Origin of the sequence: Methanobacterium sp., from assembly GCF_016217785.1 — an archaeon.
GTDB lineage: Archaea > Methanobacteriota > Methanobacteria > Methanobacteriales > Methanobacteriaceae > Methanobacterium.
In genome coordinates, this window is record NZ_JACRGA010000023.1 from 1 (window position 1) to 57,671 (window position 57,671).

Sequence of the window (57,671 nt, forward strand, 5' to 3'; positions counted from 1 at the left end):
CGTAGGGTGGTGCTTGGTGGTTGTCGTTCATGTAGCCGTTTACGCGTTGCGCGAAGTCCACGTAGTCTGCTTTACTCATACTACCGGTGTTCAATGATTCTTCACTGAATCCCGGAACTTGATCATTTTGTAATTTTATGGATGTCTTATTATTGTTCTGTATCTGACTGGTAGCCTGTGCAGCCAGATGAAGATACTGTGCAGTGTTAACAGTTTGATTTCCGACTTTTACACTATTCGGCAGATTTTTGTTGGTCTCAATCTGATTCTTAAGGGTAACCGACGCTGCTGATATTTCACTAGGGGTGAAATTCGTCTGTGATGCAGCAGAAGCAGTGTTAACACTTAAAAGAAATACAACTCCTAAAAACAGTAACAAAATACATAAGGATAATTTCTGATTGACTTTAAATGTCATTGCCACCCCTCCCGTAACAAACATAACCCATTTACCAATAGACCATTCAATTAAGAGATAATAAACGATACATATTTATGAATTTATAACAGTCCTAAAAACAACATTAAATATGCCAGTGATGGTAATGTTGTTATGTCTCAAAAATATTAAACACACTTTTGATGGTTTTTTACAAATTTTGACACATATATAATTCAAAAATGCATTATATATATAATTTTTGTTTGAAAATCAAAATAACTTTTTTTTTGAGTCTTATTTCCTTCTAAAATCTCTTTTAAATAGATCAAAACCAATATTCACATATCTCTAATTTACAACGGTATTTTTTTTAAATAAACATCCATAATACCCTTTTTTTATAATAACTGGTTTTTGATGGTATCAAGTAACGAGGTATCACGTAACAACAAAAAAAACCTATATGTTTAATAGGAAGATGTCCCTTATGATATACTTCATTTCACATAATACCTGATCTACATGTCCTGAAGCATCTCCTTAGGTAATAGAATTCAAACATCTTTTAAATAAGAAAATTTATAAGTTTTACAAATAATGATTGACCGTTAAGTATACACAAACTGTTTTAGTATACCTAAATGATTAGTTTGTTATTTGTAATAATTCCAACACAATTCTATTCTATCACACCTCACATTTACAATTCCCATAAATCTACAGAGAAGATAAAATGAACCCCGCTCAAAGATTAGTTAAAAATACCAGTGTACTGATGGTATCACAGATTTTAGGTTACGTTCTGGCATTCTTTTATTCTATTTACTCTGCCAGGTATCTTGGTGTGGAAGGATTCGGTGTCTTATCTGCTGCACTTGCCTTTGCAGGCATATTCTCCATTTTAACAGATCTAGGATTGAGCAATCTCACAGTCAGAGAGGTAGCACGTGACCATAAACTGGCAGGCAAATATCTTAGTAATGCATTCGCCCTTAAGATTTTACTATCCATTGCGACCTTTATCTTAATCGCCGCCATAGGTTATTTAAGTGGATATCCTTCGGAAAAGTCATACGTCCTGTATTTCATTACCCTGTCTCTGATACTGAACTCATTTGGAAATATTTTCAATGCAATATTCCAGGCATATGAGAAGATGGAATACCAGTCCGTGACACAGATTCTAAACAATGTCCTCATGTTCGTGGGCATATTCCTGGCAATTGGATACCAGATGAACATTGTGGCATTCGCTTTTGTATACTTCATGGCCAGCGCTGTTTCCCTCATACTAACCATTATAATCTGTTTATGGAAATTTATCCTGCCTAAAATAGAATTCGACTTTCCTTTCTGGAAAGCCATGCTAAAAGAGGCATTACCCATCGCAGTTTCCGGAATTTTCGCCCTAATAGCATTCAGAGTGGACATGGTTATGCTGGAATTCATTAAGGGAAGTGTGGCTGTGGGATGGTACAGTGCCGCCTACCGCTTAATGGAAGCCCTGTTATTCCTCCCCTCCATGTACACCTTATCGGTATATCCATTATTATCCAAATTCTATGTAGACTCCCATCAATCCCTTAAAGTCTCCTACTACAAATCCTTCAAATACTTAACTATCATTTCACTACCAATAGTGGCAGCCACCACCCTACTGGCTTCAGACATTATTCTACTCATCTACCAAAGCAGTTACTCAGAATCAATAATAGCTCTGCAAATACTGATATGGGCCTTACCTTTCATCTTCCTCAGCTACGTTCTGGGATCTACCATTGTCTCAGTAAACAAACAGGTTGAAGTAGTCAAAATCACCTTCATAACCATGATAATTAACATAGGTCTGAACCTGGTCCTGATCCCATTATGGGGATTTGTAGGAGCCGCATGCGTGACTGTAATTACAGAAATAGCCTTATTCATATCCTACTTCTACATAGTAACCCGTCATGTCTGTTTCATCTCCCCTAAAAAGATTCTAATCAGACCAGCAATCGCCACCCTGGTGATGTGCGTATTCATTGCACTGGTTAAAATCAACCTGTTTTTAGAGATAATACTGGCTACAGTTATTTATTTCGTAGTTTTATTCCTCATTAAAGGATTTTCACAGGATGATATAAACATACTTAAACGGGTAATTGGGAAGGAAATTAAGGAATGAGATGATTAAATGAAAGTATCAGTTCTTATCAACACTTTAAACGAAGAAAAAAATATCCGAAACTGTCTTGAATCAGTTAAATGGGCTGATGAAATAGTGATAGTGGATATGCACAGTGATGATCATACCGTGGAAATAGCCAGGGAATACACCGATAAAATTTTCTTCTTTAAGAGGATGGGGTACGCTGATCCTGCCAGGCAATTTGCATTAGAACAAGCATCCTGCGAATGGGTACTTGTTGTAGATGCTGACGAGATAGTTCCACTAAAATTAAAGAACAAATTACAGGAAGTAATGGAAAAAGACCTGGGAGATGTAGTTAATATCCCCCATAACAACTATTTTGCCGGTAAACAGATACAACACATGGGCTGGGGACCACTCCAGGATTTACACCCACGATTTTTTAAAAAGAAATACTTGTATTTCGGAGACAGAATACATGATTTCATTAATATTAGTGAAGATGCAAGGCATTACAATTTAACAGATCCCCAGGAAGGATTCCTACATTTCAGTTACCTTGATTTTGAACACTACATTGACAAGGCACTCAACCATTACACCACCATAGAAGCTAAAAATATATTCGAAGGTAAAAAACAGGGATATAAATTAGGAAAGAGTGTTCCTGGAATCCTTTTCAGATTATTCCGTGGCTTTTTTGATGTTTACGTACGTGACAAGGGATATAAAGATGGTTTCAGAGGGCTTTCCCTTAGCTTTTTGTCAGTTATCTATAATTTGATTGTTTATTTAAAATTAGGCTTGATGAAAGAGTATAACACCATCAACACACGTGAAAAAATTAGGGGAGAGTACCAGAAAATTACTGATGAAGTTCTTTCAGAATATAATGAGGAATGAATCATCCATCTTTTTAGCACGGTTACAATTTAAAATAAAGAAGGGTTTCAATCGAAATCATACAGTTTCCGAATCATACAGTTTCCAATGGAATTAACTTTTCCAATAGAAAAATAGGAGTTATATTTTCGAACTGATCCATTTTCTCCCAGAATAGGTGATTTAATGAATGTAGGTATTCTCTCATGGATTATAGACAGGCAAAGAACCGGTGTGGATAAATCTCTTTACGGTACACTGGAGGAGATGATTAAAATGGGTAAGTCTGAAAACATTACCCTGATTCACCATAAAAAAAGTGAAGATCCAGTCTACCAGCAATGTAAAGATGTACTAATTCCCCACATCCCCCTAAACCTTACCTGTTACATTGGAATGCCCTACGCAGTAAGAAAGGCAAACGTGGATGTTGTGCACTTCCCCGCCCACTGGCATACCCAGAGTTCTGCTTTTTTCCTGAATAGAAATGTTAAAAAGATATTAACCATCCATGATCTGATACCTCTACTTTATCCCGATAGTTACTCACGTAACCTGGCAAAGCGATGGAACACCTCCTTAAAATTAATAGTTAACCGGGCAGATCATATAATAACCATTTCTCAAAAAACCAGAGAAGATTGCATTAAATATCTGGATATACCCAAACAGGACATCACTGTCACCCCCCTTGGATACAGTAATGTTTACCATCGCATGGAAAACATTGAAGAAGTTAAAAACTATATAAAAACCACTTATAACCTTGAGGGATATATACTGTTTGTGGGGAGAGTTGAAGCAAGAAAAAACCTCATACCGTTAATAAAAGCTTTATTTGAACTGAAAAAATCAGGGTTAAACCATAAATTAGTCATCATCGGTGGAATGGGTTGGCAACATGAAGAAGTACTCCAGGAAATCCAGAGATTAAATCTTCAGGATGAAGTTATTTTCCCAGGATACATCCGGGAGGAAGACCTGGTTAAGTTCTACAATGCCGCAGACCTGTTCGTCTACCCCTCTTTGTATGAAGGTTTTGGTCTACCCCCTCTGGAAGCCATGGCATGTGGAATACCGGTGATCACGTCTAACACGTCTTCTTTGCCGGAGGTGGTGGGTGATGCGGGGATCATGGTTGATCCGTTGGACGTGGATGCACTGGCTGATTCCATGCACCGGGTACTCACTGATGAGGCCCTCCAAAGGAAGTTGAGGGATAAAGGCATTGCCAGATCCAGGGAGTTCAGCTGGGAGAAAACCGCCCGGAAAACCTGGCAGGTCTATGAACAAGTTAATGAAAGTTAAAAGGGATAAAATGAATAATAAATTAACTGTAAATGCCATTTTAGGATTAAATTTAGGTGAAATGTATGGAAAATACAAAGTATACCTGAAAACAGCAGAAAACTTACATGATAAGGCAGTTTTCAATGAAATTCCCTATGAATTACCCCGATTCAATGTTCCTTACTTTGATTTAGTTCATAAGATTTTCATCTACCCTCAAAGGGTTAAAAAACTCCTGATAAAGGATGCCGACCTAACCCATGTGTTTTCACAGGAAGAAACATATCTCCTGAACCGGATTAATTTCAACTCACCTAAGATTGCCACCTGTCTGGATATAATACCTCTGATATACCAGGAAAACACCCAGATGTCCTTAAAATTCTTAAAATATTCCATTGATGGAATGAAAAATGCAGATAAAATAATTACCATCTCCCAACACACCAAAAAAGACCTGGTTGAATATTTAAAAATACCATCTGAACAGATAGAACCAGTCTACTTGGGAGTTGACTCTAATTTTGAAGTCATACCCCATGAGAAGTTGAATAATATCAGGGAGAAATACAATCTACCCGAGAGTTTCATCCTGTACGTTGGTTCAGAACAACCCCGAAAGAACTTCCAATCCGTTATAAAAGCGTTCAATAGCCTGATAAAAACATATAATTTAAAGGGAGTAAAATTGGTGAAGGTGGGAAGACCCCAAATAGGTGAAGCTGATAGGAAAGCCATATTTGATCTTATAGAAGGGCTGGGACTTGCCAAGGATGTGTTCTTCATGGATTATATCCCTGAAGAAGATCTTCCCAGCATATACAATTTAGCAGATCTATTCGTCTACCCCTCTTTGTATGAGGGTTTTGGCCTACCCCCACTGGAGGCCATGGCCTGCGGCACACCAGTAGTCACGTCTAACACGTCATCTTTGCCTGAAGTTGTGGGTGATGCTGGGATCATGGTTGATCCAATGGATGTGGATGCCCTGGCTGATTCCATGCACCAAGTACTCACTGACGAAGCCCTCCAAATGAAGTTGAAGGCTAAAGGTATAAGTCAGGCTAAGGAGTTCAGCTGGGAGAAAACAGCCCAGAAAACCTGGAAAATCTATGAACAAGTCTTAAATGAATATTAATAGTTGATTTTATTTACTTAGAAATACTGATAATATTACTTAGAAAATACCGATAATATTACTTAGAAATATCGATAATAGTTTCATATACCATTATCATTTTGATAACAGATTTTAATACGGAGATTTGAATGTCAGAAAAATTAAAAATTGCAATTTTCCACAACCTCCCATCAGGAGGGGCTAAAAGAGCACTGCACGGTTTTGTAAAATATTTATCAAATTCAGGACATGCAGTTGATTTATATGTCCCGGCCACAGCCAACGAAGAATTCCTCCCCTTAAAGGACCTGGTAAGGGACATGCATGTTTTCCCGGTTAAAAAAAGCTGGTTCAGATCAACTGTATATTCTACTTTCTCCTATGTACCAGCCATATTCAAACCAATATCCATAAAAAACGTGGATCAGACAGAAAAAGCCATTGCCCAAGCCATTAACCAGGGTGACTACGATGTGGTCTTCAGTGAACAGGACCAGTTCGTCATGGCCCCCTACTTCTTAAAGTACATTGAAAAACCAACAGTTTACTACTGCCAGCAACCACCACGCCGGGAAAAAATCCTGGAAAAGATCTCAGAAGACAAGAGAAAAAAAAGACTACTGGAACCATTAATTAAAAGATACATAAACCATGTAATTGGCAAGGAGATGAATCTTGACCTTAAAAACGTCCAGTACGCTAATTACATCCTGGCTAACTCCTATTATTCTCATGAATCCGTTTTAAGATCATACGGACTCAACTCTTACGTATCCTACCTGGGAGTGGACGTTGACATATTCCAGCCACTGGACTTACCTCGGGAAGACTTTGTCCTATCCGTGGGTACATGCATCCCACCCAAGGGTTACGACTTCATAATAAATTCCCTGGGACTGATTGAGGAGGAAATACGCCCAAAACTCATGATAGTCTCCAACATGGGTGATGAACAATGGAAGGATTATCTAAGGGAAATGGCCGCAGGATTGGGAGTGGAACTGGAGATATTAAGGGGTATTGATGATGATAAACTGGTCTCACTTTACAACCAGGCGAAAATGGTACTCTACGCACCATATCTCGAACCCTTCGGATTGGTGCCCCTGGAGGCCATGGCCTGCGGCACACCAGTGGTTGCAGTTAAAGAAGGTGGAGTACGGGAAACCGTGATCCACAATGAAAATGGATTCCTAACCCAGCGGGATGAATCCCTATTTGCAGATGCAGTGGTTAAACTACTGGGTGATGATGAGAAACGATCCAGTTTATCAGAAAATGCACTGGAAGTTGTACGTCGTGAGTGGACACTGGAAAGCGCCGGTGAAAGATTAGTCAATCACCTTAAACATGCAATGAAAAAATAACTCTCATTAAGAAAATAATCTCTCATTAAAACATATTTCTTAATAATCCTTATTAAAACACTTTTATAAACAGATAGATAAATCAAATAATGTTTTAGGGTAATATTAAATCCATTAAAACATTTCTAAATTGATTTAAATTGAAATATTATAGTTAGGTAAAAATAATTTTATAGTCATGGTAATAAATTAAAAGTACATATGGAATTTGAATTGTAATAAAATTAATTTGATTTGTTTATAAACTGATTATGTGGAAGATACTATGAACTGGAACGGAAAAAGTGTCCTGATAACCGGGGCAAACGGATTTGTTGGTTCTTACCTTGCAAAAGAGCTTTTAGATGATGGAGCAGATGTATACGGATTCATAAGGCCGGAAGACATGGCTGCAATGGAGAAAAACCTGATAGATAAAGGTATTAAAGATAAACTGATGATGTTGGAAGGAGATCTGACCAACATAACCTCATTGGCCAATGCCCTTGACGCATCACAGCCAGACTACCTTTTTCACCTGGCAGCCCAGTCCTTTGTGGAACTATCATTCCGCCGCCCACTGGAAACCCAGCACATCAACTGTATAGGAACTGCCAACCTCTTAGAAGCAGTGCGTGTTAAGGATATGGATACCAAGATGATATTTGCCGGTTCCAGTGAAGAATACGGTATGGTCATATCCTCTGAGGAACAGTACCAGCAGGCACTGAAGGATGGCAAAACCATCTTCCCGGAACCTACCTCAATACCTGAATTACCAGTTTCAGAATCCAACCCTTTAAGGCCAATGTCCCCTTATGCGGTGTCCAAGGTTTACGGAGATCTGCTGATGCAGAATTATCACCATTCCTTTGGTATGGACACCGTGGTGTCCCGGGCATTCAACCACGAAGGTGCAGGAAGGGGTATAATGTTCGTAACCTCAGTCATCACCAACCAGATCATGAAACTCAAATATGGTGAAACCGACCGTATCGTTATTGGAAACATCAACGCCTTCCGTGACTGGTCCCATGTAAGTGACGTTATCCAAGGATACCTCCTACTGGCAGCTAATGGTAAAAGTGGTGAAGCATACAACCAGGGATCCATGCGAACCAACTCCGTCCTGAGCTACATACTACTGGGACTGGAAAAGGCAGGCTGGAACATAAACAGCATAGAAACCATCAAAGGTGAAAAAACCATAGAAAACCCGGCCCAGATAAACAACGACCCTGTCTTTGGTGTTAACTTTGATAAAACCAGGGTGGACCAGATCATGTTGGAAGAAGGACTGGAATACACCATCCAGGACAAGGGAATCAACGTGAACACTGATCAGGGTAAACTGGTCATCGAGTTCAACCCCGACCGGTTCAGACCAGCTGAAGTTCCACTGATACTTGCTGATAATCAGAAAATCCAGAAGATCGGTGGAAAGATCCAGTACAGTCTCAGTGATGTTATACAGGACCAGCTGAACTACTTCGAAGTGAAAGAAAATAGGGTATAATGATTTTATGCATCCGGAAGTTGCAATCATCCTGTTAAACTGGAATGGCTGGCAGGACACCATAGAATGCCTGGAATCACTCTATCAAATAGACTATCCATCTTATAACATCATTGTGGTGGATAATGATTCCCAGGATGACTCCCTGAAACAGATAAGGAATTACTGTGAAGGTGAGATAGAGGTGGAATCTAAATACTTCCACTATAATTCCCTAAATAAACCAGTGGAAATATTTGAATTTGAAGAAGGAGAACTGGATTCACCCCATCAGCCGGATTTTTCCATTGAAGAACCTAATTCCATTGGCCGAATAAAGAATACGCCTTCTAATGGCAAACTAATTCTTATTAAGAACCAGGAGAACTATGGTTTTGCCAAGGGAAATAACATTGGTATCAAATTTGCACTGGAACAATTAGGAAGCCCTTACACCCTTCTTCTGAACAATGACACTGTGGTGGATAGGAATTTCCTCCAGGAACTGGTGAAGGTTGCAGAATCTGATGACGAGATAGCCCTGGTGGGTTCTAAAATATATTACTATGACTTTCAGGGGAAAGACGATGAAATATGGTGTGTTGGGGGTAAAATAGACCTTAACCACTATCCTGGACATTACGCTGTACTGGATGACGTGGACATAAGCTCCTATCATGGTGAAACACTGAATGTAGACTGGGTTTCAGGGGCGGCCATGCTTATAAAAGCCGATAAAGTCCCCTATAATTATCTGGATGAAGATTTCTTCTTTGGCTGTGAAGATGCTGATCTGGCATTGAAACTTCATGAACGTGGTTTCAAGGCAATAACTGCCCTTGATTCCATAGTATGGCACAAGATCGGTGCCTCACGGAAGAAGGGTAAGATCATCAACACCACCATATCTGAGATAAAAACCAGCTTAAAATTTATTAAAGCTCATAAGAAAGGATATGAACGTCATTTACATATATATTACTTGCAGATAATCTATTTTTATCTATCTGCATTCTTTCACAGGGTTTTTTAAGTTTTTAACTATATTTTAAAAATATAATATAACATTATTTTAGTTTACGTAATTTCCATTCACTATTTAATTTATCATTAATTTAACCCAATCAGTAAAAAATCATTGATATTACTAAATCTTATAAATAATCTTTAAATTGGCCGTTATGAATGGGACTATTTTATAATGAGTTATTTATTATTCAAAGAATAATCTACGGCTTTTTTGAATCCTTCCACCATGTTTGTGTAACGGAACTGATCATTGATAATCTCACATGATTTTTGACCCATTTTAAGCCTTAAACCATCATCTTCCAGAATTTTATCCATGGCATGGGCCAGTGCAGGACTATCCTTCTCCGGAACTATGAATCCATTTTTACCTGCATCTATCATGTCACTGGCCGCACCAACAGCATCAGTGGCAATAACTGGATTTTTAAAGTACATGGCCTCATTCAATACCAGCACCCATGGGTCGCCAATTCCATGGGTTATAGAAGGCACCATCACCAAATCACTCATAATATAATAGGAAACCAGTTCTTCTTGGGCTATATTCCCGGTGAATATCACCTTATCTGCTAGTCCCAGCTCCTTGACCATACTTTTAAGTTCATCTTCACATTCTCCATCCCCTAAAATCAAAAGCATCACATTTTCAGTTTTGATTTTTTCCAGGGCTTGAAGCAGGTACTGGACTCCCTTCCTTTTAATCAACCGACCTACATACATGACAATTTTCTTATTCTCCAAGCCCATTTTTCTCCTTAAATATGCTGCTTTCTCCGGATCATCTTTCTGACCAGTCTGGTTACTTACATTGGGCATCAAGAAGATTTTCTTAGGGTCTGAGCCTAGTTGGAGGAAATATTCTCTGTGTTTGCTTCCAGGCACAACAATGGAATGGGAAGTTCTTACCATCCATTTTATGAGTGGTTTAATCAGCTTGGATTTTAAAGATGTGTCTTCCCAGGCCCAATCCTCCCTCCAGAGAATGATGGGTTTCCTCCGAAGCCATGCAACAGTTAAATAATAAATACTCTCCACTATTTCGGGGATGCTATCCCAGCTACCACCCACCAGGATATCGTAGTCGCCCCAGGCCTTTTTGATTAATCCCCAGGCAATTCCCAGATGATTACTCATGATCTGGTAGTCAACACCATCCATACCTTCGATTTCTGGGGTGGTTTCCACTCCGTAAAGTGTCTGGGAAATATTTGGGTGGTTGAAGAGGTATTTAACTGAATAAATATCAGCCAGTGCACTGAAAAATGGTATACGGTACCACATGACGGTGTTGTGTATGAAGAGTATCCGGGTCATAGGTAAACCTCTGAATAGTAATTATCGTAGATCCTGCTTTTACCCTGGAAGAGGAAATCGAAGTTAAACCAGTCACTTATAACATCCAGAGTTTCATACACCTTCCCATCATGTGTACCCACATATCCCAGATAAAGGTAATCCGGTATGGTCTTGTTTTTATCGAAGTTAATTCCCCTGGCTCGGTAAATGTCAATATTTCCCAGCATAAGCCTGGAACCACCAATGGAGTCTGCGTATATTTTCAGATCAGCATCACTGTAGTTACCCAGCCATTTAGAGGCAACTACTTCCTGGTCGTAGATGAAGAGTTCACCCCTAATACTACCGGTACTATCGTATTCCGATGAGTATGGTATTCCATAGAAATGATACTGGAGATGGTTTCCAACCACAAATAGGGATATTAAGAGCACTAAAAATATTGCTGGTTTCAGGTGGGGTTTTTTTATTATTTTAGATAATTTCATAACCCCTATGACAAATAGGGGTGCGGTGAATATTAAGAGCTGGAAGAATAGTCGGTCAGCCCCGTAAAAGAATGATACACCAGGCACTATGATGAAGAGGGCCAGGATGGTTATGGATAACAGTATTCCCAGTATGAATTTATCACCCAGGATATCCCTGTATTTTTTGCGCTCCCTGAAAATGGCAAAAAGTCCGATTCCCATCATAAGGAAGACGGCATCGTTTACAATGGCGCTGATGGTGTTAGGCAGTGATTTTAGGCCAATTCCCAGAACACTCAAGACCAGCGCATCTCTACCTCCCCCTATACCAGCACCACCCCCTCCAGCAATTCCTGCAGTGGCTGCCATAACATCCCCAGCAGCGTTGAACTGTACTTTAGCATATATCAGGAACCAAACAGCCAGGAATAGGAGGTAGATGAGTATGAGGTCGAAATTTTTGAAATTAAGTTTCCTGTCTTTAACCAGTCCCTTAAGGAATGGTAACAGTAATATGGGGACTAATAATCCCAGGGCAACGTAGGATGTGGTGTAATGGGACATGATCAGTGATAATATGAAAATGAGAAATAGCAACTTTCTCTGCACTAGTTTTTCCAAGTAGTCATTGAATAAGACCATCACTGCCAGGAAAAAGAAGAGAATGGCTATTTCTTGACGCACAGCACCGGTTAAATTAATGAAGAAAATCTGGAATGTGAATAAAAGACCAGCACAGAAGGCATACTGGATTTTGAAATATTTTTTGGACACCAGATACACCAGTAAGGGGATAACTGATCCAATGAGGGTGTAGTACAGTTTGAAGACATACTCACTACTTATATTACTAATAACCTGGTAGAGGGTTGGTAGTATGGTTATGTCCAGACAGGCATTATATGGATTGTAGTAACTGTTAATATCCCAGTGAAGGTTGGATAGGGTTAACTGGAAACAGTAGTATTCAGCATGCACATCCCGCCCCATAATATGGTTTGAGGTAAGCCCGTGCATCAAGAGAAGCCCCAGTCCAATTAACCATAAGGAAACAGGATAGGTTAAGGGGTTTATCCGGTCTTTAAGGTAGAAGATAACCACCAGATAGGCAGGGATCAGGAATAACATCACCATGAGGATCAGGTTATGCTGATGGTTGTTCATGAGGTAAGTTCCCAGAATAGCCAGGACCGGGAATATAAATGGAAAAATCAGGGGAGCCAGTAATCCACTTTCAGGGTTGAGTTTGATATTAAAAATATCCCCCATACTGAATGATTCTCGACTCCTATGATAATCCAGAAGGGCCAGGATGACCACTTCCAGGTTTAATGCTATTAAAACCGGTTCTAAGGCCAATGGTTTCGGGATCAAGGGGTAGAGGCTGTTAAGGAGGAATCCGGTAAATATGAGTAATGAGATGCTCAGTCCCACACTAAGGACAAATTTTTTCAAGAATTCCATTTTATGAAGTCTTAATATGTTGACAATGAGCATACCGGGGATAATGGTGAAGAAAATAAAGGGGATGGCCTGTTTTAGAAGATCCAGGTTTAGTATTATGATTAGATCGGTTACCAACAGGGCTATTAATATGGATAAAAGCCACCCGTTCCGGTTAAAGTTTCTAATTTTAGTTAAAGTACTCTCAATCATTTATATCCCGTGTTTTATTTTGATGGTTGTTCTTAAGTTGCGTATCTAGTGATCCTGTTTTTATTCTAGTGGTTCTGCTATTATCTCTAGTTTTTCCTGTTTTTATCGAGTTTTTCCTGTTTTTTATCCCTAGTTCCCTGTTTTAGAGTGTATTTTTGTTTAAAGTTTGATATATTTCCTCAAAGGCCTGGAGGTAGTTTTCCATACTGTACTGTGATGCAGATTCAAAGGCACCCTTTTCCAACTGTTTTAGAGATTCAGGATTTTCAATTAACCCTTCCAGTATTTCCTGTAGTTCCTTTTCATCCCCTGGTTTGAAGAGGTAACCGTTATGGTTATCTTCAATTAACTCTGGGATCCCACCAATCCTACTGGCCAGAACTGGGGTGCTGCTGGTTAAACTTTCATATATCATCATGGGCGAATTATCGTAACATATGGATGGAAGTACTGTCAGGTTAGATTCCTGATATGAATCCAGGAGAAGGTCTCGCTCCAAGTAACCATGGAATATTATCCTGGGATCATCTTCAGCCATTTCTTTGAACTCCTCTTCATCAACACCCTTACCATAAATATGTAATCTCACGTTAGTGTTTTCTATTTTCCGGAAGGCCTTTATTAATACCTGAACACCCTTGATCTTGTTGAGACCACCCATGTAGGAGATGTCAATGGTGTCATAGTTTTTGGCAAGTCTTTCCGGGGCCAGTTCAATACCCAGGGGTATTTTTGATGTTTTAGTGTCAAGGAAGAACTGGCAGGACCTTAATTTATCGATTATGAATTGTGATGGTGCTGTTAACCAGTCAACTTTTCCCTTGATTAACCTTCGTTGCAGGTTACTGTACACATTACATATCATCTGGGGATCTTCACATATCTCCCCATTTCCATGGAGTAAATTAGCACGGGGGCATATCAGGGAACAGTCATGAGCGGTGAATACCAGTGGGATTCCACAATCTTTCACAGAGCTAAACACAGACATGGAAAATCCTTTATAGTTGTTAACATGAACCACATCAGGGGTTTCTCTCATCAGGATATCTTTGACCTTCTTGTGGGAGTTAGGATTCCAGATATCCATGGCATGCCATAATGCTTTGTTTACAGCAGGTTTGTCCTGATGGTCGTAGAGTGTGTAAAGGTTCCAGGGGTTGATCCGGTAAACTTTCACCCCATTTAAGACTTCCATTGATTCTTCTTTTTGGGGGCTGGTGGTGATTACCAGCACCTCATGACCCTTCTGGGAGAGTGCCTCGGCTAACTTAGCCACGGTTATCTCTGCCCCACCAATTATGTGGGGGGGATATAAATTGGAAACAATGCAGATTTTCATAATAACTCCTGGTAAATCTCATCAGTCAGCATGGCCACCCTCTTCCAGGTGAACTTATCCTCCACCACAGCCCTTCCTTTTTCTCCCATTTCCTGAAGATTAGGGGAAGATAACAATTTAATAATCCCTTCAGCCAGAGCATCAGCATCTTTTGGGGGTACGATTGCGCCCAAACCCTCTTTTCCTATTTCATCTGAAACACCAACGATTTCAGTGGTGATCACTGGTTTCTCACAGGCCAGTGCTTCCAGCGCTACTATACCAAACCCTTCCTGGGCAGAAGAGATGGATGGAAGGGCAAATATCTGGCAACGGTTATAGTATGCCACGATCTCATCTTCGGGAATGAAACCATGGAACTGGACATTATCCTGTATACCCAATGATTCCGCCATGGATTTATAATGTTCCAGCAGGGTTCCTTTCCCCCCAACTATTAGTTTTATGTCTTCTATTTCTTCTTTAACAATTTTAATTGATTTTAAAAGGTAATCAAGACCTTTATAAAGGTGGTATTCATCGAGTAGGCTGAGGAAGAATATACTGTTCTTTTCTGTTTCCACATTTAGGGGTTTGAATCGATCTACATCTACCCCTACGGGGACTACTCGGACTTTATCAGCATATTTTGATAGATAGGGGGATGTTTTAATGTAATCTTCCTGGATTATTATGATACGGTCAGCCTGTTTAAGCAGGAACTTCAAGAAGGTTTTGTTGTAGAATCTGGCAATGGTACTGGCTGCTCCACTGGCCACAATGTCATTGTAGTAGTTCAGTACCAGTGGTTTGCCCTTCAGTTTGGCATAGAATGCACTCCAATCTGCAGTCCAGGGTGTGGGTAGATGTGTATGTAGAATATCAAAATCTTCCCCCTGGATTTTAAAGGGTAAGGTTGGTGTTAGGTTGGTGTTGGCAATTTTCGCAATGTAGGGAAGCCTTTCCACCTCAATATTGTTAATAACCTCTTCCGTCTGTGAATGAGGTTCATTGGCACAGATTACCTTCACATGGTGTCCCATGTTAACCAGTTCTTCTGATAGATGGTAAACGTAGTTTTCCACACCTCCAATGAATGGATAAAACCTTACTGGTGTCTGCAATATCTTCATATCTTACTCCTCATCCTGTTAAATGTAATTAATTTAGAGCCCTTTCTTTATTGATTCAGCACATTATTTTTTAATTTAGCCCTTTATCTAAATAATCTAGTCCTTTATCGGTGAATACTAAATTTATTTACTCTTCAATAGTTTAATTGTGATTATCTGCCTAATTTCTGCGAATATTTATTATCTTGTGTAATATTTATTCTGCTTTATATGTGAACTTAAATATCAGCACTTTTTTTTTATTGAATTATCTTAAATTATTATATTATATTAAATTTCCAGGCTTTTCTGGTAAAAAATTTCCAGATTACTTACAATCGCATCCCAATCATACTGCTTGGCTGATTTTATACAGTCAGTTCTCATCTTCTGGCTGTGTTTCAGGGCTTTAATTATTTTTCCTGAAAGGTCTTCTGCACTGGCACTGGCTATAAAACCATTCTTACCTGGATCTATCAGATCCACAGCTGCATTCAGTGGATTGTCAATCACCACCACTGGTAATCCGCAGGCATTAGCCTCAACCACTACCATGCCAAAACCTTCTCTCTGGGAAGGTAAGACGAATATATGGGAAGACTTGAATAGGGAAATAAGATCCAAATGGTGGTCTAAAAATTCCCTGAATTCAACAGAGCCCCCCAGATTCAGATCTCTGGTTAATTTTTTCAGCTTACCTTCTTCTGGACCTTCACCCACAATGAGACAGTTAACTTCACCCACTGATTCTTTTACCCGGGCCAATGATTTGATTAACAGATCTACCCTTTTGTCCTTAATCAGCCGCCCTGCATAAATAATATCCCATTTCCCCCCATCTTCCTTTCTTTTACCTGGTTGGACGTCTGTTATTTCCTTAAAGTTTATCCCGGGAGGTATGACTATTGCATCTTCTACTTTCCGAATTTTTTGAAGTTCCCGGTCAGTTTTGGGGGATATGCTGATAAGTCGGTTACTTAATTGTAATGTTAATTTTTCCACTATCTTCCCAAAAAAGCCCATTGCTCCCATGTACTGGTACCAGTAGTCTCCCCATACTTCCAGTAGGGTTATTACCAGTTTTGACTTCCCGCGCATGGCATGCTGTTTGGCAGTAAAGCAGGAGAAGAATGGAAATCCCTGGCAGTCAACTATATCAAATTTTTCCCGATTGAGAACTGGGAATAGTTTCCAGGCAAATAATAGTGCTTCTTTGATTGATCTTTTATCATCCTTATAGAGATCAAGGGGTTTGCCTACACCATGGAGGTGCATACCCTCATATGTTATGTCACGCTCCCCCATATCCTGCCACCACCAGCCCCAGGAGTAACAGTGCACTTCATGTCCCTGCCGGGTCAAACGACTGGCAAGTTCATATACTCTTTTTTCTGCCCCTCCGGTGACCCATGGGTACATAGCATCATAGATAAAAGCGATCTTCATAATTAACCTCAAATGAAAGGATCTATAAAAATAGGTTTATTCTTATTTAAGTTATTTTATTATTAAAAGATTTTGCTAAATATAAACACTTAACGAAGGTTGTATCAGATGGAGTCCCCTGATTATTCTTGCCCTATTGTATATTTTTCTTGAAAAAAATATTTTTTATCTAAATAGTCCATCTCTAATAATTTATCCATCTATTTTTGTAACACATAAAAAAAATTCATCCCATGAAAAAAATGGAAATGATTTATTTTTTTATTTACCATTTTTTTCTTCTTTATTCAGGAGTAATAAGCTTAAGAACATTCCTGAGAATATGGTCTGGATTCCCAGTATGGATAGTATCATGGCCAGAACAGTACTCTGGATCTGATACAGTGGTCCGAATCCTCCAGTACTCCAGTTGTAGAGGACATTCAGTCCAATGATTATTCCAATTGCCAGGAGAACTACTCCTAGAAACAGTTCTTTTTCCAGGGAATGGTAGCTCATTATCTTTTTGATAGTTCCTGAACTTCTTGAAAAACCGTAGGCAGCTCCAAAGGCTCCGAAGTAGATCCAGGAGAGGAGCATCTGGTAACCAATTAACAGCAGTAAACCACCTAACATCAGGGAATGCATACGGGATATTCCCTGTAACATTACAACTGCAGTAAGCAGTATTCCCAGAAGCAGGGCAACAGCACCGGGTATTAGTAGGAAAGGGCCGGGCCTGTACATCATCATAAATCTGAGGTGTCTCCATCCATCAGAAAATGAACTGAGCTTTGACTCACCTTCACGGGGGTAATAGGTAATGGGAACTTCGGCTATTTTCAATTTCTTACGGGAGGCTTCGATAACCATTTCTGATGCAAATTCCATACCTGCAGTCTTAAGATGCATTTTGTTCAGGGCTTCCCTGGTCATGGCTCTCATTCCACAATGGGCATCTGAGATTCCGGTGTGGAAGAGTGCGTTTAAGACCCAGGTGAGGAAAGGGTTGCCTATGTATTTATGGAGGGCTGGCATTGCACCGGGCCTTATATCTCCCTTTAATCTTGAACCCATTATGAACTCGGCGTCACCCTTCAAAATTGGTTGAATGAATTCAGCCATTTCATCAAAGGGGTATGTTCCATCGGCATCTCCCATAACTATTATATCACCCTGGGCTTCTTTAAAACCACGACGATACGCATTACCATAACCTCGTTTGGGTTCTAAAACAACCCTGGCTCCGGCTTCAGAAGCTTCTTTAGATGTATTATCAGTAGATGCGTTGTCAACCACCAGTATTTCTGTTTCAAGTCCAATATCATTTAGTTTGGCGATGGGCACTGTCAGGACAGTTTTGCCTACAATTCCTTCTTCATTCAGAGCGGGGATAACGACAGAAACTTTCATAGAATCACTTTACAATTATTAAAAAGATTATTTAACTTAGTTTTTCATGTTATATAATTTATGCTCTTAAGCTTATGATTTGTCTTATTTTTAATATATATTCTGAGTCATTATCTATTAAGGTCATTAACTTACAGCACAACTCTTTGGTATAAAATATCATTTCTCCTTATAAAACAGGGGTTAATACAATTAATTATAACCCTTAATTGTCGGCTAATCCCATATAAGGTTAATCCCATAAAATATTGGTCAAATAAACTATTGGTTCAATAATCTACTCTGCACACAATAAAATCTTCATTTTCATACACCTTGGTGGCATAATCCGGTTTTATATCATCGAAGTGGGTGGTTATGTTCTGACTGAAATAATATAAAGGGAAGAATTCAGAGTTAACACTGCGAATGTAGATCCATTTATCTTCAGATGGGAATACCAGATTCTTATCATAAACCAGATAACCAATACCCTCTTCTTTTACTTTGGATACCGTCATGTTAGGATAGTTTTTGATGGAGTAAAATTCAAAACCATAATTCATGGGCATTCCTGCTTCAGAGGCCAGGAACATCCCGGTGAACTGGTTGGAGATCACCAGTGAACGGCTCGTGTTCCCGTTTTCCTGGAACCAGTTGGCAAGATCCACTTCAGAATCAGATGGAGGGGCTATCTGCACACTCCCAAACTCATTTTTTGCACTGAAAACTGCAATATCCGGGTCATTAACAGTTAACACGGCACTTAACATTGAAAGGATGAGTATGACCACTAAAAATGTTGTTCGAACATTTTTCGATGAAAAACGCTTGTAATTTTTGAGTTGGTAACAGGCGATGTGTATCCCGTACCCCCCTAATATGGATAAGGGGATTAGAAGGTATATTAACACCCGGTAGGAGATGACATTGACACCAAACCAGTAGGCGTTGCTTAAAAGGATCATGGCAATGATCCAGACCAGGATCACATTATCTTTACGGTGGTGCCTCTTCACTGCGGCTATCGCTCCAATGATTGAAAAAATCAGCACCAGAATTCCCAGATTTCCCAGGTAACTGTAAATTCCCAGGGGACGATTAACTGGTAATGAGGTGCTCATCCCAGTAATGGCTGATATTCCCTGCCCGAGTAGAGTTTGTAAAAGTTGGGGAGCAATGATTTGGAGTGAAACAAGACCAGCGATCCCTACAACTATAAGCACCAGGAAGAATGATATGAAATTCCCCAGGGCTTTGAAGTTCCGGTAAACCACTAGCTCCATGAGGGTTATGCTGGTGATTGCCAGTACCAGGCACAGAGTAGCTGCCTGATGAGTTGCGATCACCAATATTAATAATATTCCACCCAGTAGAGCAATTTTAAGATTCTTATCCTTCAAAGATCGGTAGTAGAGGTAAACTGCCAGGGGGAGGAAGATCAGGGCAAGATTCTCAGGCAGGGCTAAAATCATCCGCCCCACGAGTAAACTGGATAACATTAAAAATCCAGCACCAAGTCCGGCTAAGTTCCCGTAAAATTTGTAGGCCACGTATGAAACAGATAGAACAATCGAAGCTGCCATTACCGGCTGCAGGAACCGTGCTACCTGGAAAAAGTCAACACCCAGGCCAGTGCCAATTCCAGCAATCAGGAAATGGAATAATGGGGGGTATCCTATTTTTTGACCGGTGGGTGCGTTTAAGAGTGGGGTAACCAGTGTGAATCCATTATGGGCGTAAACCTGGGCATACTGCACATGGTATATTATATCCCATCCCAGTGGCCACTGGTATTTGAGAGTGGGAATCAGTGCTATTATAAAGGCAGCGATTGCTGGTAAGAGAATTAAATTTCTTTTATTATAAATTGAAGAGTAATCCATATAGGTTCACCGTAATCGTAAATGTGGAATTTTATTTTTGATATGTATGATATAATCGGATATTCATTCTATAATTGAATATTCACTGGATATTCACCAAATCTATTTATAACAAGTTTGTAATTGTTAATATATTTATTTAAGGTTTTTAAAGACTCCCGCGGTAAAACAGGATGTAAGATATGACCATTATGATAATGGCGCCCAGCACTGCAATTGAAACCATACTCTTGTCATTGCCAAAGATGATGGGTAGGGGTCCTATTAAAACCACTCCACCAGTACTGACCTTGGTATTATCATTGCCTTCAGTTTTTCCAGATGATAGAAAAGCAGTGCCAATGAAGATGAGCAGCATACCCGTGATTACAGCGGCAATACCAATGAAAACGATGGTTTCTCCCCTGATCATGTGCTTTCACTTTTTATAAATTCATATTTTGTGTAAAATATTTGTTCGATGAAATTATAGTTTGAATAAATTTAGTTTGATTAAATCTAGGTAATGATAGTAAATTATATTTATTAAATCCTTACTGTTATTATCCTAATCTATTTGCAAAAACCCGTTCTTAACAAAATCCGATTAAATATTCTAATATTAGGTTTATTTTATTTTAAAATTCTAATAAAGTTTGATTTATTTTAAATATTATTATCTTTTAAAATACGATACTCTGATTTACCCTTAGTTCCACGTTTTTCTATGAGTTCAAGGGAAATCATCAGATCCAGACATTCTTTCAGTTTATCCTGGACATGATCATTATCATCTTCATTTTCATCATCATCGAATTCTGCAAGACCAGTTCCAGTAGTATTATATTCCTCTTCCTCTATTTCTGAAATAATATTCTGATCTACCCAATCATCTGCCTTACACAGGATGTTGTAGATGTCCAGTGAATGTATGAGATTACTTTTTAAGGGTTCTTCGATTTCCACGTCCTCGATTTCTCCCTTTATTTCACTGGCCAATTCCCTGATACTGGATAATTCATTGAAAGGCACCATTAAGATTACCTGAACCTCTTCAGATAAGAAATAGGATCCTTTGCGGATTTGGAGACGATTTTCCTGGAATAACAATCCCCCCACATCCTCCACATGCTCTGCCAGGAGGTCGAACTTGTACACCCCACCACTGAAATGCAATATTTTGTACATAATTCACTGGTTATTAGATCATACTGGGGTTGTACATAAAAATTTCCTTAACTCATGTGGGTTTGTTTTGAATACAATGATACTCCATTAGCAAAAAAACACTCCCAATAAAGGAACAAAACCCGCCAATAGAGGGGCAAAACCCACCAAGAGGTGCAATACCCCACCAAGAGGTCTTGAAAAAATAAATCAACGTATCAAAAAAGAGAACGTGCATAATAAGGTAAATTCCGGTGAATTACTATCTTTATTAAAAAATTACATCTTTATTAATAATATAAAAACTATTTTAGGGGTGCTGCTCAATCTAGTTGAATAAGGCAGGTTCTTCTTCTTTTTGGCGTATCAGAAAACCATTTTGAATTAACTTTGAATATTTATGCTTTGAATATTTATTATAAGACTCGATGTCTGTGAACCTTGAATGAACATTTTTATCTTTATACTGGAATTCCGCTGATACAATACCCAACTTTTTAGATTTAGTTTTTATACCATTTTTTTCAAGGAGTTCTTTTGTTTTGATGACTTCATCAACATTCTGAAAAACACCAAGACATGGAATTTTTTCATAGTCATAAATGAAATTGATAATTGGAATTGTAACCGGGGCAAATTCATGTGTAACCGGGGGCGATACAGGTCCTGTTTTTAAACTGAAGATAACATCTGTTAATATAACATCCATCTTGGACTCATCAACCCCGTATCCTGCAACAACCTTATTGATTATATCTAAATATTTTTTAATTATATTTGACATGTCCATTTCATCCACTTTATACAACCTCCCTAATGAGCCCCCATTAACTATACACTATACATCTTTTTTAACAATTAAAGCTTTGGAATATTTGAATTTTTTTAATTAAAACCTGAATAACACGCTAAAAACTTAAAAAAATGGGGATTCATGAATTTTTTGGAATTCTGGGAATTGCAATATGATGTTGTTTAAACGATTTAAGTTTAGCCAATCTGAACACAGTTTTACTAGATAAATAATGAAGATAGGGAATTTTATAAAAATAAAATATTCCACTATATTTAGAAATAATTATTTATTTCGGGAATGATTTATTCATTTCATTAAAATATCATCCGGCCGACAAACAGCAATACCCGTATCTTCACCTAGTTCTTCCACTTGAATTACCCAGTCAGTGTTTTTATCCCGGTATTCAAGGCCCAGTTCATCACACAATTCACCGGATATGTGATTGATTAATTTATCCGGTGAACTGATACTTTCTATGTTTTTTAACCCATCATCGTTCAATTCGCATCGCACTGTGAACGATTCATCTTTATCTATCTTCAGGGATGCCAGTTTCAGAATAGTTTCAATCACACGCTCCAGGGGCGAGGATACCACGGAATCAAGGGGAACTACTCTTTCAATGGCCACTGTTGGACTTTCACTTAAGTGGTTTATTGCTTTTGCGGGGTTCACATCTAGTTCCACGGTAACAGTATTATAAAACTCAGATTCTGTAATATAAAACCATATATTTATACTGTTAAGTGTGGTTTCTATTTCTTCTATCCCTTTTACTTCTGGTTTTATTCCTTTTATCCCAGATTCTTCAAATTTTCTGTCGTCTTTAAATTTTACCAGTAAAACAAAATCATCTATTTCTTTCTCTAACTGTTTGTTATGTTGCATTTTATTACCCCCTCCCCTTCCTATCGCTCCGTAGGATAAGATATGGGATAAGTATTAATAATAGTATGAAGTTAATAAGTTTATGGGTTCAGCTATTACTAAGGATCACTCCGGAACATTGAACATTGATTTTGTGATCTCCATGTTCCTCCTCTTGGTGATTATGGCCAGTGTTCTCAGCATCGCTGAGGGGCGTTTAGATACAGTACAAAAAGCTGATGAGGCAGCACAAGCACGTTCAATCTCTGAAACAGTTGCTTCAACCATTGAAGAAGTATATTCTGGTGGGGAAGGCCATGAAATAAAAATCCAAATGCCACCGGATATAAAAGGGTCTTATTATCAGGTTAAAGTTAATCAATCAGGTGTACTGGTACAGGTGGGAGGTTGGAGTGGTTATTCTTATTCTTTTTCGAAAAAGATATCTGATTATGGTATGAATCAGGCTGAAGTAACTATGCAACCGAAAAAAAATTACACCATCCGAAATGTGAAAGAGGGCAAAAGTAATACAGTGATAATATCATGAAATTTTAGTTTTTATTAATGATGATCTTAAGAAAATGAGAGACCGGTAAAATGGATAATAAAGGTCAGCTTCCCATTGAATTTTTATTGGTGGTGGGTTTGAGTGTGATGGTTCTGATTCCATTGATTAATGGTTTAAGTGATGAGAGTGAACTCAACCAGGCCATGAGCGCTGCCCGGACCGGGGCATTGCAGGGAGCAATATCTGATGGTCTGGCCATATATCCCCAGGAAACCTTCAGAGATTATACCTCAGAACACCAGCGGTTACTTCATCCTTCTGGAGTGAAAATTGTTGAAATAAACTATTTAAATCAGGGGTTTCATCAGGGTTATCAGAAGACCAAGATTCAGCTTAAAATCCATGCATCAGCCCCATCCGTCACTGATAAAACTGACAGAAACTGTTTGGGTGATCGGATTAATTTCAATGCCCGCAAAAAAATCACGGAATCATTTAAAACCGAGAATCTCACCAATGCCCTGTACAATCCTGCCTTTTCTGGTAAATATGTATTCACCACAGCTGATGTGACCTGGGAATGAATTTCCCTATTTCCTTAAACGAGGTGATCCTAACAAGGCGATCTAATTTTGGCTGATCTCAAATCAATGTACTTTCGCTGTTTTACTTCGAAAACTGCTTTAATAAATTAAAAAAAACAAAATTTAAAAACATTTGACTAACAATATAATAATTAGTTAATAAGGGGGATCATATGGCTGCTGAAATAAATACGATTCTAACGATTGTTCACATATTTGGGTTTATTTTGGCAATTGCATTGATTTCATGTTTCTATAGGTCCTATAAGATTATGCGGTTATCAAATTATTCAAATTGGAATGATTAAAGATAATCAGTTTAAAAAATATTTAATGGGGGAAATAAATGGCCAAGACAAAGAAAGAAGAGCTGGATGACATGCTCACAACCCTTATGCAGGTAGGGCAGATAAAGGCATGTGGAATAGTTTCCAAAGAAGGACTTTTGATTAACTCCAGAACACCTCCTGATGTTGATGCCCGTATTTTCTCAGCATTATGTTCCACTATAATGGGGGCAGCAGAAGCAGCATCTGGACAGATGACCACAGGTGGAGTTAGTCAAATCTCAGTTAAAACTGAAAAAGGAACCATAGTATTGCTCCCAGCCGGTCCAAAAGCCATTTTAACAGCATTAACAGAACCAGAAGCCCAGTTAGGGTTGATATTCTTCGAAATGGAAACAATTGCCCAGGAAGTAATGCAGATCATGGGTGGGATGTAGATGAAGAAAACTCACATTCCCAAGTTGGATGATTTCCTGGGGGGTGGGATACCGGAAGGATCATCGGTACTGTTTTACGCTGATCCTGGAGTTGAGTGTGAGGCTTTTGGTTATCAAACCCTGCAAAGCAGACTGGAAGAGGGAGATCCTGGTTTCATATTCACCAATGTGACTGAACCAAGTTCCATCATCTATGAATTTGAGAAATTTGGATGGGATCTTGAAAAAGAAGTGAAAGAAGAAAGTGCTTTTTTTGTGGATGGAAGCTCCTACTTCATTGGGGCCCCAGTAACTGGTAAATATTCCATAGAAGATTATTCTCAAATAGAAGAGATTGTCGTTGATGCAATAACCGATGTCCCGGATGGTGTGGGAGTTATCAATAATCTTTCCACCCTAATTGATTACCTGGATAATGGAGAAACTGTTCGAATCATTAGAAAATGGAATCAAATTGCAAAGGATAAAAATACTATTTTATTATATATATTCACTGAATGGGATTATGAAACTGATTTAATTGATGAAATTAAAGAATCCATGGACTGTCTGGTTAACCTGAGCACCATTGAAGAAAGGGTTATCATTGGACAGGGGTTCATGGTAACCGGAGCATCCTGGACCACGCCCTCTACCAGTATGGTGCTTTTTAACATATTACGTCCCGGTGGAATAAAGATATTCATACCAAAAATCCTGGTAACCGGACCGTTCAACGCAGGAAAATCGAGCTTTGTCAAAAAGATAGCCCCTAATTCAGTTTCTGTAGATGAAATGGCTTTAGGTAAGGTCCCCACCACGGTGGCCATGGACATCGGACACATGGAATATAAAGGATTTGTGGCTGATGTTTTCGGAACACCAGGCCAGGAACGTTTCGATCTTATTCTGGATTTTCTCTCCAAAGAAGCTGTAGGAGCCTTTATCCTGGTGGATTCAACTGATCCTGAAACATTCCCCCGGGCTAAAGAGATGATAAAACGATGTAAGGCAGAGGCCATACCCAAGGTTATTGTGGCCAATAAACAGGATCTTCCTGGTTCATTATCACCTGAGGAAATAAGGAAGGTCATGAGCATCGGTCAGGATATACCAGTCGTTCCAGTAAGTATGATTCGTAATGAAGGAATTGAAGATGCTGTAGATGCGCTTTTAGAAATACTCTACCGGTGAATCGTATGATCGTTCGTATTACCTCAGGGATAACTGGTCTTGATGAATTAACATCTTCCGGAGATGATTTAAGTCTCTCTTTGGGAGGGATCCCTGAAAACACAGTAACACTACTTTATGGTCCGGGAGGAGTGGGTAAATCCATCTTCTGTTATGGTTTCACTTACCATGGATTAACCCAGGATGAACCCTGCCTCTATTTAACCACAGATCTTGGGATCAGGGATATTTACCAGAACATGGCAGATATGGGATTTGAAATTGACGGATATCTTAAAAATGAAATGTTACGTGTGGTTGATGCAGCTGAGGGTGATGCAGAATTTGAAGAATCCAATGTATACCAATCATCCAGCGTTAAAAACCCCACTGACATCATGGTTAAGATAAGCAGGGGCGTGAACTCTATTTCTGAAAATAATTCTCGATTTCGCAGCGTAATCGATTCTGTAACCGCTATAATAGAATCCAACGATGAAATGTTAATTGTGAGGGTTTTAAAGACCTACATTTTGAGGGTAAAAGAAGCGGGGGGCACTGCTATGATCACCTACACTGAAGGATCAGCAGATCCCAGAACAGAGACACTTATCAAGTCAATGGCGGATAACATAGTTAAACTCGACGGGGAAACTATTATTATTGAAGCAATGAAAGGTATGGGGAAAAAGGAAGCTTCTTACCATATAACTAAAGATGGCATTATTATTAATAAATGATATTAGTATATGAACAGATTTGGTTGTTGATAAGGGGATTAAATGCTGGTAGCAGTGTCAACACGGGAATAAACTAGAACTTTAGGGTTATGGATGGGAAATAAATAGGTAAATGTGATAAAATGAGCAGTTTTGAATCGGGCATACCTGGATTGGATGAACTTTTATCATCATCAGGGGATCTGGATGGTTTTCCACAGAATACCACCACTCTGGTTTACGGACCTCCCAAAGCGGGCAAATCCATTTTTTCTTATGAGTTTGCTTATCATGGGCTAAGTATTAAGGAACCCTGCCTGTATATCCCGGCGGATGATGGAATGAGACAATTACAACAGAACATGATGGATTTTGGATGGTTCCTACAAAGTTCAATGGATGAAGAGCTTCTGTATGTTATTGACCCCATATCTGCTCTTTCAGGGGCCAATATTGAAAATACCAACACCTATGCTTTATCTAAAATAAATGACCCTACTGATTTAATGGTTAAAGTTGGGCTGGGAACTCGTTTTGTTTTCAAAAAGTCCAATGAATTTCGTTCTGTTTTCGATTCTCTCACCACTTTCTTTACATTTAATCCGGAAGCAATGGTTGTCCGATTTTTAAAAACATACCTGCGACGGTTATCTGAAGCAGGGGCAACAGTGATCGTTACTTACACCGAAGGTGTAGCCAATGAGAACACTGAGAAAATACTAAAATCTATCGTAGATAACGTGATAATGCTTGATGGTAGTTATTTGACATTTAAATCAAATCTTGGTGTGATTGCAACCGCTGAATATCAAATTACTGATAAAGGTCTTGTTTTAGGAATGGGGGAGATACTGTGATAAAATTGACCTTCAGGAGCTTTATTATTTACTTATGAGTAGCTGGATATACAGTATTGAAAAAACCAGGGATGAACTCTTGGGGGATAATATTGCCTACACCCGGAGGCTTGGTTGGAATGCCACCCGCTTCGTTATGGACTATCTTGAAAATTCCTGTGGTATTCTAATTGATACTGTAGGGAAAAGCAGGGAGTAAGTTGACCTGTGAAAATTTATTGATAATTAATGGGAGGAATTACTATGGATATTTTTAAGGGGAAAGAAGACTATGGTACTTCCCTCAAAAAGCTCTTAGAACAGTTATGGGAGTATCAGGAAGCTGAAGCTAACTTAATGGTTGAAATTGCTACCCTGCAATATGAAAATGGAGATACCGATGATGCAGTCGGATTTTTAGAAAGATCTGTAAAAATATACCATGAATTGGGTTTTATTGAAGAAGAAGCAACTATTTTGGATTTAATAGGTGATGTGTACAGCAGCACAAATGATGTCCAAAATGCACTTGATTACTACTATAAATCTTTCAAAATCTGTTCTTCCCTGGACACGCCCCTCGAGGGGGAAGTCTTAAATAAAATAAAAGAACACGAAGCTGAAATTGAAGCAACCAAGAATAATGCAGTTAAAAAAGCAATAGCCGAAGGTGGGGAGGATGCTCTTCTGGAATCGGAAGAATCGGGCAAACCTTACACATTAGATGGTGATGAGTCTATTGATCATGTGAAAATTGGGAAAAGGCTTGATGATATAATTGGACTTCTAGATGAATCAGCAGTTTACAGTAGCTATCAGGAATTTGAAAACCCACTGGTCCGTTTAAAGGAAGCCCATCAAATGGCCAGTAGTATTGGTGATGAGAAGGGGGAGGCAGCCTTACTTCTGATCATGGGTGATATTTCTTTAAAAGAAGAGAAAACCAAAAAATCTCTGGAATTTTTCCAAAAATCTTTGAAATCCTTCATGAAAATTGACGATAAAAAGGGTGAATCTATATCCCGGTTGATGATGGGGACTGCTTACTTTTTACTGGGTGAAACAGATGAAGGTTCCAAGTATCTTCGCCAATCCATGGAAATAATAAAACATTTAAATGATCCAGATATAGAAAAAGCTGCTCTGGCGCTGTTAAAATCTATTTATGATTGATTTTATTATATCTGTAAAAACCCATGAAGAAGTTTAACTCAGAATAAAAGGTTTATTTATTAATTAAGATATCTGGGATTTATTCCCGATATCTAATCAAAAATTTATTTTTCATTTCTTCATTGTGTATTATACAACAAAACGTGAATGTTTAATTTAAATAGCATTTAGTTTTGATTAAAATACTATTTATTAAAACATACGTGCTTTTAGAGTGTAAGCCAGGATTATTCCCACAGCTCCAAAGAATATTCCAATGAGCCACACAATGATGACCACATTCTTTTCTTCCATGGGACGTTTTAGGATCCAGCGTATCAGCGAATTGAAACCTGATTCAGGAGCCATCAGTTTCCCATCTTCTCCCACCTGGGTGGGTGTGTGTTGTTGTCTTTCCATTACACCGGCACTGTAAAGTTTGAGCAGCATATCTATTATGTTGGGTATCAGCACAATCAGTGCAATGATCTTCACCCTGCCGATAAAGGCTACCACTACAATGGTTGCTCCAATAATCAGTGTACCAACATCTCCGGGGAATACATTAGATGGATGGCGGTTGTAGTAGAGGAAGGCCAGTAGCGCTCCCAACATACACATACTGATTACAGCCACATCGTACTTGCCCATAATAATACAGGAAATACTGAGGGAAGTCATGGCAATGGCCCCCAGGCCAGATTCAATACCATTCAACCCCGCCAGCATGTTGGTAAGATTGGCAGCAATGGAAACTGCAATGGGAACCGATAAAATGTATATAAGATCCACGTTGGGTGGGGCAATCCATATAAGTGGCAGACCAGCCAGCCAGAGCAGGATGAGCTTTTCCTTGGAGGACAACATAACCAGGTCATCCACCATCCCCACCATCCCCACCAGGAGGATCACCAGCAGGGTGATGGTGAGCTGGAACTGAAGAGCAGGATAGAAATAAATACCCAGAAATATCCCGATAATAAATCCGAAAAGAATACCAATACCACCCATTTCAGCCACAGCTGGCTTGGATGGTTTATGAATATCTCGCCCCACTATCTTTGCATCTTTCAGTTTTTTAATAAGACGGGGCATGCTTATGAAGGTTACCAGAAAGGCCACCAGGGCACAGATGGCCGAGGTTAAAAACAGGTTCTGGTAAAGAATGATAAGGTTAGGTTCCATTTTTTCACCGTTTTAAGAGGGAGTAAACAGTTCTAAGGGGGATTTTTAAGTCTTTTGAAATATCCTTAGCTGGAACTCCATTTTTATAAAGGTTTTTAACTTTTTTTACTTTTAAGGTATCGTATTTAATCTTCCGCCCACGTTTAAGGGGTGACTCCTTGAGGTAATAAACTGTTTTCAGGGGAATATTCAGAGTTTCTGCAATTTCCTTAGGAGTATTTCCTGATTTCAATAAATGCCGGATATTTTCCGCATCTTTTTCATTATACTTTTTAGGACGCCCTTTCTTTTCTACTGGTACAACAGTCACTCCCAGTTCATTAAGTGCCTGAATATACTTTGGTGAAATCCGTGAATATAAACTGGGAGGACAGCTTATCTTCTTGAGATCAGGATACTGGTCCAGGAGTTCCATTATCCTGCTGAAGGATAATGGCTTATTCACATAAATTTCATCTTTCAACTCGGAACACTCCTGGAGTCCATCTTTTTATTATAATTTTATTATAGATTTATTAAAGAATTTTTTCATTTATTAAAAGCATGATTTATCATATTTAATTTGTAAAGTGTAAATTTTAGTTTTTTAATGTTATTTCTTCATCATTGCCATGAACTGTTTAGCCTTGGAAGTAGCAGGTTTTTGCAAGGTTTCCAAGGTTTCTTTCTCTTTTTGAACATCTTTAAGAGGTATGGAGAATAATTCTGATGTTCTTTCAGTGGGTATGTTTCCTTCAATGGAAAGTATCGCCGCTCCCAGGGCAGGTCCCATCTGTAGGTGAAGGCCTTTCATCTTTTTTTCAACAGAGAATTTACTGGATAAAACCTTTCCCATTTGGGGTATATATTCTATCCCTTCGGTGAGGTGGTCCTGCATGATCTGCACCACATCCTGTTTGAAGTCCTGGAATGACTTTATCTGGTTTGAATCAAGACCAGGGCGAAGGTAGGGGAAGGGACCCGAATGTTTATTTCTGCGATCATAGGAAGTGGTCAGATAATAGTGTAAAAGATCCCATAAAATGTATATGCGTGGGATTTCAAGAAAGAGGCTTTTTTCAAGCAAATCTTTCTCCTTTAAATCCTGCCTTATTGTTTCATTGAGAATTCCATCATCAAGGAGTCCTCTTTTTTCTAGTTCTTTTTTTAAAAAGAACTTCTTCAGGGTTTCGGGGTCATCGCCATTTTCATATTTGTTGGCATTTCTTTCGGCAACTTCCATTGCTTCCTGGTACTCTTCAACTTTTTCTTTATTGGAGAGAGATTTTTCAAGTAAAGCGGGTAAAAAATGGAGTATCTCTGTTTCAGCATACTTTACATAACCAAGTGAAAGGGCAGTTTGCACCTGTTTGTCATTGATTATGGACGGTTTTTTACGATGAAACTGCATCATTTCTATACGGGCATTGGAACCATACTGGTTCCGGATCTCTTTTTCATAGTTGGCCTCTTCATGTGCGTCAATGGTAACCCTTTTTCTAACCCATCTACTGTCTTCCATGATCTTGATAACCAGAGACACGGTTTTAACAATTCCTCTTTTTTCCTGTTTTAAGATGCGCACCATACTGCGGAAGGCTTTCCTGCTTCGGGGACTCAATTCGGATAGTTTAACCATGTAATCCCCAGAAAGGGGTAAAAATGGGATGATTTCAAGACGATAAACCCCATCCCTGTTTACATGCAATTTTATATTATCTCCGCCGCACTGGCAATTTTCCCGGGTCAGAAGAGCTATCTCATGACCTTTGTACTTTCTCTGGCAGGAAGCACATTCTAGTGTGGCGAACTCCTCCAGATGTCCAATGGCAATACGATGAGATGACATGGCAGATTTAACCCGATCCAGTATGTTTTTTTTAGCAGCTGCGTTCATCCGGAAGTACTGGGTGTGGCGGCTGACATCATACATATCCTCGGCCTTGGTTTCACCACTGAGGGGACGGCCATACTTGTTTATGGAACGATAAGGCGCAGTGTAACCCTTAATTTCCATGGTCTCTCTCATATCCTGCAGAGTATCCATGTTGTCTTTCAAATAAGTGTAAAGTGTCAGGAATTTTTCCGGGCTTTCAATATCACTTAATGAAATTCCTTTTCTCTTTATCTGATCCAGAAAACGCTCGGATTTTCCAATGAGTACAGATTCATTCATCGTATTCCTTCGTTAAAGTATAAGTTCGCCCGAATTTCTCAAATGGATGATGATTTTGAAAATAGAGACATCTTTAATTTATTAATAGATGTTATCAATCTACAATTCATCACTTTATCAATTAATCATCCATTTTGTATCAAATATCATCAGTTTTGCATATTGTGATATATCTTCACCTTGCACTATTGTATACACATATTCACATGTGTATAATGATATTCACCATGTACTGGGATAATTTCACCTTGATTATTGTATTCCTTCGCCCATAGTGGCATCAGGTGCGGTTAAGAGGCTGAGACTATCTCCAGCAGCCAGTACCATTCCCTCGGATTTTATGCCGAAGAGTTTGGCTGGTTGGAGGTTCACCAATACAATTACCTTCTGATTGAGTATGTCTTCCGGCGCATATTTGGTGGCTAAACCTGCAACAACCTGTAATTGTTTGTCTTTAACATCAACCATTAATTTCAACAGTTTATCAGAGCCCTTAACTTTCTCAGCTCCAATAACTTTACCCACACGCAGGTCTAATTTGGTGAAATCTTCAATACTGATTAGATTATCCATAGTTTCTCTCTCCTCTAAATTTTTGTAAAGTGCTTCTTTTTCCTCAGCAATAACTTCATCATCAATTTTAGCAAATAATGGTTTAGCCTTGAGAATAGGGGTTCCGGCTGCTATAAATTCAGCAGAATCCTCCCATATTAAGCTTTTATCTCCATTTAAACCCAGAATTTCCCTCATCTCTACTGCTTTGGAGGGGAGGTAAGGACTTATAATGACACTGATGACCTTTGCAATCTGATTACAGAGATAAATTGTGGTAGCAGCCCTTTCTCCTTCTTCTTTAACGGTTCTCCAGGGTTCCTGGTCATTGAAGTATTTGTTTCCCAGTTTGGCTAGTTTTATTATATCCTTAAGACCTTCCCTGAAATCGAAGTTCTCAATATGCTCACCTACTTTACCCGGGGTTTCAATTATCTCCTTTTGAACACTCTGGTCATATTCATTGAAGGACCCCGGCTCAGGTATCATTCCCTGGAAGAAACGGTGGGTGAATGAGAATGTACGGTGCATAAAGTTCCCCACCACATCAGCCAGTTCATCATTGACCCTCCTCTGGAAGTCATCCCAGGAAAAGTCAGTGTCCCTGGTGAGGGGTGCGTTGGCCACCAGGTAGTATCTTAAGAGATCTGCATCAAATTTCTCCATGAAATCAGCGGCCCATATCACCCAGTTCTTACTGGTTGACATTTTACGACCCTCAAGTGACAGGTACTCCCCGGCAACAATGTTATAAGGTAGTTTGCAACCATAGGCCATGAGCATTGCCTGCCAGAATATGCTGTGGTGGTAGATAATATCTTTACCAATGAAGTGCACTGCCCGGTCATCCCAGTAGGGCTTCCATGACTTGTTTTCACGGCGGGCCCACTGGGCTGCCGATGAAATGTAACCCAGGAATGCTTCTCCCCATACATAGATGATCTTACCCTCTGCACCGTCCAGGGGAACCGGGATACCCCAGTCCATATCCCTGGTGAGAATCCAATCCTTCAGTCCCTCATTAATCCATTGAAGAGCATAATTCCGGACATTAGCCGGTAACTCTGGGTTGCCTTCAATAGATCCTTTCAGTTCATCCTGGAAGTTGCTTAAACGGAAATAATACTGTTCAGATTCCCTGACTTCTGGGTTTGAATCGCATATCAGGCATCTTGGCTCCACCAGCTGCACTGGTTCCAGGTGCCGGCCACAGGTCTCGCAATGGTCACCACGTGCACCCTCACCATTACAGTGGGGACAGGTGCCCTCCACGTAACGGTCAGGGAGGAATCGTTCACATTCCGGGCAGTAAAGCTGCTGGATGGTCTTGGGATAAATACAATTTTTCTCATGAAGATCTAAAAAGAAGTTCTGGGATATTTCATAATGTAAGGGGTCGGTGGTTCTGGAAAAATTATCAAAAGAAATATCCGATAATTCCAGATCCCTTCTAATCAACTCGTAATTACGAGTGGCAACATCCAGGGGTGATACTCCTTCCTTTTCCGCCTGAACAGCTATGGGTGTTCCGTGTTCATCGGTAGCACACACCAGTAGCACATCTGTGCCTTTCATCCGATGGTAACGGGCGTAAATATCTGCCGGTATGTAAGTTGAACGCAAGTGTCCCAGGTGACAGGGTCCATTGGCGTAGGGCAGGGCGCAGGTGATAAACACTTTATTTGAATCTTTACTCAAAGATATTCCTCCTATACTAACCTTGTTACGAATGATAAAGTTTATTTTGTCTTAGATAACTGTTTTTAAATATTTATTAACCATCTTACGGTAAAAACTCAGTTGGAGTTAATGATAAAGAATAATATCTTTTTTTATCTAATTTCTATATAAGAGTTATCCATAGATCTCAACCCCACCACTGGACCTATGATTTTGGCCCTACACTGACCTAGAAAAGGATAATTTAACAGAGTATCAATAAATGAAGAAAAATCTGATTCATAATACAATAAATTTCTTACATTAACAAATTTTTTAAAACCTAGTAACCAACAGTTAATTATGGTTTCCATCTCTTTTTTAAACCCATTATCCCCTGAGGGAAAGGACATTGTAAGGGAACTGGGCAGCTTCGAAGGCATATCTGATGATATCCCCGAACTTAGAAGACTCGTGACTCGTAATCCCTCTCAGGAAATTGTTGATGATAAAGAAATACCCTCTAATTATCTGGAACTTGCCCTAAAAAGGATTGAATGGTATATTAAGAAAAAACATGACCGAGAATTTAACAGTCGAAGATATTCTTTTCTTTCTGATTATTCCATAACTAAATATGATGTTATTTCATTTTATTTATTGTGTCAAGCCATTGGAGTTAAATTCGGGCCCAATTCACGTGAAACCAGAGTTATGGTTGAGGCACAGGGTGATCTCATCCAGGAAAGAATGGGGAAACTAAGTATTCAAGAAAGTAGATTGATGGTGGACCAATCCTTGGCAATGCTCCTGCATGATGATATGGTTCACTGGACATTCTTCCAGGAATTATTAAGCACCCGAAAAATACGTCTCACAGAACTGGTACTGGATAATGGGGAATTAATACTGAATGAGGAAGATTTTCTTCATCGTTTTGGTTCCCGGATAAAACATCGCAATCCTGACAGCATGTATCAGCTTTTAATTGGAGATGAACTGAAAGAACTTATAATGGTTAAGATGATCATGCAGGAAACCGAGGATTACATTAAACAGGTTCATGAAAAGGCGCGTGTCATGGTGGAACCTAACCCCATACTCCTGGAGCTGGCTGATGAAGTGGCGGAAGTACTGGCCGAACCAATGCAACATTACGGTTATGGTTCTGGAAGGAGTGGTGGACCAATGAAAGCCGGACCACTGAACCCCCTGGCATTCCCACCATGTGTAAAGAAAGCCCTGGAGGGTATAAAATCAGGAGGACGGAACGATGCCATTGTACTATTTATGACACCCTTTGTGTCCTACGCCCGATTGTATCCTGATGTTTTCAGGATGAACATCACCAAACGTGTCTCAGACCAGGACCCACAACTGCAAATCACAGAAAACGAGGTCCTGCCATTGATTTATGAGGCTGCACAGCGATGTGTACCACCATTATTCGATGATCAGCCCCAGGAAAAGGTTAACATCAATGCGAAGCTCGGTTTTGGAATGCACTCCACTCTGAAAATGGAACATGAGGGTGAAACCACATGGTACACTCCCATGAGTTGTGAGAAGATAAAACTACACCTGCCACATCTCTGCCGACCAGATGATGTCTGCAAAAAAATAGGCAACCCGTTGAGCTATTACAATCGGAGGATATGGGAAGTAATGAATTTGGATAAAGAAGATTCAGATTCTGAGGATAATCCGAGTAGTAATAATGTTGATAATATTCAAAATTCTGATATTCAAAATTCTGATATTGAAAATTCTGCCAATAATGAAAATAAGAACTCTGATGATAGTAATTCTGGGGAGGGATGATTTTTTATGGATCTAAAACCAGCCACCCCCAATGAACGCCGTCAGTACTACCGGGAAGAATGGGATGTTAATGATATCCCTGAATTCATCCGCAAAACCCTCACCCAGCGGGAGTTCGGTTTTGACCACATGGGCCGGGGACCCAACGACCGTTACCGTGTATTTCAAAATACAGATTATTTAAGGAAGTTCATGCGATACCGCACACCATTTGCCGCCTACTCCTCAGTGGCATTTTACCATAAACCCCGACGCAGGGATGGCTGGATAAAAGCAGAACTGGTCTTTGATGTGGATGCCAAGGATATACCTATAAGATCCTGTGGTTGTGAAAACGTCTGCGAGATATGCTTAAACCAGGCTAAAGACATTGTCCACGGACTGATTGACACCATCCAGGGTGATCTGGGTCTTTCTGATATTCATGTGGTTTATTCGGGTCGTGGTTATCATATAAGAGTTCTGGACGACAAGGTGATGGGCATGGACAGCGACGTACGTAGCCAGATCGTTAAATATTTGGTGGGTTCTGATGTTCCACGCAGTGAATACTCCAGTCACGGGATGAAATACAACTTGGAACACTTTACCGTCCCCTTTGGTTATCCGCAGGTATTCACTGACCGGGTTAAACAGGCCCTCTTGAACCTGAACCTGGACACAGAAATTGATGAAGTCAGTAAGGATATTAAGAAGGCAGTGATAAAGCACCGGGAATTATTATCTGAAGACCAGTGGGGATTGTTCCGGAAAGAAATTGGTCCTGTGAGATATGCCCGACTGGTTAAAGGGATCGCTTCCCTTAATCTGACACTGGTAGATGCCAAGGTTTCCATTGACCTGAAAAGAATACTGAGATTACCATCCTCCCTCCACTCAGGAGTCAGCATGAAATCCACCCTCATCAAGAACCTGGAAACATTTGACCCATTCCAGGACGCTGTTCCCAAATTTGTTTACGAAAGGAAGGATTGAAAGTCAGGGATTGAAATTAAATCAGCTTGCTTAATTAGTGTCTTAATTTAATATTTTAATGAAATGTGAATTCTTAATGAAATAATTCTTAATGAAATATGAATTGAAAATTAAAAAAACTTGAAAAAGGATTATTATTGACAAATAGTCCTTAATCCCGTATTAAAAGCTCATTCTTATGGAGATAACAGTGTAGGAATTTCAGTATATCTTCATCTGCATCTTCAGCAATTAACAGATCCAGAACATCCACTAAATTGTATTTTTCCAAGAGTTTCTTCTTCAAATGTTTCCCCACCCTGAGGTTTTTAATCCCCCTGGATGTGAGTGTCCCCTGAATAAGGGATTCCGCATCCTGATACTGGCGCTTGGTGCGTGTCACCCACCGGTCACCTTCCACCCATGATTCTGGATGTTTTTCCAGGAACTTCCAACTATTTCCCTGATCCCATACCTGTGGGCCGGAATATTTCTGGAAGGGGGTCAGATGCCATGTGTTCATTTCCAGGAGTATTATTCCAGTTTTATTCTCATCAGTCCAGTAATCACTCCCCATGACCTTAAAATCATCAGTTTCCAGAATTTTCACCAGGGATTTTTCAGTTTTCTGGATCTGAGGGTGCAGGGCATCGGCTGGAATGTCTGGTGTGGGGAAAGCCAGGATAATTGAATGGGTCTGTCTGTTTTTGAATTCATCCCTTAATGTTTCTCTATGATAAGTAATGGTTTTAGGGTAAAAGTATGATTTTTTGGGATTTTCCAGGAAATTATCTGCAGCCACACGGAATTCTGCCATTTTCTGCAGGGTTAAAGCCGCGGAAACATTACGATTTCCATCAGTGGGATCCACAACTACCAGGGGATCCTTGAACAACTTAGCAGTGCCGTAGTTCATGAGGTCGATCTGAAAGCCGGGTTTCCACTGGTCAAAAACCCCTTTAAGAACATCCAGAAACGAGCCATAGTGGATCACCAGTAATTCACACAGGTATCCTGAGAATCCGCCCACTTTAAATTCAGAGCCATAAGTCCCTACCATCTTCATGAAACGTTTTAAAAGCCTTACTTCCTTGGTCTGGTCTGGTCTTAAGTTGGCTGTGATGTATTCGGTATGCAGTAGAGTGCGGTCTACTGCTGATTTCAGTTCACTGGAATCTTTAATATTATAACAGGGGACAAAATCCACCATGTAACCTTCAATGGTACCTGTAAGGTACGGGTGTGATGCGTAACGCTCTTCATAGGTTCCGTCAATTTCGGTTATGCATTTTTCCGCCAGTTCCAGACCCTGGACTTTCAGATCATCCAGGGAAGTGGTTAAAGGGAATTTTATGAAAATATCAATGTCCAAGTCTTTGCCATCTTCATTATCCCCATTGGATATCCAGGTATTCTTGGCCACTGAGCCCAGTAATACAGCTTCAGCATTAACACCCGTATCATGGGCAGTACGATTAATGATTTCCATTAATTTTAAAGATAAATTACGGACTCTGAGTTCCTCATCCTTTGAGGGTTCTATATCATCTAAGATTCTGCGAAAATCAATCACTTACAATACCTCTAACTATTTTTTTAACTTTTGATAAATTAATTTTTAAACTGATTGTTAATATTCAAATCATCCTTGTTTCAATCTCAATCATCCTTGTTTCAATAATCTTCGCTTAACATTTTAAATGAAAAATTCCTTAACATCGGTGTATATAGGGCCCACAGGAGTGAGTTCACTCTTTTTTAACACCAGTTTTTCCACAGTCATTTCACCAATTTCAATTGACTCTAGTTCCTGAATCTTTTCTGCCAGGAGCTCCCTGTTTTTAGGACCCTTCACCCGGGCAATTGTGAGGTGGGGAATGTAACTCCTCTCCTTTTTAAACCCCATTTTTGCAAATTCCTGGTCAAGGTCTTTTTGCATCTCGGAAAAACTATGGGGATCTTCAATTCCCAGCCAGATAACCCTCATATATTCTATTTTGGGGAACACCCCAGTTCCCCTGATGTGCAGTGGGAATGAATGGTAATTTTCCAGTTTATCCTGTATAACACGGGTTATCTGATCTGCCTGGGATGAGGAGATATCACCGAAGAATTTGAAGGTGAAATGCAGGTTCTCAGGTTCCACCATCTTTAATGGGGCATGTGTTTTTTTAAGATCCCTTTGAACTTCCTGGATTTTATAGGATAACCTGCTATCAACATCAACTGCTATAAATGCTCGCATAAAAATCACCATTGTAACTTTAACAATAAATAAATTACAATTACTTAAATAATCAAATTAACTCAAATAAATCACAGTTACTCAATAAATCACAATTACTCTTTAAAGTTATCTATTTGTTATCTTTTTATTAAATAATAAGATTTTTTATCCTATCCAAACTTTCCCTGGGAGTTTCCACAGTATTCAACAGGTAAACATCAACTGCCTGGAATAACTCATGGAAAAAGTTTTTCCTTAGGTTCAGTTTACGCTCATCCCTCACCAGCTGGTGGGGATTGCAGAAATCATTCTCCAGCATGAAATCCAGGGCTTCTTCTGGATCCAGTTTACGGAAAGGGGCTTTTGAAATGTTTCTTTCCAGGAGAACGACCGTTTTAAGGGTGCTTGTTTCTCGAACCCTCCCACCGAAAAGTGTGCTGACATCGGCGATTCCCCGACCCCTATTATCCAACTGAACCAAGCTCACCTCTTCAGAAAATCCTTCCCAGACCTGGGCTAAATCATCACGGATGTAAGAATTCTTTTCTGAAGAATAGATAACAGCTGCATTGTTGAAGAGTCGGGTGAAGAACCAGTCATCACTGATGTAATTAAAATCATCATACTGAAGCAGTCCATAGGTAAGTGTGGATTTACCCGTACCTGGGGGTCCGATAATGGCCATGGCATGTCCTCCGCAGTCAACTGCTGATCCATGAGTTGAATAACGCCGGTGCTCAGAATGGTATTCTTCAAAAAAATCGGAAATGGTTGCCAGGGCTATGCTTTTAATCCAGCCATAGTAGTCACAGTTGTTAATGATACAGGTCTTGGAAATGGGTTCATATAACACTTGCAACTCTTGACCATCTTCCACTGCGAAGATCTTGGCATGGGGGCGGATATCCTCGTTCATGAACTTGAAGTTATCTTCCCATTCTTCCTTAAACTCTTCATTGTCAGTAAGGAGTTTAACACAAGCTCCATGAATATTGGCTTTCCTTTCAAACTTAACCTTACTTTTAAGTTCTTTTAATAGCTCATCCTTGGCATAGGGTGTTATGAGTTCTGCATTGTAAGATAACATTCCTAACCCCTTTACGTCCTTAAGATTCCACTGGTGGAGTTTATAGTATTCCATTCTCCATTTCCGGGTTTATAAACATCCATGCCTCTCCGGTTTATAAGTATCCATGCCTCTCCGGGTTTATAAGTATCCATTCCACTTCCGGGTTTATAGTTTAATTTATGGGTTTAATAGGTCTTAATCTATTCTCTTAATTTACTGTGCTTGTGATTAATGGTGTGCTGATGGTAATTATCTTTGTAAATTCCCACTTCCCCTAATTAAAGATGTTATCCATTCATTATCTGTTTTAGAGTCCATTAATCATTGTTGTAGTTGGTTGATTAAGTTTTGAAGTTGGGTTTTTAATTTTTCCATAGTTTTATTGTATTGTCGTAGATTGTTGGCTGTGTTTCTTAAATCTTCAGCATAAGCTTTGCTATCTCCACTTTCAAAGTCATTGGCTGCTTTTTGATTTAAGGAAAGTGTTTCATTGTTCAGGCGTTTAATCTCTTTATATGTGCTTGAAATATTCTTTAGCTGATTGGAAATATCCCCTCTTAGTATTAAATCATATGCCCAGATTTTATTCTCATTGGTTCTATCATATTCCTCAAAATTTTGGTTTACAAATTCAGGAGGTAGGTTACTACCCATTCGCATTATATTAGCCATTTGTGTCCTTTCTTCTGAGGATGTGTATGCCAATGCGGACATGCTCTCAGTAACCGCAGCTCCACTTTCCAGCTCAGTAATTGTGGATTCATTGATGGTGGAAAGTTCTGGTATCGTGTTTAATTGATCTTTGTAGATATTTGTATCCATTGGCATTAAAACAGTTGTAACCGCAGCATAAAAGAGACCATAAATGCCAACAATAGCTACTATAACACTAAGCAATGCTAAAATCTTTTTATTAATCTTTTCGCCCCCTAATCATTAATATTATTTTATATCTCTTGCAACGAATATGTAGAAAAGTATTATTTAAAATTTTATATTTAGAAGTATGGGGTTTCATTATTGGTGATAGAATGACCCTCATTATTTTTTAAAAAATTCTTAAATTGATATTTACAAAATAGGATTGTTCTTAGAAATAGAATCGTCTTCTGAGAAAAATAAAAGAATTAACATCGAGAAAAATAAAAATTTAAGAGATAAATATAATTATGTTGATCTCTTGTTCTGATTTGATGATTATTTTTCAATAATACTCTCTTCAATGGCCATTCCAAAGTGCCGAGCATTGGGGTCCAGGTAGATCATTATCTTATCCCCAATCTTTAGTTCTGCCACGGAAATGGGCTTACCATCTTCTGAGACCAGGCGTATGGTTTCTGCGTTTTGAAGAAGAGTTCTAAGTACAACTCCTTCATATTCTGCTTCCACCAGCATCAATGGTCGTTTTTCGATTTTAACCCGTCCCACTATGGCCACTTTGCTGTTACCTTCCTGGTCCACTGTAAGCACTTCATCTCCGGTTTCCAGTTCAGAGAGGTACTTGGTTTTGTTACCAGGGGTCATGACATAGGCATGCACTGGGCCGGCGTTAACCCGGAAGGGTCGTGAGGCAACGTATTCACTTTCCATTGACTCACTGTGCACCAGGAACAGTCCCTGGGAGTAGGATCCCACCAGCATACCTTCACCCAGTTGCATCATGGAGCAGGTGTCCACACAGACCCGGTCACCAATTCCCACTGGTTCGACCTTGGTGATGGTTGCTGGTTTTAACTGGTAATTTTCACTCTGTATTTTCTCCATTAGTTCAGCTACCTTTTTTATCTGGCTGATTTCATGGGGACATAACAGTACACCATCGGTTCCGTGTTCCATGGTTTCCAGAGCCAGTTTAGCCTCATCATAATCTGCTACTGCTGCAATGATTTTGACTTTCTCACCCTGCAGTCCAGCGATTATGTTTTCCAGGGGTATGACTTTCCAGTCCCGGCCCATGAGGATGAGGTAATCAGCATCTTTTCCTAAGAGTGCAGCCAGTTCTTCGTGTTTTTTGGTGAGAATCTCCACATAGGCTGCTACTTTTTTATCCCTTCTTTTCAACCTCTTAACTGCAGCCAGATCCTTGGATTCTGCGAGGTCATCTGGTATGATGAGGGTGCCGTCTCCTTCGCTGTTGCGGCCCACCAGAACCACATCAGATCCTTCAATATCAGAGATGAGTTTCACATTACCCAGCTTACGAATATTGTCCACATCGCTAAAGTCAACGATATGATCCATCCCTGATTCCAGTGCAGTGGTAATGAACTGCTTTTTTTTATCCCATACATTACCTTCGGCCATTATCCATGCAAACTTCATGCTTTAACCTTCTAAATCCATTTATAAATGCGTATCCATTTATAAATGTTTATTATAATTTATTTATTCATTTTTTTGGAATGATTTATTAGATCCTGGGGGTGGTTTGAAAATAATACCATGATTTTTAGTTACCATTGAGGATTTTAAGGGCTTCGTCAATTTCCAGGTCATTGTGAACAATCTCGGCAATGGCCCGGGTGGTTTTCTGTGGTGATCTTGCTTGGAAGACATTTCGGCCTATGGCCACACCAGCTCCACCAACATCAACAGAGTTTTTCACCATTTCCAAAAGTTCACGGTCTGTTTCCACTCGGGGTCCTCCAGCAATGACCAGTGGAACAGGACAACCATCAATTACTTCTTTGAATGTGTCCGGGTCTCCAGTGTAATTGGTTTTAATGATGTCAGCTCCCAGTTCTGCACCGGCACGGGCAGCAAGCTTCACCACATCGGCGTGGTGTTCATTGTCGATTTTTTTGCCTCTAGGATACATCATGGCAATGAGGGGCATGCCCCAATCATCACAGATCTCGGAAATGCTTCCCAGGTGCATTAACATCTCAGGTTCCATCTCCGATCCTACGTTTACGTGTACAGATGCTGCGTCTGCACCCAGTTGGATGGCTTTTTCCACACTGGTCACCAGCACTTTATGATCAGGGTCAGGTCCCAGGGCAGTACTAGCTGATAAATGAATAATCAGTCCGATATCTCGTCCATATCCACGATGTCCTGTGCCAACCATTCCTTTATGCATTATTACAGCGTTGGCACCACCGCTAGCCACTTCGTCAATGGTCTCTGCCATTTTTATTATTCCATCCACAGGCCCAATTGAAACACCGTGGTCCATGGGAACGATAACACATCTCCCTGTTTTTCGGTTGATTATCCTTTCAATCCTGATTTTCTTTCCTATCATAAATACCCTCCTTCTTATAGTTTTGGAGACCAGAGTTTTAGTTCTTTTAATCGCGGTGGGATGCCATCATCTCCACAGGACTCCAGCCACCCATTTTCAGATCTGATAACCTCAGAGCTTGATGATGAGTGTATGAAATCTAAAAGACCTCTGTTTCTAATTATAGTGTTACGAGGTTTTAAAGTTGATGACCAAATGAAGAATACTTTAAAGGTGGTGTCCGGATGGTAACCACCACCCAGATCCACCGAGAGAACATCACAACCTCCCATTTCATCCACTTTCCGAGTTACTTCCTCCAGTGTTTCATGGAGCCGTACATCACAGTTTAAAAATTCAATGGGAGTTTCCTCTTCTGCTATTATTTTTTCAAACTTTTCAGGGGATTCTGGACTCTTATCTAGTGCGATGATTCTGCCTTTAGGTGCCATCTGGGCAATGATGCGGGTTGAATTTCCCACATGACATCCCAGTTCCACCACCACATCATCTTCTTTAATGATATCTTTTAGAACCTGTCTATAAACTTTGATATCGTATACTACGCTGATCATGTTACTCGTCCTAGTAGTGTTATGGTTGTTTGATAATATTAAGAGTAATCTGAATTATGTCTTTATTAGGTATTATCAAGTTTTTTGTCTTTATCTCAAATTCATTAAGATTAAAAACTTTAGAAGCTAATTAAAACGTTATTTAAAGTACTCCTAGGAGTATTTTAAAACTATTAATGAGTATCACTATGGGAGGGGTGTTTTACCCGACTACAGATTATTATTTTCTAATTTATCTAAATTTCTTGTTGTATTGATACAAAAATAATTAATTAAAAATGGATAAAAGGATACAACACCTTTTATTATCTTATGTTTAATCATTATCTTATTTTCCAGTTCATAGTAATGGGTTAGAGTCACCAAATTTAAGAGGAAATTTTTAAAATAAAAAATGAATAAAAAAAAGTCAGATTCCATCTAAAAATTAATATATTCCAATAAATATAATAAGTTTAGATTTAGGTTGAGTCTTTACACCTTAAACTAATATCCTCAGGTGGGGGATTTATCATGGCTGCAGAAGAAGAAAAAGTATTGGAAAAAACTGTTGATGAATTGAATCAGCAACGTATTGATCTTGAAAAAGAGATCAACAATTTAAATCTCATTAAAATAGAGAAATTAAAATCCATCAATGATGAACTTGAGAATAAGATTGAATGGATGGATAAAGAGAGGATAAAGGCCACTAAAGAGCGTGATAACCTACTGCGTAAGGTCAGGCATTCCAATGATAAAAATTGGAAAAGTGCCCTGAAGATGATCACTATCTTGGGGGTTCTGGATTTAGTGGTTATACCAGCAATAATCACTCTCCTGGCCATACCATTACAGTGGATATTTGTTTCATTGGGATTGGTCACCTTCTTTGGAGTAATGCTCATTGTAAATTACATGTCCGGAACATCCCCCTTCAACACTGGTGAAATTAGGAAAGCCATAATTGTATCCCTCATCACGGTGTATCTGGCATTTGTCCCTTTGATGGCCTTTGGGCTGGTGGTATTTCCTGTGGGAAATTCAGCACAGGCCATTGTAACCAATTTCACCTGGTTAATTGGAGCGGTAATCGTACTTTACTTTGCCACGCGGCCACTGGAAGAGTACATTAAAACAATTGCTAATAAAAAATAGGGCTATAAAAAAAGGGTGTTTATACTAAAAATAGGTATTTAAACTATTTTTTGATCAATTAACAGACTATTTGATAGTTCTGTTATATTGATATTATTTTATATGATTCTTCTTTTTATATGATTCTTTCAAATTAATTATTTAGTTCCAGCACTGTTTCCTGCAAGATAACCGGTAGAAAAAGCTTGTTGCAGGTTATAACCACCTCTGAGACCACATCCTGCAATTATTTCCCCAGCAAAATACAAACCATCAACCAGCTTTGACTCCATAGTTTGAGGGTTTATCTCCTTTTTAGTAACACCGCCACAGGTAACCATAGCCTTATCCATGGGAAGATGTCCCGTAATGGTTAAAGGGAGTGCTTTTAATATGTGCAGTAGCTTCACCCTCTCCTTTTTGGAGATTTGGTTCAGCTTTTTTTGAGGGTCAATGTTTAAAATCATTAATAAAGGAGGAATGGTACTGTTAGGGAGGTGAATTTTTAAATAATTTTTCAAACTTTTTTTACTGTAATTCTGGAAATCTTCCATTAACTGGGCTCCCAGAGATTCATGATTAATGCCTGGCTTAAAGTCAATGTAAAGTTTCACATCCCCCTGTTTATTTATAATATCCACAATTTCATGGCTGGCATCTAGAATAACCGGGCCTGAAACACCGAAATGTGTTAAAAGAAGATTTCCAGTGGGTAAGGATATCATCTTTCCCCCATATCCTATACTCAACCCCACATCTTCCAGGGTAACTCCCTTTAACTGGTGAACCCATTTCTCCCGCACATACAAAGGAACCTCTCCTGGTAAAAGTTCGCTGATGTGGTGTCCCATAAACTCAGCAACTCTTAATCCATCTCCAGTTGACCCGGTAAATCCATAGGTCACTCCCCCAGTAGCAATAACAACACTACGGGATTTAATTACTTCATTATCTGTTGAAGACAATTTGAAGATATTGGCGACCTTGTTGAGATGTTCCAGGTGATAATTGTAAACCACTTTTACTTTACATTCCTCCAAAACCTTTCTTAGAACATTCATCACTGATTCTGCTTTGTCGGTGATGGGAAACACCCGTCTATTCTCTTCCACCTTTAATTCCAGATTATGTTCTTTAAAAAAATCCATTAAATTGTGGTTGGAAAATTTACCGAAGGCATCCCGGTAAAATGAACCCCTTCTACCAAATGCCTCCATGAAAATTTCCAGGGTAGATGTGTTGGTGAGGTTGCACCGCCCATTACCTGTTAAAAGTAGCTTACGACCTATTCTATCATTTTTTTCCAGCAGGATTACCTTTTTACCCAGTCGCGCTCCTTCAATGGCGGCCATACAACCGGCAGGTCCGGCTCCCACAACAGCTATGTCGTATATGTTCATGTTTTATTTCCTCATTTAAGATTAAAAAGAGAAAGGATTGGTAAAAAAAAATAATTATTAATCAGGATTTAAAAAAAAGTTGACTTTATGGAGTCAACCTTCTCCTGTCCCTTGGGAAGAGTACTGTTTCCCGGATGTTTTTCATCCCGGTGATGCACATGGTGAATCGTTCAGCTCCCAGACCCCAGCCGGCGTGTGGTGGCATACCATACTCGAAAGCTGCCAGGTAACGCTGGAACGAATCAGGGTTTAATCCCTTACTCTTTATCTGTTCAACCAGGAGGTCGTGCTGGTGTACCCTGGTTGCTCCAGAGGATATCTCCAGATCCCGGTACATCAGGTCAAAGGCATAGCTCTTTTCTGGTTCATCTTCATGTGGCTGGACATAGAATGGTTTGATTTCACTGGGCCAGTTGGTTATGAAATAGTAACCATCCATGGCTTCACCCAGTGCCTTCTCCGCAGCCCTGGACAGATCTTCTCCATGTCTAATTGGCACTCCTTTGGAGTTGGCGATATCAATGACTTCCTCATATTCCAGACGGGGGAAAGGTAATTCGGGTATTTCCAGTTCCACTCCCAGATCTTCCAGTTCAGCCTGACAGTTTTCCTTCACTTCTTTAATTGCATTGTGCACCAGGTTCTCCAGGAGGTTCATTGCATCTTCCTGGTCAGCGAAGGCCATCTCTGCATCGATTGAAATAACCTCATTGAGGTGGCGGAGGGTGTCATGTTCTTCAGCCCTGAATATGGGTGCAATTTCATAGACTTTGTCCAGTCCGGTGGCCATCATCATCTGTTTGTAAAGCTGGGGGCTCTGTCCCAGGAAGGCCTCCCTTTCAAAGTAGGTGATTGGGAACAGTTCCGTCCCTCCCTCGGTGGCGGATCCCACCAGTTTAGGGGTGTTAACTTCTATGAAACCATTTTCTTCAAGGTAAATTCGAACCGAATGTAACATTACACTTTTTATTTTGAATATGGCGCTGATGCTATGTTTTCGAAGATCCAGGTATCTGGAGTCCAGTCTGGTGTCAATTTCAGCTCTTACCTTCTCGGTTGGATCAAGGGGCAGTGGCTGTTTGGATTCGTTTAAGACTTTAACCTCGGTGGGTATGATCTCCACACCTCCAGGGGCCTTGGGTGATCCCTGTACTGTTCCTTTAACTGCGATCACGGACTCTTTTTTGAATTTTCTGATCTCAGCCAGTAGTTCCGGTGAGATCTTTTTACTGGGAGCGGTGATCTGGGTGATACCGTTCCTGTCACGTAAGAGTACGAATATGATACCTCCAAGGTCACGGATTTCATGAACCCAGCCCATGAGTGTTACTGATTCAGTGTCCATCTCTTCGTCTAGTTCCTGTGAGTAATGTGTTCTTTTCCAACTTCTTAATGAATCTGTCAATCTAATTCACCTCGATTATTATGAATATGGGAATTACTCCTCTTTGTGAGGAGTTGTTCCGTGTCTTGGGGAGGATTATTTTCCTTTCTCAGGATTTAATCCAACTATTATTAAATTTACTCCAATCTTATTAAATATACAAATTGATAGAGATGCAGATTATACACGAATCTCTAAAAAAGCTTTAAGCTTAAATTCAGATTTTAGATATTTTTCAGATTTAGATATTTAAAATTGTAAAATACCATATTATTATTCATTCTAATTATTCTTCTTCTTCTAACTAAATAATCATTGGGGTATTATATAATTATATTATTAATTTAGTCACGGATTTATTATATCCAGATTAATTTGAATCAATCTAGATTAAAAATCAATCTAGATTAAATCTAAAACCTATCCCCTTAATCCAGAGAGCATCGGTTAATCATTATCAAGACGCCTTTTAAAAGACTCAGCATGAGCATATAAACCTTCATATTCTGCTAAAGGAATAACCACATCTTTAAGATTATTCAAACCATCCCTGGAGAGCCGTTGGATTGTTGGTTTTTTCAGGAAGGACTCGGTGGATAGTCCAGAGTACATTCTGGCACAGAATGATGTGGGTAGGACGTGGTTGGTTCCTGAGCCATAATCACCGGCAGCTACCGGTGTTAAATCTCCCAGAAATATGCTGCCTGCATTTTTAATATCCTTGACCAGTTCTTCTGGATCACGGGTCATGATCATCAGGTGTTCTGGTGCGTATTCATTGGAAAACATAACTGCTTCATCCAGTGTATCCACCAGGATTATCATACCGTTTTCTTCAAATGACTCTTTAATAATTTCTTTTCGTTTCATCAGGGGTAATTCTTGCTGTAGTTTATCATCCACAGACCGTGCAAGCTCGCAGGATGTGGTTACCAGTACTGATGCCGCCTGAGGGTCGTGCTCTGCCTGGGCCAGGAGGTCAAGTGTTATGTAATCAGGATTTCCGGTTTCATCAGCTATTATAAGTACTTCTGAGGGTCCTGCAGGGAAATCAATATCCACCTGACCGTAGACCATCTTTTTAGCAGCGGTAACGAATATGTTACCGGGTCCCACAATTTTATCCACTGAAGGTATGGTTTCTGTTCCATAGGCCATGGCTGCAATGGCCTGGGCCCCTCCCACCCTGTAAACTTTATCCGCACCAGCAAGATATGCAGCGGCAAGTACTATATCCTCCACCTTTCCATCAGGACCTGGGGGAGTGCAACAGATGATTTCACCCACTCCTGCAACTTTAGCAGGGATAACTGTCATGAGAATGCTTGAAGGATAAACAGCCCTTCCTCCAGGTATGTAACATCCCACCCTCTCCAGGGGACGTACTATCTGCCCGGCAGTTATGCCCTTATCCACTTCCATGGACCAGTCATGGGGTAGCTGGGCTTGATGAAATTTTCGTATGTTAGATGCGGCTTGTTTAAGGCTGCGGATTAAATTATCTTCAATTTTAATGAGACTCTCTTCCAAGTCTTCCTCTTCAACGAGAAAATCCTTTAGATAAACTCCATCAAACTTTTCAGTGTAGTGACGGAGTGATTTATCTCCATTGTTCTTAACATCACTAACAATATCATTTACAATGTTCATAACAGAATCAGAGTCTATCTGGGATCTTCCTAAGAGTTCTCTTAGGTTTCCATCTTCTAGTTTTAGGGTTCTCATTTTTTAACCAAGTATTACTTTATTAAATAATTATTAACTGTGTAAGATTAATCGTTGCAAATTCAGGTTATGTTTAATAGATCAGTCAAAACCTTTATTTGTAATCATAGGTAAACAATAATTTACCCACTATGCCCAGCACTTTAATACTTTATACCTTATGCTTATGGTTTTTTCTGGGTATAGCTTCTGGTAGAAAGTTATATATGCATATTGATCGAATCTTAATTACTTAATTGTAGGTGTCTGGTAGATATGTACAAAGATGAGCTTATACAGTTGCATCAATTTTTGGTATACGTTTTAAAGCATCTGGACCATGAGTATGAGGTGAAGGATGAGTGTAAGGACTATCTGTGCCTTAACATCAGCCCACATCACATACACCGCACCAAAGCTGAACATAAATATGCTATTTTTGTCTTGTCAAATTCTATTTCTGAGATCATTGCTGCCAACAACGGAGGAACTTCTTCTAACATTTCCAACGGCCTCTCAGAACTGGTAAAACGGTCGCGAAAAGAACTCATAAGATTCCAGAATGAAGATACTTTAGCTCTCCAAAAAATCAAGATGTAAAAAAACGAAAACCCCTGGCTGGTGATAATATATGAGTGCTTTATTGAAGATGGTATGCTTGATTGATGGTGAGCACTACTTACCTGTTACTAAATCAGCATTAAACACCCTTGATAACCTTGAACATATTGAAGTTGTGGCCGCTGTATTTATTGGAGGTACAGAAAAACTGAGAGATGCCACACCCGAGTCAATCGGTGAAAAACTGGGAGTTAAAGTTTATTTTGGTCCTGATCATCATAAAATTCCTTATGATATTATTGTTAAGGTTGCAACGGAACACCAGGCAGATGTTGTCATGGATCTTTCCGATGAACCTGTTGTTGATTATTCTAAACGTTTTAAAATCGCATCATTGGTTTTGGAGCAGGGAATCCTCTACGAAGGTCCTGATTTTTCATTCCAGCCCCTGGATGAATACGATGTTCTTGAAAAACCATCCCTAAAGATCCTGGGAACAGGTAAACGCATTGGTAAAACTGCTGTATCTGCATATGCAGCCCGTTTAATTCACCAGGAGGAGTACAATCCCTGTGTAGTGGCTATGGGCCGCGGAGGTCCTGAGGAGCCAGAGATTGTCCGAGGAGACCAGATAAAAATCACACCCCAGTACCTCATGGAACAGTCTGATAAGGGAATTCACGCTGCCAGTGACCACTGGGAAGATGCCCTGATGAGCCGTATACTCACCATTGGATGCCGCCGTTGTGGTGGGGGAATGGTGGGTCAGGTGTTCATTACCAACATGAAGCAGGGTGCCCGGATGGCCAATGAAGTTGATTCCGAGTTTGTGATAATGGAGGGTAGTGGAGCAGCCATACCACCCATTAAAACCGACCGGCACATTGTACTGGTGGGAGCCAACCAGCCAATGATCAACATTGAACGATTCTTCGGACCTTTCCGGATTAAACTGGCCGACCTGGCTGTTATCACCATGTGCGAAGAGCCAATGGCCAGTCCGCAGAAAGTGGAACGTATTGAAAAGGTCATAAAAGAGATCAACCCCGAAGCCATGGTGATCCCCACGGTATTCCGTCCCAAACCATTGGAATCAGTGGAGGGTAAACGGGTTTTATTTGCCACCACTGCTCCTGATTCTGTTAAGGATGTTCTTATAAATCACCTGGAAGAAGAGCACGGCTGTACTGTGGTGGGAACCACCCCACACCTTTCTAACAGACCATTACTCCAGAAGGACATTGAAAAATACATCGATGAAGTGGATGTCATGCTCACGGAACTGAAAGCCGCTGCAGTGGATGTGGCCACCAAGGATGCTCTTAACGCCGGTCTGGAAGTGGTGTACTGTGATAATATACCACTGGTTATTAGAAAAGAAGATGATCTTGATCCAGCTATACTTACGGTGGTTGATAAAGCCATCCAGGACCACCAGGGTAAAACTAAGGAATAAGAAACAGGGAATATTCTTTACTTTGAAACTGAAAACAGGTTGAACCCCTGTTTTTAGACCATTCATTTTTTCTAAAGCAGTGCAAGTAATTATTAAATTATAATTAACTGAATGAATTAACCTGAATTCCTAGAGCTAATAACTAGAACTAATTATCAATAATCTAGACTAACAATCATTAATAAACTAATAATCATTTAAATTTGATAATATTATCATAAATTCAACCTACCTTCCTTTTGAGTAATCTTTTTTAAAAAATAATTTGAACGGGTGATCATAATGGAATCTCCAAATTACGATATATTGGATTATGATAAACTCAAAAAACAGCTGTCTTTTAATTTAGCTGAGAATAAGGCCATACATGACCTCCAGATTAAACCGGATGCTTTCATACCAGTATTATTCTCCCTTAAATTCGGTGGGGATTGGAGTTTTAAAACCAGTGATCTGGAAGCCATGGCAGTCAAGGAGAAAATAACCAGTTATAATGATGATAAAGCTGAAGGTTACACCCTGGAAAGGGTCACCCTATTTGTAAATCCCAGTTTAATCTCCACTGAAGGCAAAGTGCTGCGTCTGGAGAAGTGTGGTAGTAAAAATGAACGCGAACTGGTGGAGAGACCTTTCCGGGTGAAGCTCGATGCAGAGGATATTATACTGGCAGAACTCAACCCACAAATCATGGAAATAAGTCTTAAAAGAATTAAGGGTCCCCTGAGTTTTTCTGGGTCTGCGGCTTACGGTGTTTCCCACGAAATGGAACACCTGGCAGGGTGTGAGCATACCGGGAAGTTCATATGGGAGTTTAATTATCGGGTGGAAGGATAATATTTCTTTCTGGATAAAACTAGATACCATAAAACTAGATACCTATAATAAATATCTATATTAATATTCATAAATTTAAAAGAAGAACCCCTCTAGGAACCTTTTGAAAATGAGAAAACAATTTATTTATCCAGGATTATCTTTCTAGGATTATCTTTCCAGGATTACCTTTCCAGGATTACCTTTCAAGGATTACCTTTCCAGGATGTTTTATTTTATCCTGGATAGAGATTTTTACCAAAGCTTTCCCGTTTTTCTATCTTCCCATCTTCATTATGTATGAAAACTTCAACATTGTACCGTTTTCCCTCTTCCTCGGCAAATTCAATTGCTTCCTCTTTGGTGTCGAAATGTCCCGATGCCTTCACAGCACCATCTCTTTTAACATCCCAACCCCCTTTTCTACCTGTCATCACATGGAGATTAGCAGCCATTTTTTTCTCACCTCTTGGTATATTAACCTAATAATCGTCTTAACCTAATAATCGCCTTAACCTAATAATCGCCTTAATAAAAGCCTGATTTAATCTTACTTTGCCTTAGATATGTATTATAACCTTTAAATAGATATGTTTCTTTGATTAATTAAACCCTGTATTCATTATTTAATGTAATTAACAACATTTTTATTTCGTTCAGGACCTTTATTATTCGGTGAAGTTTTGTAACCTATTGAAACTGCATAATACGGTTGGTAACCCTCTGGTATGTTTAATTTTTCAATATTTTTGGGGTTGGCAAAGAAAAATTTGGCCAGACCTATCCAGCATGTTCCGATGTCCATACTTTCAGCAGCCAGGAGCATGTTTTGAATGGCAGCACAACAATCAACCAGGGGTGAAATAGCTGTTTTTCTCCCGGAAACCACTATCACTGTGGGGGAATGGAAAAAAATATTTAATTTTTCATTTTTTCCCATTTCTCTCATCCAACTAACATCACTGGTTTGCATTGATTTTTTGGCTTCTTCATTCATGTGTTCGATGAGTTTTTGATTCTGGATGACTGTAAAATGCCAGGGCTGGTCATTGTTTGCTGTTGGTGCGTAAATTCCAGCTTCGATTATCATTTTCAGTTCTTCGTCCTTGATCTGTTGATTCTGGTATTTGCGAACACTTCTCCGATCCTTAATTGTTTCTAAAACTATGTTCCCTAAAACTGTGTTCATTTCATCACCTTTCTTTACTTTAGTTAAATGTAGCTTATATTTTCCCTGTATTAAATTTATCGAATTTTAAAATCATTTAAACCGTTTTAAACTAAGAATTTAAACTTAATTTTTAAAAATACTATTATGGTGATGTAGATAAAAAAAAGGATGGATCATACGCTGGTCATAGACATAATTCCAATCTTGAATTACTGACATCCACAACATATTTATATAACCTCTAACCCACTGATAAATTACCAATTGAGAAGAAAGGAGATGATAATGTGGCACAACAAGGTGGACAAGGACAACCTATTATTATAATGCCTGAAGGCTCTTCAAGAGTTTTAGGCCGAGACGCTCAACGAATGAACATAATGGCTGGAAAAGTACTGGCTGAAACTGTTAGAACCACTCTAGGTCCCAGAGGAATGGACAAGATGCTGGTGGATGGTATGGGCGACATCGTAGTAACCAACGATGGTGTAACCATCCTCCGGGAAATGGACATTGAACACCCTGCAGCTAAAATGCTGGTGGAAGTAGCCAAAACCCAGGAAGATGAAGTGGGAGATGGAACCACCACCGCAGTTATAATCGCAGGGGAACTACTCAAAAAAGCAGAAGATCTCCTGGACCAGGAAATACACCCCACCACTCTGGTAATGGGATACCGGAAAGCAGCAGCAAAAGCACAGGAAATCTTAAACCAGATAGCCATTGATGCCAGTGACCGTGAAACCCTTCAAATGGTAGCCATGACTGCCATGACTGGTAAAGGAACTGAAAAAGCACGACAACCACTAGCAGACTTAATAGTTGATGCAGTACTCCAGGTAGAAGAAGACGGTAAAGTAGACTCTGATCAGATTAACATACACCGGATACAGGGTGCAACAGTCCATGACTCACAGATCGTCAACGGAGTGGTTATTGACAAAAGCAGAGCAGTTAATTCCATGCCCAAAGACTTAAAAAACGCCCAAATAGCCCTTCTAAAATACCCAATAGAAGTCAAAGACCTGGAAACCGATGCCAAAATCAAACTCACCGACCCATCCCAGATGCAGGCCTTCATTGAACAGGAAGAACAGATGGTCAAGGACATGGTGGACAAAGTTGTCACAAGCGGTGCCGATGTCATATTCTGCCAGAAAGGAATAGATGACCTGGCCCAGCACTTACTGGCCAAAGCAGGAATCCTGGCAGTTAAAAGGGTAAGAAAATCAGACATGGAACGCATAGGAAAAGCAACCGGAGCACAACTGGTAACCAACATCGAAGAACTCTCATCCGAAGACCTGGGACATGCCGGGCACGTTTACGAGAAGAAGATATTCGACGAAATACTCATCTTCGTTGAAGAATGCGACGACCCCAAAGCAGTATCCCTCATCCTACGCGGAAGCACCAAACACGTGGCCGAAGAAGTTGAAAGAGCAGTGGAAGACGCTATAGGTGTAGTATCAGCCACAGTGGAAGACGGTCAGGTAGTTGCAGGTGGCGGAGCACCAGAAATAGCCATAGCCAAAGGACTCAAAGAATACGCTGACACCATCAGTGGAAGAGAACAACTGGCAATAGCTGCCTTTGCCGAAGCCCTGGAAATTGTTCCTAAAACCCTGGCAGAAAACGCTGGAATCGACCAGATCGATGCACTGGTAGACCTGCGAGCAGCCCAAGAAGACAACTTCTACATGGGACTGGATGTATTCAAACGGGATGTCACCAACATGAAGGACGCCCAGGTCATCGAACCCAAACGGGTTAAAAAACAGGCCATCCAATCAGCTGCTGAAGCTGCTGAAATGATCCTGCGTATCGATGACATGATCGCCTCCACCGGAGCAGGTAAAGAACCTGACATGGGTGGAATGCCTGGTGGAATGCCTGGTGGAATGCCTCCAATGATGTAAGTCCACAGGACTTACAACCCCTTTTTATTTTTTAAAGACCTGAAATACAAATATAATTCAAATTTTTAATTAAGATTATTATGATAATAATTTTTTAAAGAATAATAATCTGATTTATCGTTCTGTTTCACATTCACATGGGAACCATCTTGTTATTTTATTTAATTAGTAAAAAATATCATTTAGTAAAAATATCATCTGATTCTTCGGTGTTTAAAAAATAATTAATCACCTTTTTTTAATCACTTTTTTCCAATGAAATTTTAAAATGAGTAAACAACCTGGATTAAAAAAATGTTCTTAGGTTACCCTAACTTTTATATAGTATTAAACCCACAATATTTTAGGTGGCCCTAAAATGTCTTCTGAAAAAATCTTAAGCGAAAGTACAGAGGAATATCTGGAAGTTCTATACAAACTCTCATTAAAAGAACGTCCTGTAAAAACAACGAATATATCCAGCATGCTCAATATTTCCCCAGCAAGTGTTACTCAAATGATAAAAAAACTTGAAAAAGAGGGATATGTTCATTACTCGCCCTATAAGGGTGTTACTCTCACTGAAGAAGGATATAAAGTTGCTTCCAATATTACCCGAAAGCACAGACTTTTAGAGAGATTCCTCCATGATGTGCTTAAAATAAAAAAAGAAAAGGTTCATGATCAAGCCTGTGAAATGGAACACTCGCTTTCAGATGATGCTGAGCGCGCATTATGCCATCTCTTAAAAAATCCTGATGAATGTCCTGATGATGAGGAACTGATACCCGTATGTGATTTCAAGTTTGAAACCTGCGATGAATGCCATAAACGGAGGCAGGAAGAAGTCAACGAAGTAGGAAAACGTGACAAGAACCTGGTTTCCATTACAGACATGAAGAAAAATGAAAAAGGCAAGGTTTCATTCATCAGGGGTGATTATAAAGTCATCCGCAGATTAATGGACATGGGAATAACCATGGGTGCTCAAGTAAGCGTCCTTGAAGTCGCTCCTTTCAAGGGTCCCGTGGAATTACTGGTCCGTGGATCCCATCTTGCATTGGGAAGGGATATTGCCAAAAACGTTTTTGTGGAGATCATCAGGGAAACCACATCCAGATCCGGAGGAGCAGTCTCATATGGTTAAACTTCCTGAGTGTATTGAAAAATCTGATTATGAAAAAACTATTTCATCCTCTCCAAAAAATGATACATCATCACAACCCTGCGATATCACCTTAGCACTTGCCGGGAATGCCAACGTTGGTAAAAGTGTTATTTTCAACTATTTAACCGGTTCAGACCAGGTCGTTGGCAACTGGCCAGGCAAGACTGTTGATCGTGCTGAGGGCAATCTCCAGTATAAAGGTCAGAAGATTCACATAATCGATTTACCAGGAATATACTCATTTTCCACTTTTTCCATGGAGGAAATAGTTTCCAGGGAATACATTGCCAATGAAAATCCAGACATTGTAATAAACGTGCTGGATGCAGCGGTACTGGAGCGAAACCTTTTTTTCACATTACAGTTAATGGAAATGGAAGTACCCATGGTTCTTTGTGTTAATCAAATGGATATTGCCCTGCAGAAGGGATTTCAGATTGACACAGAAAAGTTAGAAAAAGCACTGGGCGTTCCAGTAGTTCCCACTGTAGCAACCCGGGGGGAAGGTTTACAAAAACTCATAAAAAAGGCAATTAAAGTTTCTGAGGCTAAAAAAATACCCAAAACACCCATTGAATATGGTGGTGAAGTTGAAAAGGTAATTAAACAATTACAAACCTTTTTAGAATCAGAAAACATTAACTTGGGATATTCCAACAGATGGGTGGCCATTAAACTTTTGGAAAATGATCCTGAAATTAATAAACAGGTTGAATCATTATCAGAACGTGCAATTCAGTTTTCCAATTACCTGGCCCTTGAACTTGAACAGATTCATAATGAGCCTTCATTTTCTATTATTGCCTCTGAAAGATATGCACTGGCAAATAGAATAGCAGCTGGTGCTC

52 protein-coding genes and 1 pseudogene (1 of these 53 running past the window's edge) are annotated in these 57,671 nt (G+C 39.6%); 24 read left to right on the forward strand and 29 right to left on the reverse strand.

Annotation, left to right across the window (positions count from 1 at the left end):
* A pseudogene (locus HY987_RS08775) lies at window positions 1-418 on the reverse strand (hypothetical protein); the annotation flags it as partial.
* A 697-nt stretch (window positions 419-1,115) separates the two neighbouring features.
* On the opposite strand from HY987_RS08775, the gene HY987_RS08780 reads away from it, so the two are divergent.
* From HY987_RS08780 to HY987_RS08810, 7 genes are all read left to right on the forward strand, one after another.
* The gene (locus HY987_RS08780; protein WP_292757659.1) at window positions 1,116-2,549 is read left to right on the forward strand and encodes a flippase; all 1,434 of its coding nucleotides are present in this window, start codon (window positions 1,116-1,118) and stop codon (window positions 2,547-2,549) included.
* Between the two features lie 9 nt (window positions 2,550-2,558).
* Window positions 2,559-3,419, forward strand: a complete 861-nt coding sequence (locus HY987_RS08785) for a glycosyltransferase family 2 protein (protein ID WP_292757661.1) — start codon at window positions 2,559-2,561, stop codon at window positions 3,417-3,419.
* 165 nt (window positions 3,420-3,584) lie between these two features.
* On the forward strand, window positions 3,585-4,706 hold the full coding sequence (locus HY987_RS08790; RefSeq protein ID WP_292757662.1) for a glycosyltransferase family 1 protein: 1,122 nt from the start codon (window positions 3,585-3,587) through the stop codon (window positions 4,704-4,706).
* Between the two features lie 10 nt (window positions 4,707-4,716).
* On the forward strand, window positions 4,717-5,826 hold the full coding sequence (locus tag HY987_RS08795) for a glycosyltransferase family 1 protein (RefSeq protein WP_292757664.1): 1,110 nt from the start codon (window positions 4,717-4,719) through the stop codon (window positions 5,824-5,826).
* Between the two features lie 131 nt (window positions 5,827-5,957).
* A complete protein-coding gene (locus HY987_RS08800) occupies window positions 5,958-7,175 on the forward strand; it encodes a glycosyltransferase family 4 protein (protein ID WP_292757666.1) in 1,218 nt (405 codons plus the stop codon).
* 265 nt (window positions 7,176-7,440) lie between these two features.
* Window positions 7,441-8,670, forward strand: a complete 1,230-nt coding sequence (locus HY987_RS08805) for a GDP-mannose 4,6-dehydratase (protein ID WP_292757668.1) — start codon at window positions 7,441-7,443, stop codon at window positions 8,668-8,670.
* 7 nt (window positions 8,671-8,677) lie between these two features.
* Window positions 8,678-9,682, forward strand: coding sequence for a glycosyltransferase family 2 protein (locus HY987_RS08810; RefSeq protein ID WP_292757670.1), 1,005 nt, complete (start codon window positions 8,678-8,680; stop codon window positions 9,680-9,682).
* A 173-nt stretch (window positions 9,683-9,855) separates the two neighbouring features.
* Here HY987_RS08810 and HY987_RS08815 read toward each other — a convergent pair whose 3' ends face one another.
* The 11 genes from HY987_RS08815 to HY987_RS08865 form a co-directional block, all read right to left on the reverse strand.
* On the reverse strand, window positions 9,856-10,995 hold the full coding sequence (locus tag HY987_RS08815) for a glycosyltransferase family 4 protein (protein WP_292757672.1): 1,140 nt from the start codon (window positions 10,993-10,995) through the stop codon (window positions 9,856-9,858).
* Window positions 10,992-13,103 carry a DUF2206 domain-containing protein gene (locus HY987_RS08820; RefSeq protein WP_292757674.1) on the reverse strand — a complete coding sequence of 704 codons (2,112 nt, stop codon included), beginning with the start codon at window positions 13,101-13,103 and terminating at the stop codon, window positions 10,992-10,994. The genes HY987_RS08815 and HY987_RS08820 overlap by 4 nt, the downstream gene beginning before the upstream one ends.
* A 142-nt stretch (window positions 13,104-13,245) precedes the next feature.
* On the reverse strand, window positions 13,246-14,445 hold the full coding sequence (locus HY987_RS08825; RefSeq protein ID WP_292757676.1) for a glycosyltransferase family 4 protein: 1,200 nt from the start codon (window positions 14,443-14,445) through the stop codon (window positions 13,246-13,248).
* Window positions 14,442-15,557, reverse strand: coding sequence for a glycosyltransferase family 4 protein (locus HY987_RS08830; protein ID WP_292757678.1), 1,116 nt, complete (start codon window positions 15,555-15,557; stop codon window positions 14,442-14,444). The genes HY987_RS08825 and HY987_RS08830 overlap by 4 nt, the downstream gene beginning before the upstream one ends.
* Window positions 15,558-15,827: 270 nt before the next feature.
* On the reverse strand, window positions 15,828-16,982 hold the full coding sequence (locus HY987_RS08835; protein ID WP_292757680.1) for a glycosyltransferase family 4 protein: 1,155 nt from the start codon (window positions 16,980-16,982) through the stop codon (window positions 15,828-15,830).
* A gap of 261 nt (window positions 16,983-17,243) precedes the next feature.
* The gene (locus tag HY987_RS08840) at window positions 17,244-18,374 is read right to left on the reverse strand and encodes a glycosyltransferase family 2 protein (RefSeq protein ID WP_292757682.1); all 1,131 of its coding nucleotides are present in this window, start codon (window positions 18,372-18,374) and stop codon (window positions 17,244-17,246) included.
* Between the two features lie 269 nt (window positions 18,375-18,643).
* Window positions 18,644-20,239 (reverse strand): hypothetical protein, encoded by a 1,596-nt coding sequence (locus HY987_RS08845; protein ID WP_292757684.1) that lies wholly within the window; start codon window positions 20,237-20,239, stop codon window positions 18,644-18,646.
* A 148-nt stretch (window positions 20,240-20,387) separates the two neighbouring features.
* Window positions 20,388-20,651, reverse strand: a complete 264-nt coding sequence (locus HY987_RS08850; RefSeq protein ID WP_292757686.1) for a TIGR00304 family protein — start codon at window positions 20,649-20,651, stop codon at window positions 20,388-20,390.
* A gap of 233 nt (window positions 20,652-20,884) precedes the next feature.
* Window positions 20,885-21,406 (reverse strand): methyl-coenzyme M reductase family protein, encoded by a 522-nt coding sequence (locus HY987_RS08855; RefSeq protein ID WP_292757688.1) that lies wholly within the window; start codon window positions 21,404-21,406, stop codon window positions 20,885-20,887.
* Window positions 21,407-21,713: 307 nt separating this feature from the next.
* Window positions 21,714-22,175: a hypothetical protein gene (locus tag HY987_RS08860; protein ID WP_292757874.1), complete on the reverse strand. Its 462-nt coding sequence runs from the start codon at window positions 22,173-22,175 to the stop codon at window positions 21,714-21,716.
* Window positions 22,176-22,487: 312 nt separating this feature from the next.
* Window positions 22,488-23,072, reverse strand: coding sequence for a THUMP domain-containing protein (locus HY987_RS08865; protein ID WP_292757690.1), 585 nt, complete (start codon window positions 23,070-23,072; stop codon window positions 22,488-22,490).
* An 82-nt stretch (window positions 23,073-23,154) separates the two neighbouring features.
* Here HY987_RS08865 and HY987_RS08870 point away from each other — a divergent pair, with 82 nt between their 5' ends.
* The 8 genes from HY987_RS08870 (at window position 23,155) to HY987_RS08905 (ending at window position 28,750) form a co-directional block, all read left to right on the forward strand.
* Window positions 23,155-23,601, forward strand: a complete 447-nt coding sequence (locus tag HY987_RS08870) for a hypothetical protein (RefSeq protein WP_292757692.1) — start codon at window positions 23,155-23,157, stop codon at window positions 23,599-23,601.
* A gap of 50 nt (window positions 23,602-23,651) precedes the next feature.
* Window positions 23,652-24,146, forward strand: coding sequence for a hypothetical protein (locus HY987_RS08875; RefSeq protein ID WP_292757694.1), 495 nt, complete (start codon window positions 23,652-23,654; stop codon window positions 24,144-24,146).
* A 346-nt stretch (window positions 24,147-24,492) separates the two neighbouring features.
* Window positions 24,493-24,870 carry a roadblock/LC7 domain-containing protein gene (locus HY987_RS08880; protein WP_292757695.1) on the forward strand — a complete coding sequence of 126 codons (378 nt, stop codon included), beginning with the start codon at window positions 24,493-24,495 and terminating at the stop codon, window positions 24,868-24,870.
* A complete protein-coding gene (locus HY987_RS08885; protein ID WP_292757698.1) occupies window positions 24,871-26,043 on the forward strand; it encodes an ATPase domain-containing protein in 1,173 nt (390 codons plus the stop codon).
* 5 nt (window positions 26,044-26,048) lie between these two features.
* Window positions 26,049-26,762, forward strand: a complete 714-nt coding sequence (locus HY987_RS08890) for an RAD55 family ATPase (protein ID WP_292757700.1) — start codon at window positions 26,049-26,051, stop codon at window positions 26,760-26,762.
* A 122-nt stretch (window positions 26,763-26,884) separates the two neighbouring features.
* The gene (locus HY987_RS08895; RefSeq protein ID WP_292757702.1) at window positions 26,885-27,598 is read left to right on the forward strand and encodes an RAD55 family ATPase; all 714 of its coding nucleotides are present in this window, start codon (window positions 26,885-26,887) and stop codon (window positions 27,596-27,598) included.
* A gap of 34 nt (window positions 27,599-27,632) precedes the next feature.
* Window positions 27,633-27,797: a hypothetical protein gene (locus HY987_RS08900; RefSeq protein WP_292757704.1), complete on the forward strand. Its 165-nt coding sequence runs from the start codon at window positions 27,633-27,635 to the stop codon at window positions 27,795-27,797.
* A 44-nt stretch (window positions 27,798-27,841) separates the two neighbouring features.
* Window positions 27,842-28,750, forward strand: coding sequence for a tetratricopeptide repeat protein (locus HY987_RS08905; protein WP_292757706.1), 909 nt, complete (start codon window positions 27,842-27,844; stop codon window positions 28,748-28,750).
* A gap of 192 nt (window positions 28,751-28,942) precedes the next feature.
* On the opposite strand, the gene HY987_RS08910 is transcribed toward HY987_RS08905, so the two are convergent.
* The 4 genes from HY987_RS08910 to metG form a co-directional block, all read right to left on the reverse strand.
* Window positions 28,943-29,914: a glycosyltransferase 4 family protein gene (locus HY987_RS08910; RefSeq protein WP_292757708.1), complete on the reverse strand. Its 972-nt coding sequence runs from the start codon at window positions 29,912-29,914 to the stop codon at window positions 28,943-28,945.
* A 4-nt stretch (window positions 29,915-29,918) separates the two neighbouring features.
* Window positions 29,919-30,377 carry a helix-turn-helix domain-containing protein gene (locus HY987_RS08915; protein ID WP_292757710.1) on the reverse strand — a complete coding sequence of 153 codons (459 nt, stop codon included), beginning with the start codon at window positions 30,375-30,377 and terminating at the stop codon, window positions 29,919-29,921.
* 129 nt (window positions 30,378-30,506) lie between these two features.
* Entirely contained in the window at window positions 30,507-32,069 is a 1,563-nt protein-coding gene (locus HY987_RS08920; RefSeq protein WP_292757712.1) for a DUF530 domain-containing protein, read from the reverse strand.
* 252 nt (window positions 32,070-32,321) lie between these two features.
* Window positions 32,322-34,319, reverse strand: coding sequence for a methionine--tRNA ligase (gene metG, locus HY987_RS08925; RefSeq protein WP_292757714.1), 1,998 nt, complete (start codon window positions 34,317-34,319; stop codon window positions 32,322-32,324).
* 324 nt (window positions 34,320-34,643) lie between these two features.
* Between metG and HY987_RS08930 the strand changes: the two genes are divergently transcribed.
* The gene (locus HY987_RS08930; protein ID WP_292757716.1) at window positions 34,644-36,101 is read left to right on the forward strand and encodes a DNA primase; all 1,458 of its coding nucleotides are present in this window, start codon (window positions 34,644-34,646) and stop codon (window positions 36,099-36,101) included.
* A 6-nt stretch (window positions 36,102-36,107) separates the two neighbouring features.
* Complete coding sequence (gene priS / locus HY987_RS08935) at window positions 36,108-37,076, forward strand: DNA primase catalytic subunit PriS (protein WP_292757719.1); 969 nt, start codon at window positions 36,108-36,110, stop codon at window positions 37,074-37,076.
* A 151-nt stretch (window positions 37,077-37,227) separates the two neighbouring features.
* Here priS and cca read toward each other — a convergent pair whose 3' ends face one another.
* The 8 genes from cca to HY987_RS08975 all read right to left on the reverse strand — a co-directional run bounded on the left by cca (window position 37,228) and on the right by HY987_RS08975 (window position 44,152).
* Entirely contained in the window at window positions 37,228-38,628 is a 1,401-nt protein-coding gene (gene cca, locus HY987_RS08940; RefSeq protein ID WP_292757721.1) for a CCA tRNA nucleotidyltransferase, read from the reverse strand.
* A gap of 123 nt (window positions 38,629-38,751) precedes the next feature.
* Complete coding sequence (gene thpR, locus HY987_RS08945) at window positions 38,752-39,300, reverse strand: RNA 2',3'-cyclic phosphodiesterase (protein WP_292757723.1); 549 nt, start codon at window positions 39,298-39,300, stop codon at window positions 38,752-38,754.
* Window positions 39,301-39,430: 130 nt separating this feature from the next.
* A complete protein-coding gene (locus tag HY987_RS08950; protein ID WP_292757725.1) occupies window positions 39,431-40,369 on the reverse strand; it encodes a hypothetical protein in 939 nt (312 codons plus the stop codon).
* An 11-nt stretch (window positions 40,370-40,380) separates the two neighbouring features.
* On the reverse strand, window positions 40,381-40,503 hold the full coding sequence (locus HY987_RS08955) for a hypothetical protein (protein ID WP_292757727.1): 123 nt from the start codon (window positions 40,501-40,503) through the stop codon (window positions 40,381-40,383).
* Between the two features lie 169 nt (window positions 40,504-40,672).
* Window positions 40,673-41,179 carry a hypothetical protein gene (locus HY987_RS08960; RefSeq protein ID WP_292757729.1) on the reverse strand — a complete coding sequence of 169 codons (507 nt, stop codon included), beginning with the start codon at window positions 41,177-41,179 and terminating at the stop codon, window positions 40,673-40,675.
* A gap of 369 nt (window positions 41,180-41,548) precedes the next feature.
* Window positions 41,549-42,673, reverse strand: coding sequence for a 3-dehydroquinate synthase II (locus tag HY987_RS08965; RefSeq protein WP_292757731.1), 1,125 nt, complete (start codon window positions 42,671-42,673; stop codon window positions 41,549-41,551).
* A 127-nt stretch (window positions 42,674-42,800) separates the two neighbouring features.
* Entirely contained in the window at window positions 42,801-43,598 is a 798-nt protein-coding gene (locus HY987_RS08970) for a 2-amino-3,7-dideoxy-D-threo-hept-6-ulosonate synthase (RefSeq protein ID WP_292757733.1), read from the reverse strand.
* A 14-nt stretch (window positions 43,599-43,612) separates the two neighbouring features.
* Window positions 43,613-44,152, reverse strand: a complete 540-nt coding sequence (locus HY987_RS08975) for a class I SAM-dependent methyltransferase (RefSeq protein WP_292757735.1) — start codon at window positions 44,150-44,152, stop codon at window positions 43,613-43,615.
* Window positions 44,153-44,665: 513 nt separating this feature from the next.
* Between HY987_RS08975 and HY987_RS08980 the strand changes: the two genes are divergently transcribed.
* On the forward strand, window positions 44,666-45,289 hold the full coding sequence (locus HY987_RS08980) for a hypothetical protein (protein WP_292757737.1): 624 nt from the start codon (window positions 44,666-44,668) through the stop codon (window positions 45,287-45,289).
* A 137-nt stretch (window positions 45,290-45,426) separates the two neighbouring features.
* Here HY987_RS08980 and HY987_RS08985 read toward each other — a convergent pair whose 3' ends face one another.
* The 3 genes from HY987_RS08985 to hisD form a co-directional block, all read right to left on the reverse strand.
* Window positions 45,427-46,668, reverse strand: a complete 1,242-nt coding sequence (locus tag HY987_RS08985) for an NAD(P)/FAD-dependent oxidoreductase (protein ID WP_292757739.1) — start codon at window positions 46,666-46,668, stop codon at window positions 45,427-45,429.
* An 85-nt stretch (window positions 46,669-46,753) separates the two neighbouring features.
* Window positions 46,754-48,073, reverse strand: coding sequence for an aspartate--tRNA(Asn) ligase (aspS, locus tag HY987_RS08990; protein WP_292757741.1), 1,320 nt, complete (start codon window positions 48,071-48,073; stop codon window positions 46,754-46,756).
* 426 nt (window positions 48,074-48,499) lie between these two features.
* The gene (gene hisD, locus HY987_RS08995) at window positions 48,500-49,777 is read right to left on the reverse strand and encodes a histidinol dehydrogenase (protein ID WP_292757743.1); all 1,278 of its coding nucleotides are present in this window, start codon (window positions 49,775-49,777) and stop codon (window positions 48,500-48,502) included.
* A 255-nt stretch (window positions 49,778-50,032) separates the two neighbouring features.
* On the opposite strand from hisD, the gene HY987_RS09000 reads away from it, so the two are divergent.
* From HY987_RS09000 to HY987_RS09010, 3 genes are all read left to right on the forward strand, one after another.
* Window positions 50,033-50,356 (forward strand): UPF0058 family protein, encoded by a 324-nt coding sequence (locus tag HY987_RS09000; protein ID WP_292757745.1) that lies wholly within the window; start codon window positions 50,033-50,035, stop codon window positions 50,354-50,356.
* Window positions 50,357-50,387: 31 nt separating this feature from the next.
* Window positions 50,388-51,773 (forward strand): 2,3-diphosphoglycerate synthetase, encoded by a 1,386-nt coding sequence (locus tag HY987_RS09005; protein WP_292757746.1) that lies wholly within the window; start codon window positions 50,388-50,390, stop codon window positions 51,771-51,773.
* A gap of 282 nt (window positions 51,774-52,055) precedes the next feature.
* Entirely contained in the window at window positions 52,056-52,607 is a 552-nt protein-coding gene (locus HY987_RS09010) for a RimK/LysX family protein (protein WP_292757748.1), read from the forward strand.
* A 215-nt stretch (window positions 52,608-52,822) separates the two neighbouring features.
* On the opposite strand, the gene HY987_RS09015 is transcribed toward HY987_RS09010, so the two are convergent.
* On the reverse strand, window positions 52,823-53,041 hold the full coding sequence (locus tag HY987_RS09015; RefSeq protein WP_292757750.1) for a DUF2188 domain-containing protein: 219 nt from the start codon (window positions 53,039-53,041) through the stop codon (window positions 52,823-52,825).
* A gap of 167 nt (window positions 53,042-53,208) precedes the next feature.
* Window positions 53,209-53,775 carry a nitroreductase family protein gene (locus tag HY987_RS09020; RefSeq protein WP_292757752.1) on the reverse strand — a complete coding sequence of 189 codons (567 nt, stop codon included), beginning with the start codon at window positions 53,773-53,775 and terminating at the stop codon, window positions 53,209-53,211.
* Between the two features lie 269 nt (window positions 53,776-54,044).
* Between HY987_RS09020 and thsA the strand changes: the two genes are divergently transcribed.
* From thsA to feoB, 3 genes are all read left to right on the forward strand, one after another.
* Window positions 54,045-55,676 (forward strand): thermosome subunit alpha, encoded by a 1,632-nt coding sequence (gene thsA, locus HY987_RS09025; RefSeq protein WP_292757754.1) that lies wholly within the window; start codon window positions 54,045-54,047, stop codon window positions 55,674-55,676.
* A gap of 358 nt (window positions 55,677-56,034) precedes the next feature.
* Window positions 56,035-56,802, forward strand: a complete 768-nt coding sequence (locus HY987_RS09030; protein ID WP_292757756.1) for a metal-dependent transcriptional regulator — start codon at window positions 56,035-56,037, stop codon at window positions 56,800-56,802.
* Window positions 56,795-57,671, forward strand: partial view of a ferrous iron transport protein B gene (gene feoB, locus HY987_RS09035; protein ID WP_292757758.1) — the 5' end (the start) only. Its footprint extends 1,130 nt past the window's final position; the window shows 877 of its 2,007 coding nt (coding positions 1-877); it begins with the start codon at window positions 56,795-56,797; its stop codon lies beyond the right edge, outside the window. Before HY987_RS09030 ends, feoB begins: the two co-directional genes overlap by 8 nt.

Excerpts from the sequence above, each read along its gene's own strand:
- HY987_RS08780 (WP_292757659.1), top strand. The coding sequence starts at position 1,116 with ATGAACCCCGCTCAAAGATTAGTTAAAAATACCAGTGTACTGATGGTA.
- HY987_RS08785 (WP_292757661.1), top strand. The coding sequence starts at position 2,559 with ATGAAAGTATCAGTTCTTATCAACACTTTAAACGAAGAAAAAAATATC.
- HY987_RS08790 (WP_292757662.1), top strand. The coding sequence starts at position 3,585 with ATGAATGTAGGTATTCTCTCATGGATTATAGACAGGCAAAGAACCGGT.
- HY987_RS08795 (WP_292757664.1), top strand. The coding sequence starts at position 4,717 with ATGAATAATAAATTAACTGTAAATGCCATTTTAGGATTAAATTTAGGT.
- HY987_RS08800 (WP_292757666.1), top strand. The coding sequence starts at position 5,958 with ATGTCAGAAAAATTAAAAATTGCAATTTTCCACAACCTCCCATCAGGA.
- HY987_RS08805 (WP_292757668.1), top strand. The coding sequence starts at position 7,441 with ATGAACTGGAACGGAAAAAGTGTCCTGATAACCGGGGCAAACGGATTT.
- HY987_RS08810 (WP_292757670.1), top strand. The coding sequence starts at position 8,678 with ATGCATCCGGAAGTTGCAATCATCCTGTTAAACTGGAATGGCTGGCAG.
- HY987_RS08815 (WP_292757672.1), bottom strand. The coding sequence starts at position 10,995 with ATGACCCGGATACTCTTCATACACAACACCGTCATGTGGTACCGTATA.
- HY987_RS08820 (WP_292757674.1), bottom strand. The coding sequence starts at position 13,103 with ATGATTGAGAGTACTTTAACTAAAATTAGAAACTTTAACCGGAACGGG.
- HY987_RS08825 (WP_292757676.1), bottom strand. The coding sequence starts at position 14,445 with ATGAAAATCTGCATTGTTTCCAATTTATATCCCCCCCACATAATTGGT.
- HY987_RS08830 (WP_292757678.1), bottom strand. The coding sequence starts at position 15,557 with ATGAAGATATTGCAGACACCAGTAAGGTTTTATCCATTCATTGGAGGT.
- HY987_RS08835 (WP_292757680.1), bottom strand. The coding sequence starts at position 16,982 with ATGAAGATCGCTTTTATCTATGATGCTATGTACCCATGGGTCACCGGA.
- HY987_RS08840 (WP_292757682.1), bottom strand. The coding sequence starts at position 18,374 with ATGAAAGTTTCTGTCGTTATCCCCGCTCTGAATGAAGAAGGAATTGTA.
- HY987_RS08845 (WP_292757684.1), bottom strand. The coding sequence starts at position 20,239 with ATGGATTACTCTTCAATTTATAATAAAAGAAATTTAATTCTCTTACCA.
- HY987_RS08850 (WP_292757686.1), bottom strand. The coding sequence starts at position 20,651 with ATGATCAGGGGAGAAACCATCGTTTTCATTGGTATTGCCGCTGTAATC.
- HY987_RS08855 (WP_292757688.1), bottom strand. The coding sequence starts at position 21,406 with ATGTACAAAATATTGCATTTCAGTGGTGGGGTGTACAAGTTCGACCTC.
- HY987_RS08860 (WP_292757874.1), bottom strand. The coding sequence starts at position 22,175 with ATGGACATGTCAAATATAATTAAAAAATATTTAGATATAATCAATAAG.
- HY987_RS08865 (WP_292757690.1), bottom strand. The coding sequence starts at position 23,072 with ATGCAACATAACAAACAGTTAGAGAAAGAAATAGATGATTTTGTTTTA.
- HY987_RS08870 (WP_292757692.1), top strand. The coding sequence starts at position 23,155 with ATGGGTTCAGCTATTACTAAGGATCACTCCGGAACATTGAACATTGAT.
- HY987_RS08875 (WP_292757694.1), top strand. The coding sequence starts at position 23,652 with ATGGATAATAAAGGTCAGCTTCCCATTGAATTTTTATTGGTGGTGGGT.
- HY987_RS08880 (WP_292757695.1), top strand. The coding sequence starts at position 24,493 with ATGGCCAAGACAAAGAAAGAAGAGCTGGATGACATGCTCACAACCCTT.
- HY987_RS08885 (WP_292757698.1), top strand. The coding sequence starts at position 24,871 with ATGAAGAAAACTCACATTCCCAAGTTGGATGATTTCCTGGGGGGTGGG.
- HY987_RS08890 (WP_292757700.1), top strand. The coding sequence starts at position 26,049 with ATGATCGTTCGTATTACCTCAGGGATAACTGGTCTTGATGAATTAACA.
- HY987_RS08895 (WP_292757702.1), top strand. The coding sequence starts at position 26,885 with ATGAGCAGTTTTGAATCGGGCATACCTGGATTGGATGAACTTTTATCA.
- HY987_RS08900 (WP_292757704.1), top strand. The coding sequence starts at position 27,633 with ATGAGTAGCTGGATATACAGTATTGAAAAAACCAGGGATGAACTCTTG.
- HY987_RS08905 (WP_292757706.1), top strand. The coding sequence starts at position 27,842 with ATGGATATTTTTAAGGGGAAAGAAGACTATGGTACTTCCCTCAAAAAG.
- HY987_RS08910 (WP_292757708.1), bottom strand. The coding sequence starts at position 29,914 with ATGGAACCTAACCTTATCATTCTTTACCAGAACCTGTTTTTAACCTCG.
- HY987_RS08920 (WP_292757712.1), bottom strand. The coding sequence starts at position 32,069 with ATGAATGAATCTGTACTCATTGGAAAATCCGAGCGTTTTCTGGATCAG.
- HY987_RS08930 (WP_292757716.1), top strand. The coding sequence starts at position 34,644 with ATGGTTTCCATCTCTTTTTTAAACCCATTATCCCCTGAGGGAAAGGAC.
- priS (WP_292757719.1), top strand. The coding sequence starts at position 36,108 with ATGGATCTAAAACCAGCCACCCCCAATGAACGCCGTCAGTACTACCGG.
- thpR (WP_292757723.1), bottom strand. The coding sequence starts at position 39,300 with ATGCGAGCATTTATAGCAGTTGATGTTGATAGCAGGTTATCCTATAAA.
- HY987_RS08950 (WP_292757725.1), bottom strand. The coding sequence starts at position 40,369 with ATGTTATCTTACAATGCAGAACTCATAACACCCTATGCCAAGGATGAG.
- HY987_RS08955 (WP_292757727.1), bottom strand. The coding sequence starts at position 40,503 with ATGGATACTTATAAACCCGGAGAGGCATGGATACTTATAAACCGGAGA.
- HY987_RS08960 (WP_292757729.1), bottom strand. The coding sequence starts at position 41,179 with ATGCCAATGGATACAAATATCTACAAAGATCAATTAAACACGATACCA.
- HY987_RS08965 (WP_292757731.1), bottom strand. The coding sequence starts at position 42,673 with ATGAAGTTTGCATGGATAATGGCCGAAGGTAATGTATGGGATAAAAAA.
- HY987_RS08970 (WP_292757733.1), bottom strand. The coding sequence starts at position 43,598 with ATGATAGGAAAGAAAATCAGGATTGAAAGGATAATCAACCGAAAAACA.
- HY987_RS08975 (WP_292757735.1), bottom strand. The coding sequence starts at position 44,152 with ATGATCAGCGTAGTATACGATATCAAAGTTTATAGACAGGTTCTAAAA.
- HY987_RS08980 (WP_292757737.1), top strand. The coding sequence starts at position 44,666 with ATGGCTGCAGAAGAAGAAAAAGTATTGGAAAAAACTGTTGATGAATTG.
- HY987_RS08985 (WP_292757739.1), bottom strand. The coding sequence starts at position 46,668 with ATGAACATATACGACATAGCTGTTGTGGGAGCCGGACCTGCCGGTTGT.
- hisD (WP_292757743.1), bottom strand. The coding sequence starts at position 49,777 with ATGAGAACCCTAAAACTAGAAGATGGAAACCTAAGAGAACTCTTAGGA.
- HY987_RS09000 (WP_292757745.1), top strand. The coding sequence starts at position 50,033 with ATGTACAAAGATGAGCTTATACAGTTGCATCAATTTTTGGTATACGTT.
- HY987_RS09005 (WP_292757746.1), top strand. The coding sequence starts at position 50,388 with ATGAGTGCTTTATTGAAGATGGTATGCTTGATTGATGGTGAGCACTAC.
- HY987_RS09010 (WP_292757748.1), top strand. The coding sequence starts at position 52,056 with ATGGAATCTCCAAATTACGATATATTGGATTATGATAAACTCAAAAAA.
- HY987_RS09015 (WP_292757750.1), bottom strand. The coding sequence starts at position 53,041 with ATGGCTGCTAATCTCCATGTGATGACAGGTAGAAAAGGGGGTTGGGAT.
- HY987_RS09020 (WP_292757752.1), bottom strand. The coding sequence starts at position 53,775 with ATGAACACAGTTTTAGGGAACATAGTTTTAGAAACAATTAAGGATCGG.
- HY987_RS09030 (WP_292757756.1), top strand. The coding sequence starts at position 56,035 with ATGTCTTCTGAAAAAATCTTAAGCGAAAGTACAGAGGAATATCTGGAA.